Origin of the sequence: Halomicroarcula saliterrae (assembly GCF_031624395.1) — an archaeon.
GTDB classification, from domain to species: domain Archaea; phylum Halobacteriota; class Halobacteria; order Halobacteriales; family Haloarculaceae; genus Haloarcula; species Haloarcula saliterrae.
In genome coordinates, this window is sequence record NZ_JAMQON010000003.1 from 332,798 (window position 1) to 389,950 (window position 57,153).

51 protein-coding genes and 1 tRNA gene (2 of these 52 only partly in view) are annotated in these 57,153 nt (G+C 67.1%); 30 read left to right on the top strand and 22 right to left on the bottom strand.

The features are described from left to right. On the top strand, positions 1-1,831 hold the 3' portion of the coding sequence (locus tag NDI56_RS12945; protein ID WP_310919960.1) for an alpha-galactosidase. The gene continues 305 nt to the left of window position 1, outside the view; the window shows 1,831 of its 2,136 coding nt (coding positions 306-2,136); the start codon falls outside the window, past its left edge; its stop codon occupies positions 1,829-1,831. A gap of 136 nt (positions 1,832-1,967) precedes the next feature. Then, on the top strand, positions 1,968-2,921 hold the full coding sequence (gene kdgK1 / locus NDI56_RS12950) for a bifunctional 2-dehydro-3-deoxygluconokinase/2-dehydro-3-deoxygalactonokinase (protein WP_310919961.1): 954 nt from the start codon (positions 1,968-1,970) through the stop codon (positions 2,919-2,921). A gap of 38 nt (positions 2,922-2,959) precedes the next feature. Here the strand turns inward: kdgK1 and NDI56_RS12955 are convergent, their stop codons facing one another. The 3 genes from NDI56_RS12955 to NDI56_RS12965 all read right to left on the bottom strand — a co-directional run bounded on the left by NDI56_RS12955 (position 2,960) and on the right by NDI56_RS12965 (position 6,033). Next, positions 2,960-3,610: a bifunctional 4-hydroxy-2-oxoglutarate aldolase/2-dehydro-3-deoxy-phosphogluconate aldolase gene (locus NDI56_RS12955; protein ID WP_310919962.1), complete on the bottom strand. Its 651-nt coding sequence runs from the start codon at positions 3,608-3,610 to the stop codon at positions 2,960-2,962. Between the two features lie 213 nt (positions 3,611-3,823). Continuing rightward, complete coding sequence (locus NDI56_RS12960; RefSeq protein WP_310919963.1) at positions 3,824-5,071, bottom strand: ArsR/SmtB family transcription factor; 1,248 nt, start codon at positions 5,069-5,071, stop codon at positions 3,824-3,826. Between the two features lie 191 nt (positions 5,072-5,262). Next, entirely contained in the window at positions 5,263-6,033 is a 771-nt protein-coding gene (locus NDI56_RS12965; RefSeq protein ID WP_310919964.1) for a helix-turn-helix transcriptional regulator, read from the bottom strand. Between the two features lie 251 nt (positions 6,034-6,284). Between NDI56_RS12965 and NDI56_RS12970 the strand changes: the two genes are divergently transcribed. Next, positions 6,285-15,299 (top strand): PGF-pre-PGF domain-containing protein, encoded by a 9,015-nt coding sequence (locus tag NDI56_RS12970; protein WP_310919965.1) that lies wholly within the window; start codon positions 6,285-6,287, stop codon positions 15,297-15,299. A 26-nt stretch (positions 15,300-15,325) separates the two neighbouring features. Here the strand turns inward: NDI56_RS12970 and NDI56_RS12975 are convergent, their stop codons facing one another. Beyond that, on the bottom strand, positions 15,326-15,619 hold the full coding sequence (locus NDI56_RS12975; protein WP_310919966.1) for a hypothetical protein: 294 nt from the start codon (positions 15,617-15,619) through the stop codon (positions 15,326-15,328). A 156-nt stretch (positions 15,620-15,775) separates the two neighbouring features. On the opposite strand from NDI56_RS12975, the gene NDI56_RS12980 reads away from it, so the two are divergent. The 4 genes from NDI56_RS12980 (at position 15,776) to NDI56_RS12995 (ending at position 18,485) form a co-directional block, all read left to right on the top strand. Then, positions 15,776-16,168, top strand: coding sequence for a DoxX family protein (locus tag NDI56_RS12980; protein WP_310919967.1), 393 nt, complete (start codon positions 15,776-15,778; stop codon positions 16,166-16,168). Positions 16,169-16,328: 160 nt separating this feature from the next. Next, positions 16,329-17,528 (top strand): LolA family protein, encoded by a 1,200-nt coding sequence (locus tag NDI56_RS12985; protein WP_310919968.1) that lies wholly within the window; start codon positions 16,329-16,331, stop codon positions 17,526-17,528. Between the two features lie 272 nt (positions 17,529-17,800). Next, positions 17,801-18,172 carry an ArsR/SmtB family transcription factor gene (locus tag NDI56_RS12990; protein ID WP_417936017.1) on the top strand — a complete coding sequence of 124 codons (372 nt, stop codon included), beginning with the start codon at positions 17,801-17,803 and terminating at the stop codon, positions 18,170-18,172. A 1-nt stretch (position 18,173) separates the two neighbouring features. Beyond that, entirely contained in the window at positions 18,174-18,485 is a 312-nt protein-coding gene (locus NDI56_RS12995) for a DUF7521 family protein (RefSeq protein WP_310919970.1), read from the top strand. 76 nt (positions 18,486-18,561) lie between these two features. On the opposite strand, the gene NDI56_RS13000 is transcribed toward NDI56_RS12995, so the two are convergent. Beyond that, positions 18,562-19,539, bottom strand: a complete 978-nt coding sequence (locus NDI56_RS13000; protein ID WP_310919971.1) for a hypothetical protein — start codon at positions 19,537-19,539, stop codon at positions 18,562-18,564. A 255-nt stretch (positions 19,540-19,794) separates the two neighbouring features. Between NDI56_RS13000 and NDI56_RS13005 the strand changes: the two genes are divergently transcribed. The 3 genes from NDI56_RS13005 (at position 19,795) to NDI56_RS13015 (ending at position 21,894) form a co-directional block, all read left to right on the top strand. Then, positions 19,795-20,442, top strand: a complete 648-nt coding sequence (locus NDI56_RS13005) for a hypothetical protein (RefSeq protein WP_310919972.1) — start codon at positions 19,795-19,797, stop codon at positions 20,440-20,442. Positions 20,443-20,566: 124 nt separating this feature from the next. Next, a complete protein-coding gene (locus NDI56_RS13010; protein ID WP_310919973.1) occupies positions 20,567-21,109 on the top strand; it encodes a helix-turn-helix transcriptional regulator in 543 nt (180 codons plus the stop codon). 92 nt (positions 21,110-21,201) lie between these two features. Next, entirely contained in the window at positions 21,202-21,894 is a 693-nt protein-coding gene (locus tag NDI56_RS13015) for a class I SAM-dependent methyltransferase (protein ID WP_310919974.1), read from the top strand. Between the two features lie 34 nt (positions 21,895-21,928). Here NDI56_RS13015 and NDI56_RS13020 read toward each other — a convergent pair whose 3' ends face one another. Next, positions 21,929-23,182 carry an outer membrane protein assembly factor BamB family protein gene (locus NDI56_RS13020; protein WP_310919975.1) on the bottom strand — a complete coding sequence of 418 codons (1,254 nt, stop codon included), beginning with the start codon at positions 23,180-23,182 and terminating at the stop codon, positions 21,929-21,931. A gap of 109 nt (positions 23,183-23,291) precedes the next feature. On the opposite strand from NDI56_RS13020, the gene NDI56_RS13025 reads away from it, so the two are divergent. Then, positions 23,292-23,954 (top strand): ribonuclease H-like domain-containing protein, encoded by a 663-nt coding sequence (locus NDI56_RS13025; protein ID WP_310919976.1) that lies wholly within the window; start codon positions 23,292-23,294, stop codon positions 23,952-23,954. A gap of 74 nt (positions 23,955-24,028) precedes the next feature. On the opposite strand, the gene NDI56_RS13030 is transcribed toward NDI56_RS13025, so the two are convergent. The 3 genes from NDI56_RS13030 to NDI56_RS13040 all read right to left on the bottom strand — a co-directional run bounded on the left by NDI56_RS13030 (position 24,029) and on the right by NDI56_RS13040 (position 26,898). After that, positions 24,029-25,060 (bottom strand): WD40/YVTN/BNR-like repeat-containing protein, encoded by a 1,032-nt coding sequence (locus tag NDI56_RS13030; RefSeq protein ID WP_310919977.1) that lies wholly within the window; start codon positions 25,058-25,060, stop codon positions 24,029-24,031. Between the two features lies 1 nt (position 25,061). Beyond that, complete coding sequence (locus NDI56_RS13035) at positions 25,062-25,763, bottom strand: SDR family NAD(P)-dependent oxidoreductase (protein ID WP_310919978.1); 702 nt, start codon at positions 25,761-25,763, stop codon at positions 25,062-25,064. Positions 25,764-25,824: 61 nt separating this feature from the next. Continuing rightward, positions 25,825-26,898 (bottom strand): TrmB family transcriptional regulator, encoded by a 1,074-nt coding sequence (locus NDI56_RS13040; protein WP_310919979.1) that lies wholly within the window; start codon positions 26,896-26,898, stop codon positions 25,825-25,827. A 377-nt stretch (positions 26,899-27,275) separates the two neighbouring features. Between NDI56_RS13040 and NDI56_RS13045 the strand changes: the two genes are divergently transcribed. Continuing rightward, on the top strand, positions 27,276-28,040 hold the full coding sequence (locus NDI56_RS13045; RefSeq protein ID WP_310919980.1) for a ZIP family metal transporter: 765 nt from the start codon (positions 27,276-27,278) through the stop codon (positions 28,038-28,040). Here NDI56_RS13045 and NDI56_RS13050 read toward each other — a convergent pair. Beyond that, positions 28,037-28,537: a hypothetical protein gene (locus tag NDI56_RS13050; RefSeq protein ID WP_310919981.1), complete on the bottom strand. Its 501-nt coding sequence runs from the start codon at positions 28,535-28,537 to the stop codon at positions 28,037-28,039. The two genes, NDI56_RS13045 and NDI56_RS13050, sit on opposite strands and share 4 nt — an antisense overlap. 249 nt (positions 28,538-28,786) lie before the next feature. Here NDI56_RS13050 and NDI56_RS13055 point away from each other — a divergent pair, with 249 nt between their 5' ends. After that, positions 28,787-29,536, top strand: coding sequence for a halocyanin domain-containing protein (locus NDI56_RS13055; protein ID WP_310919982.1), 750 nt, complete (start codon positions 28,787-28,789; stop codon positions 29,534-29,536). Positions 29,537-29,562: 26 nt separating this feature from the next. On the opposite strand, the gene NDI56_RS13060 is transcribed toward NDI56_RS13055, so the two are convergent. Further along, positions 29,563-30,435 carry a ubiquinol-cytochrome c reductase iron-sulfur subunit gene (locus NDI56_RS13060; protein WP_310919983.1) on the bottom strand — a complete coding sequence of 291 codons (873 nt, stop codon included), beginning with the start codon at positions 30,433-30,435 and terminating at the stop codon, positions 29,563-29,565. A 155-nt stretch (positions 30,436-30,590) separates the two neighbouring features. Continuing rightward, positions 30,591-31,361: a sugar phosphate isomerase/epimerase family protein gene (locus NDI56_RS13065; protein WP_310919984.1), complete on the bottom strand. Its 771-nt coding sequence runs from the start codon at positions 31,359-31,361 to the stop codon at positions 30,591-30,593. Between the two features lie 81 nt (positions 31,362-31,442). Between NDI56_RS13065 and NDI56_RS13070 the strand changes: the two genes are divergently transcribed. Then, on the top strand, positions 31,443-32,060 hold the full coding sequence (locus NDI56_RS13070) for a class I SAM-dependent methyltransferase (RefSeq protein WP_310919985.1): 618 nt from the start codon (positions 31,443-31,445) through the stop codon (positions 32,058-32,060). Positions 32,061-32,126: 66 nt separating this feature from the next. Continuing rightward, positions 32,127-32,639, top strand: coding sequence for a DUF8108 domain-containing protein (locus tag NDI56_RS13075; protein WP_310919986.1), 513 nt, complete (start codon positions 32,127-32,129; stop codon positions 32,637-32,639). 65 nt (positions 32,640-32,704) lie between these two features. Here the strand turns inward: NDI56_RS13075 and NDI56_RS13080 are convergent, their stop codons facing one another. The 8 genes from NDI56_RS13080 to NDI56_RS13115 form a co-directional block, all read right to left on the bottom strand. Then, positions 32,705-33,064 (bottom strand): winged helix-turn-helix transcriptional regulator, encoded by a 360-nt coding sequence (locus NDI56_RS13080; protein WP_310919987.1) that lies wholly within the window; start codon positions 33,062-33,064, stop codon positions 32,705-32,707. A gap of 165 nt (positions 33,065-33,229) precedes the next feature. Further along, positions 33,230-34,018, bottom strand: a complete 789-nt coding sequence (locus tag NDI56_RS13085; RefSeq protein ID WP_310919988.1) for an alpha/beta hydrolase — start codon at positions 34,016-34,018, stop codon at positions 33,230-33,232. 6 nt (positions 34,019-34,024) lie between these two features. Further along, positions 34,025-34,447 (bottom strand): DoxX family protein, encoded by a 423-nt coding sequence (locus tag NDI56_RS13090; RefSeq protein ID WP_310919989.1) that lies wholly within the window; start codon positions 34,445-34,447, stop codon positions 34,025-34,027. A gap of 322 nt (positions 34,448-34,769) precedes the next feature. After that, complete coding sequence (locus NDI56_RS13095; protein ID WP_310919990.1) at positions 34,770-35,609, bottom strand: DsbA family oxidoreductase; 840 nt, start codon at positions 35,607-35,609, stop codon at positions 34,770-34,772. Between the two features lie 124 nt (positions 35,610-35,733). After that, a complete protein-coding gene (locus NDI56_RS13100) occupies positions 35,734-36,585 on the bottom strand; it encodes an eIF2B alpha/beta/delta subunit family protein (protein ID WP_310919991.1) in 852 nt (283 codons plus the stop codon). 73 nt (positions 36,586-36,658) lie between these two features. Continuing rightward, on the bottom strand, positions 36,659-37,840 hold the full coding sequence (locus tag NDI56_RS13105; RefSeq protein ID WP_310919992.1) for a site-2 protease family protein: 1,182 nt from the start codon (positions 37,838-37,840) through the stop codon (positions 36,659-36,661). 49 nt (positions 37,841-37,889) lie between these two features. Beyond that, positions 37,890-38,588: a DUF7504 family protein gene (locus tag NDI56_RS13110; RefSeq protein ID WP_310919993.1), complete on the bottom strand. Its 699-nt coding sequence runs from the start codon at positions 38,586-38,588 to the stop codon at positions 37,890-37,892. Then, positions 38,585-39,490, bottom strand: coding sequence for a GAF domain-containing protein (locus NDI56_RS13115; protein WP_310919994.1), 906 nt, complete (start codon positions 39,488-39,490; stop codon positions 38,585-38,587). The genes NDI56_RS13110 and NDI56_RS13115 overlap by 4 nt, the downstream gene beginning before the upstream one ends. Before the next feature lie 172 nt (positions 39,491-39,662). Here NDI56_RS13115 and NDI56_RS13120 point away from each other — a divergent pair, with 172 nt between their 5' ends. The 10 genes from NDI56_RS13120 (at position 39,663) to NDI56_RS13165 (ending at position 51,205) form a co-directional block, all read left to right on the top strand. Next, positions 39,663-41,798, top strand: a complete 2,136-nt coding sequence (locus tag NDI56_RS13120; RefSeq protein WP_310919995.1) for a DEAD/DEAH box helicase — start codon at positions 39,663-39,665, stop codon at positions 41,796-41,798. Positions 41,799-41,862: 64 nt separating this feature from the next. Further along, positions 41,863-43,431: a hypothetical protein gene (locus tag NDI56_RS13125; protein ID WP_310919996.1), complete on the top strand. Its 1,569-nt coding sequence runs from the start codon at positions 41,863-41,865 to the stop codon at positions 43,429-43,431. Between the two features lie 75 nt (positions 43,432-43,506). Next, positions 43,507-45,363, top strand: coding sequence for an SLC13 family permease (locus tag NDI56_RS13130; RefSeq protein WP_310920134.1), 1,857 nt, complete (start codon positions 43,507-43,509; stop codon positions 45,361-45,363). Between the two features lie 56 nt (positions 45,364-45,419). Beyond that, positions 45,420-45,492: transfer RNA gene (locus NDI56_RS13135), tRNA-Pro, on the top strand. A gap of 136 nt (positions 45,493-45,628) precedes the next feature. Further along, the gene (locus NDI56_RS13140; RefSeq protein WP_310919997.1) at positions 45,629-46,648 is read left to right on the top strand and encodes an ABC transporter ATP-binding protein; all 1,020 of its coding nucleotides are present in this window, start codon (positions 45,629-45,631) and stop codon (positions 46,646-46,648) included. Beyond that, positions 46,635-47,435 carry an ABC transporter permease gene (locus NDI56_RS13145; protein ID WP_310919998.1) on the top strand — a complete coding sequence of 267 codons (801 nt, stop codon included), beginning with the start codon at positions 46,635-46,637 and terminating at the stop codon, positions 47,433-47,435. Before NDI56_RS13140 ends, NDI56_RS13145 begins: the two co-directional genes overlap by 14 nt. A 191-nt stretch (positions 47,436-47,626) precedes the next feature. Further along, positions 47,627-47,752: a hypothetical protein gene (locus tag NDI56_RS13150; RefSeq protein WP_310919999.1), complete on the top strand. Its 126-nt coding sequence runs from the start codon at positions 47,627-47,629 to the stop codon at positions 47,750-47,752. 194 nt (positions 47,753-47,946) lie between these two features. Next, complete coding sequence (locus NDI56_RS13155) at positions 47,947-48,867, top strand: SagB/ThcOx family dehydrogenase (RefSeq protein WP_310920000.1); 921 nt, start codon at positions 47,947-47,949, stop codon at positions 48,865-48,867. Next, complete coding sequence (locus NDI56_RS13160; protein WP_310920001.1) at positions 48,864-49,937, top strand: TOMM precursor leader peptide-binding protein; 1,074 nt, start codon at positions 48,864-48,866, stop codon at positions 49,935-49,937. The genes NDI56_RS13155 and NDI56_RS13160 overlap by 4 nt, the downstream gene beginning before the upstream one ends. Further along, the gene (locus NDI56_RS13165; RefSeq protein ID WP_310920002.1) at positions 49,934-51,205 is read left to right on the top strand and encodes a YcaO-like family protein; all 1,272 of its coding nucleotides are present in this window, start codon (positions 49,934-49,936) and stop codon (positions 51,203-51,205) included. The genes NDI56_RS13160 and NDI56_RS13165 overlap by 4 nt, the downstream gene beginning before the upstream one ends. Positions 51,206-51,220: 15 nt before the next feature. Here the strand turns inward: NDI56_RS13165 and NDI56_RS13170 are convergent, their stop codons facing one another. Further along, positions 51,221-51,856: a CPBP family intramembrane glutamic endopeptidase gene (locus NDI56_RS13170; RefSeq protein WP_310920003.1), complete on the bottom strand. Its 636-nt coding sequence runs from the start codon at positions 51,854-51,856 to the stop codon at positions 51,221-51,223. A gap of 54 nt (positions 51,857-51,910) precedes the next feature. Continuing rightward, entirely contained in the window at positions 51,911-53,299 is a 1,389-nt protein-coding gene (locus tag NDI56_RS13175; protein WP_310920004.1) for an FAD-binding oxidoreductase, read from the bottom strand. 254 nt (positions 53,300-53,553) lie between these two features. Here NDI56_RS13175 and NDI56_RS13180 point away from each other — a divergent pair, with 254 nt between their 5' ends. The 5 genes from NDI56_RS13180 to NDI56_RS13200 form a co-directional block, all read left to right on the top strand. Then, the gene (locus NDI56_RS13180; RefSeq protein WP_310920005.1) at positions 53,554-55,650 is read left to right on the top strand and encodes a minichromosome maintenance protein MCM; all 2,097 of its coding nucleotides are present in this window, start codon (positions 53,554-53,556) and stop codon (positions 55,648-55,650) included. Then, positions 55,650-55,922, top strand: a complete 273-nt coding sequence (locus NDI56_RS13185; protein ID WP_310920006.1) for a DUF7854 family protein — start codon at positions 55,650-55,652, stop codon at positions 55,920-55,922. The genes NDI56_RS13180 and NDI56_RS13185 overlap by 1 nt, the downstream gene beginning before the upstream one ends. Before the next feature lie 116 nt (positions 55,923-56,038). Then, positions 56,039-56,614: a DUF7504 family protein gene (locus tag NDI56_RS13190; protein WP_310920007.1), complete on the top strand. Its 576-nt coding sequence runs from the start codon at positions 56,039-56,041 to the stop codon at positions 56,612-56,614. Between the two features lie 38 nt (positions 56,615-56,652). After that, on the top strand, positions 56,653-56,988 hold the full coding sequence (locus NDI56_RS13195; RefSeq protein ID WP_310920008.1) for a DUF7855 family protein: 336 nt from the start codon (positions 56,653-56,655) through the stop codon (positions 56,986-56,988). Further along, positions 56,985-57,153, top strand: the 5' portion of a protein-coding gene (locus NDI56_RS13200; protein WP_310920009.1) for a DUF7856 family protein. It continues 641 nt past the right edge of the window; 169 of the gene's 810 nt are visible here — the first part of the coding sequence; the start codon lies at positions 56,985-56,987; the stop codon falls past the right edge of the window. The genes NDI56_RS13195 and NDI56_RS13200 overlap by 4 nt, the downstream gene beginning before the upstream one ends.

Below are 57,153 nucleotides of genomic sequence, written 5' to 3' on the forward strand. Positions count from 1 at the left end.
GGCCGAGGAGCTGTCTTTCGGGCCGGAGACCCGACTCTACCGGCACGGCTACCAGTCGTGGACGCCGACGGCAGCGCTCCCGGTTGCGGAGTCGTTCGCGCCGGTCGAGCCGGTCGACGTTCCGATGATGACCGACGTCGAAGCCCCGCGGACGACGAGTCACTGTCAGGTGGGCCTGACCGACGGCGACCGCCACCTGACCGCCGGGTTCCTCGACCACTCGACGTACGTCAACCGGTTCGACTACGAGCGCGGCGAGGGCGTCGAGTCGCTGACGGCGGTCTCTCCGGGCGACGGCGTTTCGCTGGCTCCCGGCGAGCGCGTGGCCAGCGCGCCGCTGTGGCTCGACGCGTCCCGACCGGTCGACGACGCGCTGGCCGCGCTCGCGGAGCGGACCGGCGAGCGGATGAACGCCCGCGTCGGCGAGTGGGTTCCGACGGGGTGGTGCTCGTGGTACCACTACTTCACCGAGGTGACCGCGGACGACGTCCGGACGAACCGCGCCGAACTCGACGAGTGGGGGCTCCCCGTGGAACTGGTCCAACTCGACGACGGCTACCAGACCGCCTTCGGCGACTGGCGAACGCTGGCCGACGGCTTCGAGGAGATGTCGTCGCTGGTAGCGGACGTCCGCGACGGAGGGTACACGCCGGGGCTCTGGCTCGCACCGTTTTTCGTCCAGGCGGACGCCGACCTCGTGGCGGCACACCCCGACTGGCTCGTCACCGACGGCGACGGCGAGTTCGTTTCGGCCGGCGAACGCCACGGCGAGATGTACGGGCTGGATTTGACCCACCCCGAGGTGCAGACGTGGCTCCGGGAGACCTTCCGCACTGTCGTCGACGAGTGGGGGTTCGACTACCTCAAACTGGACTTCCTCTACGCCGGGGCCTTGCCCGGCGAGCGGTTCGCCGACGTAACGCGGGCCGAGGCCTACCGCGAGGGTCTCGCGACCATCCGGGAGGCCGTCGGCGAGGAGACGCATATCCTGGGCTGTGGTGCCCCGCAAGGCCAGAGCGTCGGCCTCGTCGATACGATGCGGGTCGGCCCCGACACCGCCGAGTACTGGACCCGCGAGGGCGAATCAGACAGCGAACCGGCACACGAAAACGCCATACGGAACGTCCTCAACCGCGACTACCTCCACCGGGAGTGGTGGCTCAACGACCCGGACTGTCAGCTCGTGCGGGAGACGACCGAACTGTCGGCGGCCGAACGGGAGGCGTTCGCTACGGTGGTCGCGCTGACCGGTGGCTCGAACCTGTTCAGCGACAAGATCGCCGATATCGGTGCCGCGAACCGTTCGTTACTGGAGCGGTCCCTCCCGCCGGTGACGGAGGGCACGGTCGACGGTGTCGGCCGAACGGAGCTGCCCGACCGACTCGTCTGTGAGCGGGCGGCCGACGGCGGCCGCGCGGTCGCGCTGTTCAACTGGAGCGACTCCGCCGAGACCATGTCGCTGTCGCTGGCCGACGACGAGCGCGGCTGGGACGCCTTCGAGGGTGAGGCCATCTCCGTCGGGGAAACAGTCGAGCGGACGGTCCCAGCTCACGGCTGTCTGCTCGTCCACGTCGCCCCCGCGAGCGACCGCCCCCACCTGCTCGGAACGGATAACCTGGCCGGCCTGGGCTCGCGCCTGGAGCGGGTCGCCTGGAGCGCCGACGGTTCGGCGGGTCGATTGACCCTCTCAATCGACGCGGCGATGCCTCAGACGGTCGTGATTGGGGTCCCCGACGGCTGGAGCGACGCTGCCGACGACGGTGACACGATGGACACGCGCACGGTCACCGTCGGTCCGGGAACGGCGACGCTCTCCTTCGAGCGTGCCTGAGTGATTCCCACCGTCGACTGGTAGATGCGGTTCCGCTCGGGCGATACTCGCACAGCGTCACGAGCACCGTGCCCGATGACTGCACCGAGAACCGGAATCGAGCGGTTTTATAACGAGTCTGATGCGCCCCTTTACCATGGACGACCTCGTGACGTTCGGCGAGACGATGCTGCGGTTCTCACCACCGGCTGACGAGCGCATCGAGACCGCAGACGAGTACACGGTCCGTGCAGCGGGCGCGGAGAGCAACGTCGCCGTGACGGCCCAGCGACTGGGCCTCGACGCGACCTGGACCTCGAAACTCCCTGACTCGCCGGTCGCGCGACGCGTCGCCGGGGAGCTTCGCAGCCACGGCGTGACGGTCGACGTCGTCTGGAGCGACGGCGGCCGCCAGGGGACGTTCTACCTCGAAACCGGTGACCGACCTCGCGGGAACACCGTCATCTACGACCGCACCGACGCTGCCGTCACGACCGCTACGCCCGCGGAGCTTCCCGTGGCGAGAATCGAGAACGCGGCGGGATTCCACACGACCGGCATCACGCCGGCGCTGTCGGACACGCTCTCGGAGACGACGGCGGCCCTGCTCGCGGCCGCACAGGAGGCGGGGACGACGACGAGTTTCGACTGTAACTACCGGTCGAAGCTCTGGTCGCCGGCCGAGGCCAGAGACACGCTCGCGGGGCTACTGGACGACGTAGACGTCTTCACCGTCGCGGAACGTGACGCTCGGAAGGTGTTCGATATGTCCGGAGAGAGCACGGAGATCGCGACGGAACTCGCGGAGACGTTCGGTCTCGAAGTGGCGGTTCTCACCCGCGGAACCGACCCGGCACTCGCGGTCTCCGGGGACGCCGTCTACGAACAGCCGACCTTCGAGTCGACGGACGCTCATCCGGTTGGGACCGGCGACTCCTTCGTCGGTGGCTTTCTCTCGCAGTACCTCGACGGACACGACGTCCCCGACGCCCTGGAATACGCCGCGGCGACGGCCGCGTTCAAGCGGACGGTTCCCGGCGATATCGCCGTGGTGAGTCCCGAAGAGGTCGAGACGGTCATCGACGGCGGCGCTGCGGGCATCTCCCGGTAGCGCCGCGAGCAAACGGGCATCCGGAGAGAGACAGCGACTCAGTTCCGCGCGTCTTCGACGGCCCGGACGAAGGCGGCGGCGCTCTCGCGGACGGCGTCCATGTCGTCGTTCTCGATGGCCTCGTAGTCGACCAGCGCCGAGCCGGCGCCGACCGCCGTCGCCCCGGCGTCGAAGTAGTCGGCGACGTTGTCCGTCGAGACGCCGCCGGTCGGCATGATGGGTACGTCGCCCAGCGGCCCCTGAATCGCGCCGATGTGGCCCGGCCCGACGGTCGACGCGGGGAACAGCTTCAGTATGTCCGCGCCCGCGGCCATCGCCCGGTCGGCTTCAGTCGGCGTCATCACACCCGGGACGGCGACGACGCGCTCCCGGTTGCACACTTCGAGGACCTCCTCACTGATATTGGGGGCGAGAACGAACTCCGCACCGGCTTCGATGACGTTTCGAGCGGTCGCTGCGTCGCGAACCGTCCCGGCACCGACGACGGCGTCGGTATCGGCGAGCGCGCGGTCCACGTCGGCTATCAGCTCCGAGCACCGTTTCGCGTCCGCGGTCAGTTCCAGGGCAGTCACGCCGCCCTCGTAGATAGCACGCGCGACGTCGACCACGTCGTCCTCTGGGATGTCGCGCATCACGGCGACTACGCCGCTATCGACGATACTCTCCATTATCCGCTGTTCGGTCGCCATATCCGCGTGGATGTATGGCGGAGGTAAAGTGTCCTCGCTATCCGTCTGGGCCTCATCGGCCCGATACTCGCTGTGCCCCTCACGGGATACTTGGCCCCGTCACGGTGGTAGCAGCGAGTGTCGTGGTCGGTCCGTATGATTTCGGTGACACGTAAACGATGCCTCGGTCGCCGAACGGGTACCAGTCCAACGCAACGGAGCGCCTGCCAGTCTCTACGTCCAGAGCCGTTCGGCGAAGGCGTTGTGCACGCTCTCGTTCGCTATCGCCGCTCCGACGTCGCGTTTGAACGTCTCGGCGTCGCTTCCGCCCCGTTTGATCGTGTTCAGGGTGTCGATAGTTTGGTGCGTGCCGCGTTCGAACGAGAACGACCCCACTGCGACCCGACCGTCCAGTTCGGTCCGGAATATCGGCGGGCCGCCGTCCGCGGTCTGTTCGTGCGTGAGGACCGATTCCGCGACGCTCGCGTCGCCGGACTCGACGTACGTGAAATACGCCGTCAGGTTCGCCGACGGAGTGAGGGTGAACGGTCCGGTGTCGACGTGACCGTCCGAGAGGTGCACTGCGAACAGACTCCCGGACACGTCGGTAATCCGGTCGGCCCGTTCGACGGTCGCACCCCGCTCTCGAAGCGTCGCTGTGAGTTGCCGGGAGACGCTCGCCCGGACGTCGGCGTCTCCGCCCGTGACGACGACAGTGACAGTCTCATCCGCGACCTGCGGCACACCGGCGTTTGCCGCGGAACCGCTCGTCCCTGCCGGCGCTGTCGAGGTCGTGTACGTCCCGGAGACAGCGGGGCTATACGCGATTGCGACCGGCATCATGCAGACGCCGACGAGGAGGGTAACAGTGATCAGGAGGGTTTTTCGGGTCATCGGGTTGATCGTTCGTGTTCTGCGGGAGGAGCTCTCGGCGGACTCCGAATCGGCAGCGGAGCCCCTGGAGACGACGAGTGCCGTGACGACGCCGGCCGCCGCGACCAGCGCCGCCGGCGGACTCAGTGTGTGGCTGCTAACGGACTGCTGGACGGCGTCGGGCAGTTCGTCGGCGAGCCCGACCAGTCCGAGGACGCCGATGGCGCCCAGCAGCCGCTTGAGCCTCGCGACGAGGCCCGATTTTCGCTCCTCGGTGCCGAGGAACACGACGGCCGGGTGCTCCGACGGTGCGTACACGCGCATCTCCTTCCCGCGGGCGGAGTAGCGCGTCTCGACGACGCGGACAAGCCCGACACCTTCGAGCTTCTCCAGGTGGTACATCGCGTTCTGGACCGACGTGTCGGTCTGTTCGGCGAGTTCGGACGGGGTGCTCGGCGTTCGATACAGCGCCGAAAGCATCGTGCGTGTCGTCTGTGAGGAGAGCGCATCGAACACCGCGTCGGCCTCCTCGTCGTCGATGTCGAGGAGTCTGAACGACCCGTCTTGCGTCGATTCGGAGTCCGACCGCGTAGAGGGCAACAGTGACATACTCGCCACCTTCGCTATTCGATAGAGTAGGCTTAGGGGTACGGGTAAGTTCAACGGCCATTGAAGACTGGCAGCGTGGCTTCCGTGGGTCCGACACAAGAACTCTCCCCGCTAGCGTCTCCCGTCCCACGTCCGCTCGGTCCACAGTGACACTCACACGTCACGCACTCGATGGCGACTCGGCACGCCACTCAGGCGACCGGCGTCGCAGCCGCTTTACACCGCTCGTAGAGCGCTTCGAGCCACGCTCTCGCGGCCGGCCGGCCCGATTCGACGTGGACGGTCGGGAGTCCGGTCGCGGGGTCGTGGCCGACGATGGAGACATCGTCGTCGTCGATAGCGAACGAGAACGGAACGGCGTCGTCGTCGGCGACGAGGACGGACAGCGAATCGCTTTCGGTCACTTCGTCGAACCCCTCGCCTCCGACCGTCTCGTGTGCCTCCAGAGCGCTGGCGGTGAATATCCGCTCGATGTGGTCTTTGGACGCCAGTTCGGGCATCGCACGTTCGATGGCCTCGACGGCCGTCGGGTTGACGAGCGTGCCGCGGGACGTCGCCGTCGCCTCGAAGCGCTCCATGACGTGGCCGACGACGCGGTAGGGATTGGACGGGTCTGCGACGACGACGGTCGCGTCGGCAAACAGGTGGGCGTGTTCGAGCAGCGTCGGGTGGGAGACGAGGTCGAACAGCGGGTCGAGTCGGTCGATGGTCTCGACGGCAGTCTCGTACGTCTCACTGGCCGATAGCAGCGCTGTCCCCTGGCTCGTCGTCCGGTATCCCTCCTTCGTCTTCTCCAGTAGCCCCCGGTCTTCGAGGGCCACGGTCGCACGGTAGACGGTCGTCCGCGAAACGCCGGTCTGTTCGCTGAGCTCTCTTCGCGAGCGTGCGCTGTCGCGACAGGCGGCGAGGAGCGGCGTACGTCGGAGTATCGAGACGGCTCGGTCGGTATCCGACGAATCCATGGTCCATATCCCTATTCTACCCTCATAACGTTTCAGTTACGCCCCACCTGTTCGTCGATGAACAGCGCGCCCAACAAAAAATAATGAGTCCAACGGTGGGTATAACTGGAGTTTTCAGAGATATACCCCATGATTGCCGTGTCGGTTCGGAATTCTGTGGATTCAGGTGGCGACTGCCGGGCGTCGGCGGGTGGGCGGGCGACCGACTGTGACCTCGCGTCTCTGTCTGCACGCAGTTCGGGTGGCGGTCGATGAACGGCGTTCGCTCGCTGGCCGCCGTGCTCCTCGTGGTCGGGGCCGTTGCCCTCGCGGGAACGGGGCCGCTCACCGGGACTGCGGCGGCGGCCGCCAACAGCGCGACCCTCACGACGACGACTGTCACGGCCGGCAACTCGGCCGCGGTGACCGTCGCGGACGACCCGGCGACGGCCGACCCCGGCTACACGGCCGTCGCGTCGGTGGACTCGACGTACGACGCCGACGGGACGGACCTCTCCGGCACGAACGCGACGGCCGACGCGGAGACGATCAGTATCGACACGAGCGGGGCCGAAACCGGAGAGTACACCGTCTACGTCGCGAACGTGACGACGACGCCGGCCGGGGGCACCGACCTCTCGACGTGGGCGAACAGCACGGCCGACCAGGTCCTGACCGTCAACGGTAACGAGACGGTAACGGGAACGGTGACCGACGGGGCGAGCGGCGAGGCGCTGTCGGGCGTCGAGGTCGAGGTGGACGGCGAAGTCGCGGACACGACGGACGCAAGTGGCGACTACGACATCGAGGTGGTGAACGGCGAGACCGTCGACCTGAGCGCCGAGACGACCGTCGACACCGCCGACGCGGGCGACGTGACGATTGCGAACACCACGGCGGTGACCGTTGCGGGGTCGACGACGCAGGACCTCGTGTTGTTCGCCGAGCACTCGGGTTCGGGGACGAGCGAGCGGCCCTACAACGTCTCGAACGCCTACGAGTTGCAGGCGATGAGTCAGGACCTCGATGCGGACTATCAGTTGGTCGAGGACGTCGATGCGAGCGGGACTGCAGACTGGAACGATGGGGAGGGGTTCGACCCGGTCGGGACGGCAGATGACGTTACTGATCCGAATCCGGCGACCATGTTCACCGGGTCCTTCGACGGACAAGACCGGTCGATAACGGGTCTCTCGATCAACCGCTCTAACGAACTGGCCGTCGGACTGTTCGGTGCGGCAAGCGGTCTGACAGTTTCGAACGTCTCGCTCGTCGACCTCAACGTGACTGGGGCGTCGCTCGGTGACGTTGGAGAAATCACCGCGACTGGCGGACTAGTTGGGGTATCTGCTGGCCTCGACGCGTCTTCGATTGACACGTCCGGTTCGGTAAGTACTGGTCACGTACAAGGTGGCCTCGTCGGCGGTTGGTTTGATTCAGATAACCCGAAGTCTCTCGAACTCAACAACGTCAGTTCGAGCGTCGACGTGACCAGCAATGAGATCACGTACGCTAGTGGTGGAGTCGTCGGATTCTGGAGGGGTCAAGAAACGATCGAGGACTCTCGGGCAACCGGTACTGTCGTTGGCATAGGGGCTGGCGCTGGCGGATTTGCTGGGTCTCTCGGTCACGCGGAACTCACCAACGTTTCGGCGACCGGAACCGTGCGGCCGCCGGACGGTAAACAGGTCAACAGAGCTGGCGGGCTCGTTGGGTGGCTCGAAGATGGAAACATTAGCCGCTCGGCTGCAACCGGTGATGTGAGCTCTGGCGACGGAAATTACGCTGGCGGCTTGATCGGTGATGCCGCCGGGAGTGTTTCTATCGAGGAGTCGTACGCGACAGGGAACGTGACCGGTAGCAGTGCTGTCGGTGGCCTTGTTGGAACCGGTGCCAAGGAGATTACGAATTCCTCTTCGACCGGGACGGTTCACAGTAACAACAGTGCTGGTGGTCTTGTCGGAAGCAGTGCGGATCTCGTCTTGAACTCCTACGCCGCAGGCTCCGTCGACGGCAGCGAAGTCGGCGGTATCACCGGCAACTCAGTCGACGAGATGACGAACGTCTACTGGAACGAGAGCACCGCTGACGAGGCCGTCACTTCCGGTGACGCTACCGGAGCAACTGGTCTCACGCCCGCACAAATGTTCGGCATGAACGCTACCGACAACATGGACGGACTCGACTACGAAACAACGTGGCTCGCCGTCGACGACGAAGACACGTACCCAGTACTGGGCTGGCAGGTCGACACCTACGATCTCTCGCTCGCGGACGACGACATCAACGTCGAAGACATCACCGAGGCAACGGTCGACGTTACACTCTCGGACGGCACGGAGACCACCGCAACCGAAACGTCGACCTACGACACTGAAGATAACGTAACGGTCGACGCAGGAACGGTCACCGCCAACACCTATGGCCCCGACACCGTGACCGCGACGGCTGGCGGACGCTCGGATGCCGCCGCGATCACCGCCCGCGATTCGGACTTCAACGTCACGCTCGACGAGCCCCCGTCGAGCGTCGACGCGGGCGAAACCTACGAGTTCGAGGCGACCGTCGAGAACGTCGGCAACGCCGAGGGGACGAAAAACGTCGCGCTGGCATTCGGCGGGACCGAGCTAACCAACGAATCGGAGACGCTCGCCGCCGGTGGGACTGCAACTATCGCTGTCGACTACGAGATTCCCGAGGACGCAGCTACCGCCGCGTCGGTCGACCTCGACGCGAGTACGCCCGACGACGAATCGACGGCTGGCGTGCGGATCGACGGCTTCGAGACGGTCTCGGGGACGCTGACCGACGGTGCGACCGGCGAGGCGCTGTCGGGCCTCGACATCGCGGTCGATGGAACGGTTCGGGACACGACCGACGCGAACGGCGACTACGAGATCGAGATCACCAACGGGTCGACCGTCGACCTCGCGGCGACCACGACAATCGAGGACGCCGACGGCGACCCCGAGATCACCGCCACCGAGACGGTCACCGTCGACGGGTCCACCCAACAGGACCTCGAACTGTGGGCCGAACTGGAGGGATCGGGCACTGAGAACGACCGCTACAACGTCTCGAACGCTTACGAGTTGCAGGCGATGAGCCAGGACCTCGATGCGGACTATCAGTTGGTCGACGACGTGGATGCGAACGCGACTGAAGACTGGAACGACGGGAAGGGATTCGACCCCGTTGGGACAGCGGACGAGCTTACCAATCCAGATACCGCGCCCATGTTCGCAGGGTCCCTCGATGGACGAAACCGGACGATAACAGGGCTCAATATTAACCGCTCGAACGAGCTATTCGTCGGGCTCTTCGGTGCAACCGATTCAACGACGATACGGGACCTCTCGCTCACGAACGTGGATATCCGTGGTGCATCCGAGGAAGACGTGGGAGGGAGTACGGCAACCGGTGGGCTCGTCGGTCTATCCGGAGACCTCACTGTATCCTCGGTCTATGTCTCCGGGGCTGTCGAAACGGGCTACTCTGCTGGTGGTGTCGTCGGGAGCAATTACGGGGGAGCAATCGATGACGGTCCGATTCTTGTCTTCAGCGATGTCACGTCGGAGGTTGGCGTCACTACCTCTGCCAACAATCGCGGTTCTGCCAGTGGCGGCGCTATCGGATTCTGGGGTGGACCAGTGACGATTACGAACTCACGGGCGACCGGAGATGTCCTCGGTAGGGGTGATGACGTCGGTGGGTTCGCCGGATGGATCGGTACTACTTGGGATGAAGTGGAGCTGTCTACGATCTCGAACAGCTCTGCGACGGGGAACGTCACGGCATCGGGCGGTGGATCTATTGGATCTGCTGGCGGGCTAGTCGGAACACTATACAATGCGGTCACCGACAGTGTCTCCGCGACCGGCAACGTAAACTCCGGTGGTGGCGATCGTGCTGGAGGACTAGTCGGTGATCCCGATTCAGTAACTCGTATCAATAGCTCGTATACGACAGGCGATGTCACTGGTGCGGATGATGTCGGCGGACTGGTCGGGAATAGCGCAGATGAGATCTCAAACTCGTACGCCGCAGGTTCCGTCAGTGGTGAAACCGTCGCTGGTATCGCCATCAACTCGGTCGGAGAGATGGACAATGTTTACTGGAACACCAGTACGGCCGCAAATGCCGTCACTTCCGGTGACGCTACCGGAGCAACTGGTCTCACCCCCGCCCAGATGACCGGTCCAGACGCAGTCGCCAACATGGCCGGACTCGACTACGACAAGACGTGGCTCGCCGTCGACGACGACTACCCACTGCTCGCGTGGCAAGTCGACAGCTACGACCTCTCGCTCGCGGACGACGAAGTCGACGTGAATAACACCACCGAGGCGACGGTCGAAGTCACCCTCCAAGACGGCACGGGGACCACCGCGACCGACACGTCGACCTACAGCGCCGACGGACCCAACGTCTCGGTCGACGCGAGCACGATTACGGGCGAGGCCTACGGCCCCGACACCGTGACCGCCACCGGAGGCGGGCTCTCGGACGTCGCGGCAATCACCGCGCTCGATTCGGACTTCCGGGTCGCTCTCGCAGACGCCCCGGCGAGCGTCGACGCGGGGTCGACCGCCACGTTCAACGCACGCGTCGAAAACGTCGGCAACGCCGCAGGGACCGAGAACGTCTCGCTCGTGTTCGACGGCGCCGAGTTCTACAACCAATCGGTGACCGTCGCCGCGGGCGAGACCGAGAACGTCACCGCCGACTACGCGATTCCGGCGGCCACCGAAACCGGCACGGCCGCCCTCAACGCGAGCACGCGGACGGACCACGCGACGACGACCGTCGCCACCAACGGCAACGAGACGGTCACCGGCCGGGTCGTCGACGGCGCGACCGGCGCGGCGCTGTCGAACCTGACGGTGACGGTCGACGACGGAACGAGCACGCAGACCGCCGAGACCAACGCGGACGGCGTCTACGAGCTGTCGGTGGTCAACAACCGGACGGCCACGGTCTCGGCCACCACGACAGTCGACGGGGCCGAAGGTCCCGAGGAAATAACGGGAACAGCGACCGCGACAGTCGCCGGCGAGACGACCGTCGACCTCGACCTGTGGCCCGACCTGGCGGGCGAGGGGACGAGCGAGCAGCCCTACACCATCTCGACGGCCCGCGAGCTGGCGGCGATGAGTCAGGACAGCGATGCGAACTACACGCTCGTCTCGGATGTGAACGCAAGCCAGACTGACGAGTGGGACGGCGACGGATTCACGCCGATTGACTTCGATGGCGGCACACTCGACGGCGACGGCTACACGATTACCGAACTACAACTCGCTAACGAGAGCTTCTACACTGGACTGTTCGCGAACATATACGCGGATAGTCTGGTGACGAACCTCTCGCTGGAGAACGCGACTGCACTCGGTGTCGACGGCGGGTCGACCGGACTGCTCGCCGGAACCAGTACCGACGCCACGATCGGGCGGGTGCGCGTGACCGGAACTATCGACGCCGGCGGATTCGACACCGGCGGTCTCGTCGGATTCAATTCGGGCGAGATACGCAATTCGACAGCGAACGTCTCTCTCGAAGGAGATTCACAGCGTGTCGGTGGGCTCGTCGGACGGAACGGAAACGGTGGCACGCTGTCTTCTTCGTTCGCCGTCGGCAGCGTCGACGGCACCGGCACGCTGGGCGGGCTCGTCGGCGACAACAGCGGCACCGTCGAAAACGCCTACTGGGACATCGACACGACTGGGCAGGCGGCCTCGGCCGGTGGCGGCACCCCGCTCACGACCGCGAACATGACCGGGCTCGACGCCACCGAGACCATGACGCTGGACTTCGAGACGACGTGGGCGCCCTCTACGGACTACCCCGTCCACCGCTTCGATGAGGCCAACGCCGACCCCGTCTTCGCCGTCCGGAGCGTCGACCTGCCCGAGTACGTGGCCCCGGGCGAGCCGTCCGCGTTCAACGCGACGCTGGAGAACATCGGCACGGCGAACGGAACGAAGACGCTCGTACTTTCGATAGACGGCACCACGTCCGAGCGTAGCGTGACGCTCGCGGCCGGGTCCAACGAGTCCGTCAGGTCGTTCGTCCTTCTGCCAGCCGATTTCACCGACGGGAACTACACTGCCGTCGTCGAAACGCCCGACGACGAACTGACCGACAGTATCGAGGTTCGCAGCCGCGAGACGCTCTCGGGAACCGTCACCGACGGCGCGACGGGTGAGCCGCTGAACGACACCCCGGTCACGGTCGACTACGGCGGCGGCCAGCAGGCGACTGTCCGAACAGATTCGGGGGGGACCTACAGTATTCCCGTGTTCAACGGTACAGCGGTCACCGTCTCGGCGAACACGACTGTCGACGCCGTCGGCGACCCTCGAATCGACGACTCCGAGACGCTGACCGTCGACGGAAGCGAGACGGCCGACCTCGAACTGTGGCCGGAACTGGCGGGCAACGGCACCGAGGCGAACCCCTTCGAAATCTCGAACGCCCACGAGTTGCAGGCGATTGTGCAAGAGACAGGCGCGAAATATACGCTCGTCGATGATGTGGACGCGAGTGAGACCGACGAGTGGACGGTTTCGGCGTTCTCGGAGAAACGCGGATTCCGCCCGATAGCCTTCGGTGGCTCACTCGACGGTGACGGGCACGCAATCACTGATATGACGGTGTTCGGTGACGGCGATGCTCCCGGTGGCTACCTTGGCCTGTTCGGGACGCTCAACGGAGCCCGCGTCTCGAATCTCTCGCTCGAAAACGCGACGACCGACGCTACCGGCGGAAGCTACACCGGCCTGCTCGTGGGGTCGGCCTACAACGGGGCCACGATTGCGAACGTCAGTATCACCGGGACGATGCGGGGGAACGCGACCAACGTTGGACCGATTGGCGGAATCAGTGGCGGTGCGATTCGTAACGTCACGGCCGACGTCGACGTCGGCGGCAACGGGACCAACGTCGGCGGACTCGTCGGCTGGAATCTCGGAGCGATGGCCGACACGTCCGCCGCGGGCTCCGTCTCCGGAAACGGTTCGGTCGGCGGGCTGGTCGGCACCAACACTGGCGACATCGAGACGTCGTACGCGGTGGGAGCCGTGGCCGACGGTGACGGCGCCGGGGGACTCGCCGGGAGAACAACCACCGGCGCGACCGTCTCGAACGCCTACTGGGATATCGACTCCACCGGACGGACCGACTCCGCCGGAAACGCGACGGGGCTCACGACCGACGAGATGACCGGTGCAGACGCGGATTCCGCTATGGACCTCGACTTCGACGGGCCGTGGCACGTCACGCCCGGCTACCCGGCGCTCGACGAGTACGAACACGCCGGCAACGGGACCGACGACGACCCCTACGAGGTCGGCGACGTCGACGAACTCCAGCTGGTGGCGAACGACCCCGCGGCCACCTACACGCTCACGCGGGACATCGACGCGAGCGAAACCGCCGACTGGAACGACGGCGCCGGGTTCGAACCGATCGGCATCGACTCCGTCCGGCAGTTCAGCGGCTCGTTCGACGGTGCCGGACACGAGATCACCGGGCTGACGAGCACCGATAGCGAGGCAGACGGCGTCGGGCTCTTCAGCGAGAGTTCGGGCGAGATTACGGACGTGGCTCTCTCCGCGGTCGACATCGATGGCCGGCGGTCGGTCGGCGGTGTGGCCGGTGGCGTCTACGACGGCGGAACCGTTCGGAACGTCTCCGTGAGTGGCACGGTCGTCGGCGTGACGAACGTCGGCGCTCTCCTCGGGGAGAGCGTCGAATCCGACGTGCGCGATTCGTGGACGCGCGGGAGCGTGACCGCCGTCGGGGCGAACGCCGGCGGGCTCGTCGGGCGGAGTGAGACGTCGACGGTGACGAACGCCTACGCCGGCGCGAACGTGACCGGGAACGTCAACGTCGGTGGACTACTCGGGGCGACAGAAGACGGTGGGACGGTCTCGAACTCGTACGCGACCGGACCGGTCGACGGAGACAGTGGCGAGGGCGGACTCGTCGGCAGCGCGGTCGGAGCGAACGGCGGGACCGTCGAGGACTCGTACTGGGATACGTCGGCGACCAACCAGTCGACTTCGGCGGGCGGCGCGCCGCTGACGACCGAGACCATGACCGGCGCGAACGCCACCGAGGCGATGGCCCTCGACTTCGGCGGGTCGTGGGTGGCCACGGCCGGCTATCCGCGGCTCCGGTGGGAGGCCGCGTCACTCTCCCTGCGACTCGACTCGACGGCCCTCGAACCCGGCGAGTCGACCGACGCGACGGCCGTGCTCGGCCTCGCCGACGGCTCGACCGTCTCGGTGACCGGGACCGCGAGCTATTCGAGTGGCGACCCCGGTGTCGCGACAGTCGGGAACAGCACCGTCACCGCCGGGAGTGACGGGACCACGGACATCGTCGCGAGTGCGGGCGGTCTGGAGGCGAGAGTCCGTATTGCGGTCGAGTCACCCGATTCCGGAACTGATGGCAGTGGCGGTACTGCTGGGGGTGGCAGTCGCGGTGGCGGTGACGATGACTCCGGCAGCGGGGGCGCTGGTGGCGGTACCAGTGGCGGCGCGCCACCGAGCCCCGGGTCCGACGGGGGCCCGGCAGGCACCGATGCGGACGGAGGCGTCACGGTCAACACGACGGCTACCGCCGACAGCCCGACCAGTATCGACCTCGGCGAGGCAGTTGGCGACGCGGGCAGCGGGATACGCTACGAGCGAGTCGCCCTCACGCTCGATGCGGACGCCGAAGTGACCTTCGGGGCCCGCCCGACCGCGCCGGAGAGACTGCCCAGCGGGACGCCACCGCTCGCTCCCGACGACGGCGGGCGCGCCGACCTCGCTCTCTCGTACGTCGAATTCACAGTCCTCGCCGACGGCGGCGACGCGAGCGACCGCGTCACCGCGGCGACGGTCGGATTCAGCGTCGACACCGCCAGCCTCTCGGAACACGGGCTCGGTGCCGAGGACGTCGCACTCTACCGATACGATGCCGACGCGGGCGAGTGGACGGAACTCGACACCACCGTTGCAAGCAGGGATAACGGACGGGTTCGCTTCGAGGCGACGAGCCCGGGCTTTTCGGTGTTCGCCGTCGGTCCGTCGACCGCCGTTCGCGGCGACTCCGCGACGGCGGGTGCGCCTGACAACGCGTCGGCGGGGCCGCAATCACCGACAGAGAACGCGGACTCCGACCCGGCGACCACCGACTCAGAGCGAGAGACGACGGCGGCGGACGGCCCCGGATTCGGTGTCGGTGTCGCGCTCGCCGCGCTCGTCTCGGTGGCGTTGTTCCGCCGCCGACGGACATAGCGCGGTCACGCGCTCCCGTCCGGCACTCACCGGGAGTCGAACATCTCGTGGTCGTTGATCAGGGTGACGACCCGAAGGGCCTTTCTGGAGGCGTCGCCCTCGCCGTCGACGCGGTCGACGGGAACGCCGACGCTCTGGACGAGCCAGTCGTCAGTCTCGTCCCGTCCCATCTGTACGTCACTTCCCGGCACTTCCGACTCGGCGAGGTCCCGCGCCCAGTCGGGCGTCTCCAGTTCGTCGAAGTCGTCGGCGTCGCGGAACCGAACGTGGTAGTGGTCTTCGTAGTGCTCGACCGCTTTGACGGTCAGCTGTGAGGTCATGCCTAAGCGGTGGCGCTCTACTCTCATAGCCGGTCTACTTGCGAACGCAAGCCGCTGCACAGCGGTCTGGACACGCGAGTAGTGCGTGCCGGAGAGTCAGATAGAGGCGCCAGACACCCCAAACTGCTTGACTCCGGTGACCGTACCGGATGGCAGATGTGTGCTAGCTTGGCGCGGTTCAAACGTCCATTGCTCTACCTGATGGGCCCGCTGTACGTCGTCGCGGGGCTCTTGCATTTCGTCGTCCCGGAGCTGTACGTCCAGATTGTCCCACCGATACTGCCCGCACCGCTCGCGCTGGTCTATCTCTCCGGACTCGCCGAAATCGGTGTCGGGATTGGGGTGTTGCTGCCACGGACCCGACAGTACGCGGCGTGGGCGACAATCGCGTTGCTGGTCGCAATCTTTCCCGCCAACATCTACATGGCGACCAGCGGGGTCGTCGTCGCGGGGATGCCCGGCGGGGGCGACCCCTCCGCGTTCGGTCGCTGGGCACGGCTGCCCCTGCAGGGCGTGTTGATTCTGTGGGCGTACTGGTATACGGAGTGAGCGCGGTATCGCGCCGATCCCGGTCCGAGACAGCACCGCTCCGAGCCGACGTTGCGTTGTCGGAGGCCGTCGACAGTCCGGCCGCTTGGAGTCGGAACAGTTGATTTTAATTCCGACGGGGCTGTGCCTATGTACGAACACAGCTAGTTCCTGACGACCTATGCCCTCCCAAAGTTCCACTCAGCGGATATCGACCGACCGGCTCGTGTTGGCAGTCACGGGACTCCTCATCACGGCCGTCCTGGTCGTCGCGGTCTGGTCGGCGGGCGTTTCGTCCGTCGAGAAGCCGCCGCCAGTCGACGTAAACGTCAGCGAGCGCTACCAGTCCCTCGACGGTATCGAGGCCACGCGGACGACCGTCATCGAGCGAAACGGGACGGTTCAGAGCAGGACGGCGTACGACGCGACGACAGTCCCGACGACGGGAGAGCGGCGGCTGCGGCTCAGCAGCGGCACCTCGCGGTACGATCTGCGCGTCTCGAACGGGTCGGTGCTGTGGCTCCACGACGAGGACCGAGCGGTCGTGACACGGATTCGGCTCAGCGGGCCGTCGCCGACGACCGGTACTGCCGACAGGGTCCAGCGCCTGCTCGTCAGGGCGAATCTCACGGCCACCAGCGCCGCGAGTGACACGCGCCCCGCTGTCGAACCGCTCCCGGTCGTTCCCGAAGACACGTCCCCGGGCGGCCCCGGGCTCGACACCGAGTACACCGTGCGCTACGGGGGCAACGAGACGGTCGACGGACGGGAGACGTACGTCGTCCACGTCACGCCCGGCCCGAACCAGTCCGAGGCCGGCTATCGGCAGACGCTGTGGATCGATACGGAGTGGTTCTACCCGCTCAAGCGACAGACGACGTGGCGTGACGACGGGACGCGGACGGAGCTGACCACGACCTACACGGACGTCACGTTCAACCCCGACATCCCGGCCGGGACGTTCACGCCCGAAATCGGGCCGAACACGACCGTCGAGCCCACCGACGCACCCGAGACGCAGGTGTACCGTCGGCCCAGTGCCCTGCGGGCGAACACCACCGTTCCCGTGCCGGAACCGACCGTCCCACCGTCGTACGAGCTGGCTTACGCCACACACACCGACGGCTCTGTCCAGGGGGTCGGACTGCGCTACGTGAACCAGACGAGCTGGATTACGGTCTCGAAGTACAACTTCACGTACCCCGTGCCCGACGGCGGCGAGCGGCGGTATATCGACGGTCGGCCGGCTCTCCTCACCCGCGGGTCGACCGTGACGCTCTCGTGGAACTGTGGGACGTATCGGTACACGCTGCGTGGCTCCGGCGTGACGGCCGACCTGCTGGTCGCGGTCGCCCGGTCGGTCGGCTGTCCCGGAGCCTGACCCCCCAGTTTCTGGGTCAGAAACTCGACTCCCTTTTATAAGTCCTCCCGTACCGATAGCAAAGTTGCAGGTCCCCCGCCCCGGGGACGACGGCAGCGCACACACGCTGTCCCGTGGTTCGACGGTGGCTTGCCCTCCTCCCCCCCCTCTATTGCCACCGGCCCACGGCGTCCCCGTCGGACCCTGCTGACGCCTCCGTAGTGCCTCCCCCCGGCTTCTGAGTCGGAAAGTGGGAGGTCCTTTTATTCGGTCGCCCGTGATTGGTCACGGACGTGAGTGAGGACCCGGCGCTGGGCGAACTTCTCGACCTGCTTAGCGACGAGTACGCCCGGGACATCCTCGCAGCAGTGAGTGAGAAACCAATGTCCGCCAAACAACTCGCCACCCAGTGCGACATGTCAGAGCCGACCGTGTATCGCCGTATCCGCCTGTTACGAGAGCACGATCTGGTGGAGGAACAGACCAAGATAGAGACCGGAGGGAACGATTACAACGTGTACGCGGCGACGCTGTCGGGGTTCTCGATGCGACTGGAGGACGGGACCTTCGACGCGACTGTCGAGCGGCGCTCCGCGCCGGCGTTCCCCGGCCAGAACGAGGCCGACACCGCGGACCGGTTCAAGAAGATGTGGGAGAACCTGTGAGATGAGTTCGATACCGGCGCTGGTCGACTGGCTCATCGTCGCGCTCGCCGCCGGTTCGACGGTCGTCGGCAGCTACGTCGGCTATCAGGCCTACCGGGGGTACCGCCGGCACGACAGTCCGACGATGCAGTACCTCTCTCTGGGGTTGATATTCCTGACGGCGGTGGCGTTCAGCATCGCCTTCGTCGGGTCACTGCTGCTCAGAGAGGGGATCGTTCCGATGCGCTTCCAGCAGTCGCTCACGCTGGTGACGCGCACCTTCCAGTTTCTCGGCGTGGTGTTCATCGCGTATTCGCTCCACCGACGAGAGTAGCGCCGAACCGGCGACTCCGGGCGACTTACACGGCGGCACGCGACCGGCGCCGGGCCGCGTACCTGGCGGGGCGGTCTCACTCTTCCGTTTCGTTCACCACTGTGACGGCCGACTCGTCGAGGTCGAGCGCGACGCTGTCGGGATGTTCGGACGCGTTGCGGGCCTCGAACTCGCCGGCCGTCCTGATGTTCTCCTCGTCTATCTGTATCTCGACCCACGAGTGGACGACCGTCTCCGCGTCGCGGTCGACGGTCAGCATGACCGAACTCCCGTTCCCGTCGGGGCGCTGGAGTTCGACGTCGACGCGGCCGTCAGCGGTCGCTTCCGTGACAGTCGCCCGAAGCTCCGTGGCGTCGAGGTGTGCCCGCACGTTGTAACTCGTCTGTCCGTCGGCAGCGACGAGACGCTCTATCAACGCCCGGTCGGCCTGGTCCAGCACGCCGATGTCGTCGGTGTAGTTCAGGCTCACCTCGTCGATGTCCGCGCGGGCAGTCCGCACGTCGACCGTCTCGTTGGCGAGGTCGACTGTCCCCCGAACCGACGGGAGGCAATCGTCGGCGGGTCGAACGTGGATACCGGCGATATCCAGCGGCTCGTCGCGCGCCGTGGACTCGTAGTACTGATTGACCTGTACTTCGAGCCGGTCGTACGCACCGAGGCCCGCACGAGTGCCCGTCTCGTCGACGACGAGCTCGGCGAACCGCTGGCGGCCGACCTCGTCGAACGCCGCGCCGTCGTGGTGTGAGACCAGCGTGACGGTCACGTTCCCGACCTGATGGCTGGTTCTGTTGCGCTCCGGACTGTCGAGGCGCAGGACGCCGCTGCACGTGCGGTCGGCTTGCTGGAGGGTGTACTCCCCGTCGCCGGTCCCGCTCACCGTCACGTTGAACTGCCGTTGGTCCGCCTCGATTTGCGTGCCGTTCGTCTCGTTTGCGGTATCCGGTTCCGCGTCGGCGGGCAGACCGGCACCTGCGATGACCGCGGCGCCGCTGGCCGCGAGGACCACGGCCGAGACGCCGAGGGCGTACATCGCGAGTCTGTAGTCACGTTGCATTACTCTCACTCCGTTCGCATCGATTCTGTCGTGTCATTGGCTGCTCCGGCAACAGTCGAGCGGGGATTCGCAGAGCGGTCACGGACACCGTGGCGCCGCCGTCGACTGTTGCACTCGTGGGTTGCAGGAAAGTGCTTGTAAATCGCCGTTGGAAACGCCTGTGAAACGCGACTGAAACGCGTTTCACGGGTGTTTCACCGCCTGAAAGCGGTGAAAACCATCAGATTCATACTGCCGATGTTTCGACAACGACCCATGGACTCGGTCGCGCCCTCCCGACTGGCGTTGGTCCTCTCGCTGGTCGTCCTCGGCGGTAGCCTCGCGGTGTTTGGCAGTGTCAGTGGGGTCGTCCCCGACCGGACCCACGAGCTCGAAATCGAGGACGGTGCCCTCGTCGCCGCGACCGGCGGCGGACAACAGCAGGTGCTGGTCGAAGACGTACGCACAGTCGTCCGAATCGAAATCAGCCGGCAAGACGGCTATCACGTCGTCCGAACGGTCGACCGTGAGCCGACAGCCGTGCGAACGCGGGTTCGAGTGCGGGCACAGCGTATCGTCGCCGACGCGGAGACCGTCGGCGGAGACGTCCCGGCGACAGACAGCGCGGCGTACGCTGTCCGTCGGATTCCGTCGGGCCTCCCGAGCGACCGCGCGGCGGTCGTCGGTGCCACACCCAACGGCTCACTGCGGACGGCGATGGAACCCAACGAGTCCGCGTTCGTTCTCCGGGCGAACGAGACCACGGACACCGTCGTCTTCGAGCGGCGCGAGCCCCGATGGAGTGACGACCGCGTCCTCGTCGTCGTGACGCCCGACGGAACCGGGGCACAGTACAGCGTGGTGGTCAACCTCCGCACCGAGACCGTCGAAGCACTCGTGCGACTCGACAGGGGTGACCGATGAGCGGTCGCTGTTCACACGGCAACTGGGGAGCGGGCCGGGGGACTCCGCTGCCCGTCGCTATCGCACGCTCGCTCGCGTCCCCGCAGCATGCCCGTCCCCGGTTGCCTCACGGTGGTGACTACCTGTGAGACGGACGCGCTCGCGCTCCGAACTGTTCGCTGCGGGTGTCCTCGTCACCGCCACGGCGGTCCTGGTCACACAGTTCCTGACCGCGACACCGACCGTCGCCGTAGCGGGTGACCAGAGCGTGCGAGCCGGGACCCTCGGCTGGCGTTTCACGCTCCGCGACGTGGCTGTCGTCGCGGTCACGGCGTGGGCCGCCGGAGTGAGCGCGACGGTACTCCTCACTGGCGGTTCGACGGCGGCCGCGAACGGGACAGCTACGGCGCGAGACACGGAGACACAGGCGTCTACGGACCGTTCCAGCGGTGAGCTACTGCAGGCCCGTCGGCGGGAGTGGGAGACCGTCTCGGACCGGCTCGCGAGCAACGAGGAACTGGTGTACCAGACGGTGTTAGACGCCGACGGCGTCCTGCCACAGAGCGAGATCGTCGACCGGACTGACCTCTCGAAAGCGACGGTCAGCCGAACGCTCGACAGTCTGGAAACCAGAGACCTCGTCGAGCGAAAGCGCCGCGGGATGGGGAACACGGTCCTGCTCACGTAGGCGGAGCACCGGTTTCGACGGGTCAGCGTCGGTGGACCGACACCGTCGCGGGGCCAGCATTATGCCGCCGGTGGACGGAGTTGTTCGAACCCATGTCCCCAGACAGCGCCTCGAACGCATCCGACCTGACGGATGGCCAGACGGACGACCAGCCGCGCGGCTCGCGTCACCTGTCCAGTGCGGACATCGCCGACCTCTACGACGACATGGCCGACCGCTACCAGCGCTGGGACTGGGCCAATCGGCTGTTCAGCGGCCCGCTCCGGAAGCGGGCGTTCGGCGACGCGCGCGGGCGGGTCCTCGACGTCGCCTGTGGCGCCGGCACGAACTTCCGGTATCTGCCCCGGACGGCCCAGCTGGTCGGCGTCGACATCAGCGCGGACATGGTGGCCGCGGCACGGGGAGAACTCGACGCTATCGGTCGGGGCGGGACGGTGTACCGGATGGACGCACAGGAACTAGCCTTTCCCGACGACAGCTTCGACACCGTCGTCTCCGCGCTCTCGACGTGTACCTTCCCCGACCCGGTCGCGGCGCTGTCGGAGATGGCGCGGGTCTGTCGCCCCGACGGACGGGTGCTGTTGCTCGAACACGGCCGCAGCGACGCCGAACTCGTCGGCCGGTTCCAGGACTGGCGCGCCGACGCCCACTACGAGCAACACGGCTGTCGGTGGACACAGGACCCGCTCGCACACTTCGAGGAGACGGACCTGACTGTCGTCGACAGCGAGGCGTTCCTCTTGGGCACGGTCACCGTCATCGAGGCTCGGCCGACGGCGGATTGAGGGCCGGCTCGCGGCGGGCGGCGACCGGCCGAACTCACGCGCCGTCGGCGTAGAACGCCTGCAATCCGGAGAGGCCGACGACGAACACGCGGCCGGCCGCGACCACCGGCGAGGCGTACTCCGACGCGTAGCCGGCCGAGGTCTCCCACCGCGTGCGGTCCGGACCGAACAGCCCCTCGGTTTCCCGTCGGAACGCGTGGACGTTGCCCGTCGCCACGAGGACGCTGTCGTCGGTCACGACCGGCGCGGCGGTGCCCTCGCTCGGGAGGTGGACCTGCCAGTTCGTCTCGCCGGTCGCCCCGTCGAGCTCGTGGAGGTCGCCGGCGGCGACGTAGACGTCGCCGCCGGCCGCGGCCGCGGCGGCGCGACTATGTAAATCCCGCCGCCAGCGGACCGACCCGTCGGGCGAGGCGGCGACGACCTCGCGCCAGCCGGTCTGGACGACGCCGCCGTCGTCGACGACCGACGCGGCGTACGCCGTCTCGACGGCGACGCGCCACTGTTCCTCGCCGGTCTCCCGGTCGAGTCGCACGAGCGCGTCCCGGTCGGGGACGTAGACGCCGTCGGCCGTGACGGCGGGGGCGATCTGCGTCGCGGTCTCGTCGCCGAGGTTGAACTCGTCGTAGACGAGCGGGTCGAGCGAGCGCCGCCAGCGTTCGGTCCCGTCGGGCGCGAGTCTGACGCAGGTAGTCGCGCTCCGGGCGTACACGTCGCCGTCGACGACGGTGACGCCGTACGTTCGCTCGTCGCCCACACGCTGGGTGTCGAGGACCGAGCCGTCGGCGAGCGAGAGCGCGGTCAGGGTCGCCGGCTCCGTGTCGGTGCCGACCGCCGGCTCTTCCCCTATCGTCGGGACGTAGAGCCGCCCGCGGTCGGGGTCTATCGCCGGCACGCCGAACGCCTCGCTGTCGAGAGTTCGCGACCACTGCCTGGTCCCGTCGGTCGCGAGGGCGACGACACGCTGGTCCGTCGAGAAGTACGCGACGCCGTCGTGGACGACGGGCGGCGCGTACGCCCACGTCCTCGGTTCGAGGACCTGGTGGCCCCCCGGCTCCGGGGCGCCGCCGGCGACGCGGTTCGTGTTCGTCGGGCCGTTGCCGTACGAACGCCAGTCGCCGTCGTGGAACACGCCGGTGTCGCTGCCGCCGCCGAGGGCGTTACACCCGGCCAGTGCGCCGGTCAATGCGGTTCCGAGGGACGCGAGGGCAGTCCGACGTGAGATACGCACCCGGGACGAGTCGGTGTGTGACGAGCCGGGCGCTGTCGCACGTGGGCCGGGAGAGGGCATAGTACACCTGACCTGTCCAGTTTGAAAACGGTTTCCGCTCGTTCGGCCCGCCCGTTTCGCCCGCTCCGCAACCGTTGATTTATAAAGGTCTCCGGGAGGGGTTCGTCCTATGGAATACACACGCGAAGACAGCGGCGCCCAGCGAATCGCGACGCTCGACATCGAGACCACGGGCTTCGACGCCGCGTCCGAGGAGACCGTCGCCGTCGGCGTCGGACTCCACGAGCGCGGCGCGGCCGGATACGAGGCTGCGCTGGACTGTTTCTACCGAGAGACGGCCGACGACGAGGCCGAGATGATACGTGGCGCGGCCGACCGACTGGCCGAGTACGAGGCGGACCTGCTGGTCACGTACAACGGCGCCGACTTCGACCTGCCCTTTCTCCGCGACCGGCTCGCGGAACTCGGTGCGGGCCGCACCGAGTTCTCGTTCGCCGCCGACCATCTGGACCTCCTGACGGACCGAAAGGCCCTGCCCGGAAAGTGGCCCAAACTCGAGGAGTGCGTCGAAGCCTACGGCTCCACGCCGGCCCGGACGGTCTGGAACGGGACGGACGTCGACGGCGGCGTGTTCGGCGAGGAACTCGCTCCGGCCTATCTGGACGCCCTCGCGGCCGAGGACGACGACCGGACGGCGGCGCTTCGGCCGGTCATCGAGCACTATCTCGAAAGCGACCTCGAAAACAACTGGCTCGTCTACTACGGTGACGTGGGTGTCGCGTTCGACCCCGGATACGCGGGCACCGTCCGGGAGTTCTCGACGTCACCATAGAACGGGGACACGCTGTCCGTGGCGGGACTGAACCGGCCACGGCGCCGCGGGAACCGACTGGGTCGACCGGCCGTCTACAGCGGACAGAGCGTGGTCGTTCCGTACGCCAGCGGAGCGTCCGCGGCGACGGGGACACGGCCCACGACGGCCGCACTGTCCCCCGCGATTTCGAGGAGTGTCCCGTGTGTCGTCCCCGCAAAGACGCGTCCGCCGGCTGTCGCCCACGAGAGAATCTTCTCGACGGGGGCACCGGCGTAGCCGATTCGCGTGTGGTCGCCGTCCCACGCGTCGACGGCGTAGAGCGCCGCGTCCGCCCCCGATTCCCCGTCCCACAGCGGTCCCGAGCGGGCGACCGGCACGTACAGCCGGCCTTCGGACACGAGCAGCTGCCGGACGTACCGCCGCTTCCCGAGCGGGAGTTCGGTCCACGAGTCGCCCGCGTCCCGCGTCCGATAGACGCCCTCTCGCCCGGCGAGCACCCATCTCTCGGCGGTCCGGCACACCACCTGATGGACGTCGTCGTGGAACGGCCCCGATATCTCGTGCCACGTCCGGCCGTAATCGGTCGAGGCGTACAGCCCCGCGACCTCGACACCGGCGATCAGCCGCTCGGGGGCCGCCGGGTGGCTGGCGAGCGTGTGGACGCGCACCTCGTCTTGGTTCGGATCGGTCGGCCAGTCCGCCCGGACGGGCAGGGCCTGAAACCCCCGACACTCCGTCCACGTCTCGCCGTCGTCCGAGCGGTACACCGCCGCGGGCAACGTCCCCGCGAAGAGCTGGCCGTCGCTCTCGGTGACGGCGTGGACCCGTCTGGTTGGCACGTCGCAGTCGTGCCACGTTCGGCCGTTGTCGCTCGTCCGGTAGAGCCCGTCGTCGGTCGCTGCCAGGACATCGCCGCCCGGCGGCCGCTTGAGCCGGTGGACGGTTCCGGCATCGAGACACGGTTCGGGGTCCTCGACCGGCAGTGTCGGGGCGCGAAAGACGCCGTCGGTCGTCCCGACGAGGAATCCGGGGCCGCTACCGTCGGCCGCTGGTTCGGGCCGGTGTCCGTCGGTGGTCTGCTCGTCGCCGTCGAGCCGGTCCGTGAGGCGCTTGTTTCCCGGCATGTTACCACGGTATCCGTTCGTTGTCACGCCAGAACGCCCCGCTCGGCCCGTGCTCGAACCGGGCCAGCCAGACCGCCGTCGCCGCTCCCTCGGGAACGCTCCGCGGTGCGTCCGGCCCGCCGTTGTCCGTGCGGACCCAGCCGGGGTCGACGCTGTTTACCAGGAGGTCCGGATACTGGCCCGAAAGCGTCCGCGTGACGGCGTTGAGCCCGGCCTTGGAGACGCTGTAGGGCATGTGGGACGGCTCCATCTCGCCGTCGAACTGCCCCGCGCTGCTCGCGACGTTCACCACGCGCGGGGTCGCCGCGTTCCCCAGCAGCGACAGGGCGTGGCGAGTCAGTTCGAGCGGACCAGTCAGATTGACGTCGAGGGTTTCGGCGACCGCTTCGCTGTCGAGGGTTTCGAGGGGGCCCTCCGGTCCCCGTGTGCCCGCGTTGTTGACCAGCACGTCCAGCGTTCCGACCTCCCGGTCGAGCCGCGCTATCGCCCGTTCGATCCCGGTCTCGTCGGTGACGTCGAGTTCGAGCCGCCGGAGCGAGTCCCCGTCGACGGCGGACGGGTCACGGGCGCTGGCGTAGACGGTGGCCCCGTGGTCCGCTAGCTGGCGCGCTATCTCCGCGCCCAGACCCCGGGACGAGCCGGTTACGAGGGCGGTCTGCCCCTCCAACGTGTCGAAGAGCTCGACGGCCGGTCCCTGTGTCATCGGACGGCCCTCGGGCCAGTCGGCGCGTCGGCGGCGCTGGACCGCGACCGGTCGGACGCTCTCATCCGTCTATCTCCGTTACCACGATGCGGCTGGCCTCGATATCCTCGGTCCGAGCGTCGAACCCACCGACCGTGTACGTCTCGTTGCCCGTTTCGAGCGTCAGTCTCGCCTCGGCGAACACCCGGTGTGGTTCCGGTTGGGCTCCCGCCTCGAAGCCGGGATAGGAAACCGACGCTATCGTCCCCGTCTCCCTGCGTTCGCGGCCCGTCGCGACGGACTCGCCGGTGATTTCGGCGCGAAGGCCCGTGTCGTCACGGACCAGCGGTTCGATGACGGCGAGACAGTCACGGAGCGACCCGAACCGCAGCGGCGGTTCGTACGGCGTCTCGACGTAGACCTCCTCGGCCGCCCGCCGGAGATTCATCGTGTAGTGCCATATCATGTTCTCGTGGGCGCTGTCGTCGACGTAGAGGCCGTACTCGTCCTCCGTTCGCTGGTGCCACGAGTAACAGGCGCGCTGGCGGTCGACCAGCACGCCGAACGGGGCCGACCGGAGCGGGTACCGGATGGCGTGGGCGCGCGTACAGAAGGCGCCGAAGTCGATGTCCGTCAGGGCGTCCTCGTCGTCGACGCCGTAGACGGTGCAATCCACGAAGACGTCCCGCTCGTGTGCGTCCGCCAGTGTCTCCCTGAGCGGTTCGAGGCGGTCCATCGAGAGGACGACCTGCGCGTAGTCCAGCGCGTGGTCGAGTTCTTCGATGCCCTTCTCGAAGACCGACTGGGCCCGCTGGACGAGGCTGGTGGTGTGTCGCTGCAGCGTCGGTTGCTGCCAGCGCTCGGTCACCACGTCGACAGCGCGCTCCAGTTGGTCGGCGCGCTCTCTGACCCCTTCGAGCGCCGACTCGGGGTCCAGCGCCTGCGCGTAGAGCTTGTCCTGCTCGTACGTGGTGACGAACCCTTTCGATTCCAGGTCGCGAACGACGTCGTACACGCGAGGTCGGGGGACGTCACTCACGTCGGCGATGTCCTGGGCGGCGACTGTCCCCCGGTTGACGAGCGCGACGTACGCGCTCGCCTGGTACGGCGACAGCCCGTACCGTTCGAGTGTCTCGACCAGCTCGGCCTCGTTCATGACACTCCCCTGTTTTCGGGCTGTGGACAAGAAACCGCCAGCACAACAGCCGTTGTGACGCGGACGAGACTGCCGCACAACGGCTATTGATAAAAAATTTGATAATATTTATCCGTCAGATTCGACTCGATACCCGTGTATGTTCCCGACACAGTTGCCCGCCGAGACCGCGCCCGAAGACCAGTCCCCGTCCCTCCACTGGTGGTACGTCGCCGGGGTGTGTACCGCCTGCTGACGGCCTCGGCCTCGCGCTGTCGCAGACCTGCGCCAGAACTATCGGACTAGAACGATTAGATATCGCACATGTATCGACCGACCGACGGCCCAGTGGCTCGGTATCGAGGACCGGACCGCTGTTCCCGGCGACACAGCCGCCTATGAGCGGCCGTCTCACGGCGCCCCCGTCGCTGTTCGTTCAGGCCAGCCCCGCGGGTGGCCTCTTTGGCGGCCTGCTCTCGAACCCGTGGTTCTACGCTGTGTTCTCCGCGCTCGCGCTCGTCGTCGGCGCAGCCGTCGGCATCTGGGTCAGCCCGCAGCGGCGGTGGCAGGCGGCGCTGCTGGCCGTCGGCGGGGGGTCGCTGGTCGTCTCGCTGGCCTTCGAGCTGTACGACCCCGCGGTCCGAACCATCGGGAAGTGGGCGGCCTCGGGCTACTTCCTGTTCGGCGTGGTCACCTTCGGCGGCCTCGACATCCTCATCGACAGGCTCGCCAGCGACCGGTCCGAGGAGCGCGGCTGGGGGCTGTGGGCGAGTGTCACGACCGACGGGGTGCCGGAGAACATGGCGATGGGGTCGCTGCTGGTCGGCAACGTCTCGGGCGCGCTGGCGTTCCTCTTTGCCCTCGTCGTCACCAACACCTCCCAGTCGATGATGTCGGGGACCAACATGGCACAGAACCACGACAGATGGCGGACGATGGGAGCGTGGGCCGTCACCGCCGTCGTCGTCGGCGCCGCGGTGTTGCTCGGCTACTGGCTCCTGCCGCCGCTGCCGGAGCTGTGGGTCGGCGCGATACGCGCGTTCGCCGGCGGGGCGATTCTCGCCTCGCTCGCCGGCGAGATATACCCCGACGCCTACCAGGAGGCCGGGCCGTACATCACGCTGGCGACGGCGGTCGGCTTCCTCGGGACCTTTCTGCTCTAGCGGCCGGGAATCTCGCCGTCGTAGGGTTCGAGCCGGTACTCCGAGGCCGGCACGTACTCCAGTTCCCGTTGCGTGTAGGACTGCTCGCAGTCCCGGGGGACGACGCCGAGGCCGTCCCGCTGGACGTCGACGACGACGATTCGCTCGCCGCTCTCGTCCGCCGGACAGGGGTGGCTGACGAAGGTCACTTCGTCCGACGGCGGCGCGTCGGGGAGCGTCCCGTGGATGACGTGGCGGCGGTCGCGTTCTAACACGGTCTCGAACTCCAGGGCGTGGCCGTTGGGTATCCGATACCAGGCCGCCACCTCGCGCTCGACGGTCCCGTCCGTCCGCTCGGCGATGACGAGGGCGATGCGTCGGTCGACGCCCGAGGCGTTTTCGACGTAGACGTGTCCCGCAGCAGTCCTGGGATTGTCCAGCAGACACCCACTGAGTCCGGCTCCCGCTGCGAGTCCAGCAGCCCGTAAGACCCCCCGTCGTGAGAACGAGTCCGCCATAGTCGCGCTAGCCGGTAGCCGTCAAAAAACGTGGTTACCAGTTCGGTCCGCTCGCGTCCAGCTCACGACGCTATCGACCCCATCTCGCATAGATTCATCAGAAAAATACAACAATTGGATGCGAGAAAATCGAAAGTGGTCAAATACAACTTCTAAAGCACTCAATTGCAGTATCTGTCTACGTAAAAAATGGTTGGAAATAGTGAATAAATCCGTCATATACAGGGTCGGTGCCCACCAATAGCGGGCATGGCTTCTCGGAACACGACCGTGTCTCGGCGGGCGTTCGTGCTGACGGCCGCGGGAGCGGCGACAGCCGCCACGGGTACTGCGGCCGCACAGGAGTCGCCCACTGGCGGCGGGACCGAGACGGGAACGGCAGAGGGAACACCGGCGGGAACCGACGGTGGCGCCACTGGCACGGAGGGAGGTTCACCCGCCGACGGCGGTGGCGGCGGGGGCGGCCCGCCGGACTTCGGCGGCTTTCTGGACTCGGTGGGGAACTTCGACGGCACCGTCGTCGACGCCCAGGGGCAAGACCAGGTGTCGGTGGCCGTCGGCGCCCAGGGCAACGGCGGGAACTTCGCGTTCGACCCGCCGGCGGTCCACGTCGACAACGGCGCGACGGTGGTGTGGGAGTGGACGGGGCAGGGCGGCGGCCACAACGTGGTCTCGGACGGCGAGGGACCGCTCGACTCGGGCGAAGCCGTCGCGGACCAGGGGACGACCTACGAGTACACGTTCGACGAAGACGGCATCTTCAACTACATCTGTGAACCCCACGAGAGCCTCGGGATGAAGGGGTCGGTTGTCGTGGGCACCGACTATCCGACGGCGAGCGCCGGTGGTGGTGGCGGCGGCGGTGGCGGTGTCCCGCAGGTGCCAAACAGCGCGAAGACCCTCGGCATCGCGACCTCGCTGGTGATGGTCGTGACACTCGGGTTGACCTACGTGTTCATGCGCTACGGCGGCGACTACGAACTCTCGGAAAAGGACTAGACAGACGGCGCGGCCGCGGCCCAGTGTCACTCCGAGCTCTGTTCTGCGGGCGGGCGTGGCAGCGCGACGAACTGCTTCAACACGGGGCTGAACGGGTCGTAGATGGACTGGTGACACTGGCAGTAGATGTCGTTCTCGGCGCCGAAGGCGGCGCTGCCCCCCTGGGTCTTCCAGCCGGGGACACAGCAGAAGTGCGTACACTTGTTGAGCCACGCGATAAAGCCCTCCGCCGTCGCGGCCGAGACGAACTGCCGGACGCTGCTCGGGAGGTCGCTGAACTCGCCTTCGCCCTCGGCCATCTGCGTAACCCGGTTCGACCGGATGAGCTGGACCGTGATGGACTGGACGTCCCCCTCGGAGCGCCACGTCGCGCTGGCGGGTTTGCCCAGCCCCGACTGGCCGATACCGTTGCCCCACGACTCGTAGTCCTCGAACATGTCGACGGTCAGCGGCGCGCCCTGCTCGATGTCGCTCTGCCATTCGTAGCTCCCGGGGCTGCTCAGGAGGGTGTTGTTCTGGTCGGCCTGTGGCCGGACGCCCGGCGCAGTCTGGACCCCGCAGTACTGGAACCACGCCGAGGAGTAGTCGATGCCGCTCCCCCCGAAGTTCGGGGCCCGCGCGACTCGCTCCTCGGGGTCGTACTCGGGCCAGACGCCCGTGAGCTGGCCGTCCCGGATTTCGATGGGGATGATGGGCATCCCGCGGGGCGCCGGCCCGTCGATGTTCTCGACGCCGACGAACTCCGTGGTCCCGCCGCCCTCGCCCGAGGGGTCGGTGAGCGTGTCGACTGCTGCCGCGCCGCCGACGCCGATACCTGCCAGGGCCGCGCTCCCGACGACGCCGGTCACGAAGCGTCGCCGGCCCGTTGCTGCCGGATATTTGTCTTCGTCTAGTGGCATGGTGGATACTGTGTCGCGACGGTCACGCGGGGCGTTCACGACCTGTCACACGCTCTCAAACGACGGTACGGGACACCGTCCCGTCTCCCACCGGTGAGGCCCCGTCGGTTCCTCCGCCCCGTCGTTACGTTCCGCGGCGGTATAGTCTCAACGATCTAACAATTAGTGGCGTCACCCGACTCGCCGAACCACGACGCCGCCCGGGCCGCGGTGTCCCGGAGCAGCGCCACGTCGTCGGTGAACACCTCGACGGCGACGGTGCCGTCGAAGCCGTCGAGATGGCGCGCGACCGGGTCGCCGTCGACCTCGCCGGCGCCCAGCGGCATGTGCGTGTCACCGCGGCCCCGCACGTCGTGGACGTGCAGATGTGAAATCCGGTCGCCGTGGCGCTTGCAGAACCGTTCGATACCCTCGTTCCCGTCCTCCATGTACGCGTGGCCGACGTCGAAACACACCGGGAGACCGACCTCGTCGGCGATATCGCCCAGCACGGAGAGCTGGAGCCCGCGGGGCTGGTGGCCGACGTTCTCGACGACGATCTCGACTCCTCTTTTCTCCCCGGCCGCGACGACGCGCGAGAGCTGGTCGGCGGCAGTCGACCGCAGGCCGGTGTCGTAGGGGTCCCGGACGGTCGCGTGGAGGACCGCCTTGCGCGCCCCGCGCGCCGCCGCCCAGTCGAGCAACCGCTCCTGATAGGCGAGGATAGCGTCGTTGATCTCGGGGACCGGCGTCGCCACGTCCTGCTTGAACGGGAGGTGGACGACGAGCGACTGGTCGCGCTCGGCCAGCAGGTTGTCGAGGCGGGCGTCGTCGATGGCCCCCGGAACGTCCAGCGCCTCACCGAGGCCGAACTCGGCGAACGCGAAGTCCGCCGCGGTCTTTTCGAGTCGGTCGAGGTCGTCGCCGACGGTCACGCCGAACTCCATACGCGGCGTTCGGGCTGTGGCCCTATCACCGGTTCGTCGAGGACCGCCACGGCTTTTACCTACAGCGCCGTCCCCGGGCGTATGGACCCGGACGACGTCCGTCGGGACTGGGCCGAGCGCTCGGGCAAGTACTCCCCCGAGTACTACGCCGAAATCGGCCCGAACGAAGTGAGCGAGACGCTCGTCGACGTGTTCGACCACTACGTCGCCGACGACGCCGCGATTCTGGAAATCGGCTGTGGCTCCGGCCGCCACCTCGCACACCTCCGGAGCCGGGGCTACGAGAACCTCACCGGCATCGACATCAACGAGGACGCCTTCGACGTGATGACCGACCAGTACCCCCGCCTCGCCGAGGTCGGGAGCTTCCGCGCCGGAGCGATAGAGGACCTCGTCGGCGAGTTCGACGACGACGCCTTCGACGTCGTCTACACCGTCGAGACGCTCCAGCACATCCACCCCGAGGACACGTGGGTGTTCGAGGAACTCGCCCGCATCACGGCCGACCTGCTAGTCACCGCCGAGAACGAGGGCAACAGCCCCCGGCGCGGCCGCGGCGAGACGGCCGTCAGCTACGTCGACGACGACTTTCCCCTCTATCACCGCAACTGGAAAGCGGTCTTCTCCCAGCTCGGCTTCGCGCAGCTGATTCGGGAGCCGACCGACCGCGACACGATTCGCGTGTTCCGGTCGCTCTGAGGCCGGCGTCGCCTCGCCCGGTGCCGATGTCAGGATTTATGATTTGCCCGTGACAAGACGCCGGGTATGTCGCCCTCCGACACCGTCGAACTCGCCGACGCGGTCTCCGACGTGCTCTACGCGCTCGCCGGCTGGCTCCTCGTCGGCCTGGGCGGGCTCGGCGTCGTCGTCCCCGTGCTGGCGTTTCTCCGTGGCGCCGGGTCGAACCCGCTCGTGCCGGCCGTCATCGTCCTGTTCTCGCTGTGTCTGGTCGCGCTCGGCGTGTTCGTCAACCCCCGACTTCGCCGTCGGCTCGACCGCCGCCGCTCGCTCGGGACGTTCGGACGGTCCCGCGTGGTCGAACACCGCGTCCTGCGTTCCGAGCCACACCGGACCGACCGCTGTGTCGACTGTGGGACACAGGTGAGTGAAGGAGAACTCAGGCGCTACCGGGAGGAGTTCTGTCTCGCCGGAGTGCCGGTGTACACCCACAGCGAAGGCCGGAACGCCTACTGTCTCGACTGTGCGACGGCCGACGTCCCGAGCGAGGAGACGGCGGCTGACCGGCGGGAGCGAACGGAGCCGCTAACCGAGTCCTGACGCGTTGTGACCGCCGATAACGGGGACAAAAACCCTCGGCGCGGCCGCGGCGAGGGAGCCGTCAGCTACGTCGCCGACGACTCGCCCTCCCACCGCCGTGCCCACTCGTCCAGTTCGTCCAGCACGTCGAGCAGCTCCCGCCCTTTCGGCGTGAGCGCGTAGTACACGGCGACCGGCGCCGCCTCCTCCATGCGTCGGTCGACGATGTCGTTCTCGACGAGCGCATCGAGCGCGTCGGAGAGCGTCTTCGAGCGCGCGTCAGTGGCGGCCTTGAGCTCGTTGAAGCGCTGTTCCCCGCCGTCGAGCGCGTGGACGACGTTGAGCCGCCACGGCGTGCCGATCCGGTCGATGGCCTGCACGACCGAACAGGCCGACTCGTTGTGTCGCTCGACCGACGCCCGTCGGTCGGCGGTGTCAGCGGCCATCGTTACCACCGCCTCCCGCTCTGTCGCTGTTCCGTCCCGTCGCGTCGACTGCCCGCCTGTTCCGTGCAGGTCCGAGTCGCGTGCATACGTAGCAAAACCGCACGGACGGCTGGTGCATAAGGGCTCGCAGGAGCGAGTTTAAGTTACGGGGCTGATATTTCGGCGCTACTCGACGCGGGCCCGGAGCCACTCGACGGTCCGGCGGTCCTGGGCGCGCTCGGTGCCGCGGGTCACCGGGTCGCCGTCGGGCGTCTGGAACGCGTGGTCGGTGTCCTCGACGGTGTGGAAGTCGGCACCGCTTTCGGTTGCGACCCGTTTCGTCGGCTCGTAGGGTACGATATCGTCGTCGTCGCCGTGGACGACGAGCGCGGGCATCGACCGCTCGGCGAACCGAGCACCGGGGTCGTAGCGGTGGAGCTCGTCGTACAGCACTCGCCCCAGCTCGAACCCGTCGCCGAGCGGCAGCGACCCGGACTCGCGCAGTTCGGCCAGCGCCTCGCCGGTGAACTGCTCGCGGCCCCACGGGGTCTGTGGGTCGAGGAACGTGCTGTCGATGTCGAGCACCGGGTTCCACAGCACGACCCCGCTGATGGCGTCGCTGTACCGGTCCAGCGAGAGGCAGGTCGACACTGCGCCGAAGCTCTTGGCGACGACGAAGTACGGCCCGTCGAAGGCCGCCCGCGCGTGCTCGAACGCGGCCTCGAAGTCGAGGCGTTCGCCGGCGACGGTGACGCCGCGCGGCCGCCCGTCGCTGTCCCCGTGGCCCCGGTAGCTAAACCGGACGGCGTCGAAACCGGCCGCCGCGAGCAACTCGGCGAGCCGCGTGAACATCCCGCCCTCGTCCATGTCCTGTGTGATGCCGTGGGCCAGCAACACCGTTCCGTCGGCGTCCCCCTCGGCCGGGTGGTGCACGCAGTCGAGTTCGAGGCCGTCAGCCGTCTGGATCGCTGTCATCGGTGGTTAGAGGCCGACCCCCACGCCCGCTGCCAGCGGCCACGACAGCGAGGACAGCGCGAGGAAGACCAGAGCGCCGCCCAGCAGCCCGACGTTCTTGAGGAAGTGTATCTCCTCGTTCTGCCGGTCCTGGCCCTCCATGGTCCAGAAGTCGTGCATGACCACGGTGATAGGCGCGAGGATAGCCAGTATCGTCACGGCCCCGACGGCGGGATAGGCCCCGACGAGCACCGACAGCGCACCGACGATGAGCCCGAGGCTCCCCAGCGGCACCGTCGCCGACGCCAGCGGCGCGCCTTTGCTCCGGGCGTACCCGACCGACGCTTCGAGGTCGAGGAGGTTCCCCAGCGCGAGGTAGCTGACCACGAGCGCGAACAGCGCCCGTCCGGCGAGGAACGCGCCCTCGGCCAGCGGCGACGCGAACGCCATCAGCACGCACCCCCCTCGCGACCGGGGGCGGTTTGTATCCGATTCGGATCGACCGCGTGTCGAACATCGCTTCGTAGCATCGTTGCACACGGTGCGAGGACCCCCTGCAGTATATACTTCAGGCAACTTACACTAAATCAGGTTGACCGCACTACACCTGCTGTTGTGCGCGCTATCTGACGGAGTAAAACGGCTACTCAGGGCTTAGGGCGCACGAAAAGTCCAGAGTACCACGAACGGCAAAAATAGTAGAATTTGTTACCATTCACGTTCTCACTCGCGGGTCACGCCGCTCCCCGCTCGCCGTCGTGGACCAGCCTCATCAACTGTCACGCCGGCTGTCCCAGAACACGCCGTTTCCGCGCGGGTCGCGACCCACCGCCCCCTCGTCGTGGAGCGACTGGAGGACCTGTCTGGCCTTGCCGCGCGCGAGTTCGCAGGTCTCGGCGACCTCCTGCGTCGCGACGGGCCCGAACTCGCCGACGAACTCCCGGACCGACGGCGGGTCGGCGGGCTCTGCCGACGGGGCGACCGCCTCCAGCGCGGCTCGCAGCTGGTCGTACGACTGAAATCCGGCGGCGACGCGTTCGCCTTCGGGGCCGCTGACGCGGTAGGTCGGGAACGCGCGGACGCCGGCCTCGCGGGTGCGAGCGAGGTCGCTCTCGAAACGTTCCCGGGCCGTTCCGTCGTCCAGCGCCTGCTCGAACGCGGTCACGTCGATGCCCACGCGCTCGGCCAGGGCGACCTGCGCTTCACGCCGGCTGACGTTGCGTGCCTCTGTGGCGTAGGCCTCGCGCAAGGCCCGGAGATACCTGTGTGCGTCGCGGCGGTCCTGCTGGCGCGCCGCGACGAACGCGACGCTCGCCGGATACGTCGACTGTGCGGGGTCAGTCTCGAATATCGAGGTATCGACCGGCATCCCGTGGGCCTCCGAGGCCGACTCCCAGTGGGGGACGACGTCGCTCGGCTGCGAGATGTCGTTGGCCGCGTCGTAGAACGTCTCGAAGTCCTCGACGAGCCCGCCCATGACGTATTCGAACTGGATTTGCTCCCCGTAGGCCGCTCGGAGGTGCCGGACGACCGGCTCGGACCCCCAGCACCAGGTGCACATCGGGTCGGTGTACTGCGTTATCGTTCCGCCGGCGGTGTCTGTGGCAGACATGGCTCTCGCTTCCGGTCACGCGGGGATATATCTCAGGCAGCGTACAGGAAAGCAGGTGTAGACGACTACGCCGGGTTACCATCCGAAACCTCGCCGCGCTCGACGCGCCGACCGCCGGTCCCGCTCAGAACTCGATGACGGCGTTCTCGGTGACGACGGAGTCGAGCAGCCGCGTCGGCGTCGCGTCGTAGCCCGGGTTCGCCACCTCGAACCCGTCGGCGGGTTCGAGCATGACCTCGCTCGCCGGCCGGAACGTGTTCTCGAAGGTGAAGCCGCTGCCGATGAACTTCGAGGAGGAGCCGACGGTCGTGACGGGGACGCCGTGGCTGTTCGCCGTGGCGACGATGGCGTGGGTCCCGATGCGGTTGTACACCACGTCCTCGATGAGGCAGTTCATGCCGATGAACACGCGGTCGACCTCCGCGAGGTAGTGGCCCGCGGCCCCGTCGGTGATGAGCGTCACCGCGACGCCCTCGCGCTCGGCGAGCTGGCGGGCGGTCTTGCGGCCGAGGAACCTGGGCCGGGACTCGGTGACGAACGTCTCGACCTCCTTGCCCGCGTCGAGCACCTCGTCGAACGTCGCCATCACTGTCGAGGAGTTCTCGTGTGTCAGGAGCACGTCCCCGTCCTCGACGAGCTCGGCGGCGCGCTCGGCGGCGCGCTGCTTGCTCGACTCGACCTCCGTCACCACGTCGTCGATGGCCTCGACCAGCACGTCCTTCGCCGACTCGACGCTGTCGGCGTCGGACTCCGTGACGGCCTCGACGATGCGCTGCTGGGTCGTGTAGAGGGGCGCGTGCGAGCGGTTAGCCCGCTGGAGCGCCGACGAGTTGCGCTCGACGACGCGGTAGAAGTCCTCGACGGTGTGGCACTCGCGCTCGGTCAGCTCGCGCAGGGCTTTGGCGGCCTTGACGGCGACGATAGAGGAGCTCTGGGTCTGCATCTCCTCTATCTCTCTGACTGTTTCGTCTATCATGTGTGTACATGCGACAGTGGGCACTAAGGACCTTCCCCCATCGGGCCCTCACGCGGCCGGTGGTCGCCCCGGCTCACTGCTCCGCCCGAAGCCGGCTCGCTCTGACAGCGCCCTCGTCGCTCGACCGGAGGATAGAGAGGGCCGTCATGACGTCCGAACGGGTGAGCAGTCCCCGGAACGCGCCGTCTTCGTCGGTGACGACCAGCCGGCCCACGGAGTTGTCCTGCAGTTCGTTCAGCGCGTCCATCACGTCCAGCTCGGGCCCGACGGTGACCAGCTCGGTGGTCATCACGTCCCGGACGGTGTAGGCGTCGCGTTCGACGTCCCGGACCGCGCGGGCGTCCTCCAGCGTGACCAGCCCCACCACCTCCCCGTCGACCTCGACGGGATAGCCCGTGTGGCGCTCCCGGAACATCGTCTCGACGAGCTCCCGGACCGACACCTCGGGCGTGACCGTGGTGACGCGGTCCGCCGGGGTCATCACGTCTCTGACCTGCACGCCCTCCAGGTCGGCACGCATCGTCGTCTCTCGGGCCTCGCCCGCCGCGCCGATGTAGATGAAGAACGCCAGTCCGGCCAGGAAGATGTTGCCCGCGACAAAGAGGCCGAACAGTCCGAGCAGGATGGCAAAGACCTTGCCCACCTCGGCGGCGATCTGCGTCGCTCGCGCGTACGGGCGGGTCCGGGCGAGCAGGGCGCGAAGCACGCGCCCGCCGTCCATCGGGAACCCCGGGAGCATGTTGAACGCCGCGAGTGCGACGTTCATCACCGCCAGATAGGCGAAGACGAAGCGGGCTGACTCGACGGCCGTCGACTGGGTGCCCGGCAAGACGAGGAAGACGCCGTAGGAGACGACCCCCAGCACGATGCTGACGATGGGGCCGGCGACGGCGATGGCCAGCTCCTGTTTCCAGTCTTCGGGCATCTCGGTCAGCTGGGCGACGCCGCCGAAGAGCCACAGCGTGATGGAGTCGATCGGGAACCCGTACCGAATCGCGACGAGCGAGTGGCCCAGCTCGTGCAGGACGACGCCGGTAAAGAGGCCGACGGCGGCCACGGTGCCGAGCGCCCAGACGAGGCTCCCGCCGGTCAGCAGCGCCGGGTCCAGCCCGGTTCCCAGCGAGCTGTTCAACAGCCCCGCCGTCTGTGCTATCTGGGTCCCGATAATCCACGCGAACAGCGGCAGGACGAGCAGGAAGGTCAGGTCGAGCTGGATGGGGATGCCGAAGGCGCTCCCGATGCGGAACCGTCGCATACCTGACGTTGGCGGCCGACGGTGATAAGGGCGGTGTGCCAGCGCGGGGCTACGACCGCCGGTGCGGTCTGTTCGTCGCCTGCGGGTCGAGCGGGCGCCAGTCGCTGCTCCCGCCCCGGAAGTCGCTCTCGCGCAGTTCCACGTCGTCGTCCCGCCGCCGGACCTCGACGGTGCACTCGCAGAAGTGCTCGACGACCTCGACACTCACGTCGCCGTCGAGTGAGCTGTCGATGTAGAACACGCCGAGGTCGCCCGTCGCGATGATGCGCCCGGTCAGCATGTGGATAAATCGCGAGACAGTCCGGAGGTCGGAGTGAGCGAGCATGGCGGAGACGGAGAACAGACCGACTCGAATCCGGTCGAACCCTTTCGCACGGAGCGTCTCGTAGAGGGTGGCGACGGCCATCTCGATGGCCATGACGTCGCCGGGACCCTCGATGTGGTCGTGGTGGTCGAACCGGTGGTCCTCGTCGGCGATGCCCGAGCAATCGACGACCCCGACCCGCTCGGGGTCGACGCCGTCGCTCACCTCCCTCGCCCGGTCCAGCAGGTGTCGCCCGCTCACGTCCGCCGACAGCAGGAGCCGCCCCTCGTTCCGGTAGGGCTCGGGCTGTGTCAGCCGGAGCGCCACCTCCCGGGCACCCGAGTCCGCGGGCCCTTTGACGAGGATGTTGGTGCCGGGTTCGACGCCGTCCGGGAACAGTGGTGCCGGGAACCCGAACCGAACGCCGCGCGCTCCCGCGGTCACGGCGACTCCCCCTCCTCGACCCCTCGCTCGGCTCCCGTCCGCGGCTCGCGGGCGACCTCCAGCCAGTCCGTCACCTCGTCCGCGAGCAGGGAGAGGTAGGCGCGGTCGGCCTCGCTGAACACCCGCGGCTCGTCGTCGTAGACACAGAGCGTCCCGACGGGATGGCCCTCCCGCGTGGTGAGCGACGCCCCCGCGTAGAAGCGGATGGCCGTATCGTCGGTGACGTCGGGAAAACGCGGGTCGGCCGCGACGTCCTCGATTACGGAGACGCCGTCGTCGAGAATCGTGTAGGTACACGCCGAGTCCTCTCGGGGGGTCGGTTCGAACTCGCCGCCGGCACTGGCCAGGAACTCCTGGGTCCGTTCGGTGATGATGTTCACCGAACTCTGTGGCACCGCGAAGTGTTCGGTGGCCAGTTCGGTTACTCGCTGTACGGCCCGCCCCAGCAGCTCGTCGTCGAGGTCGATGGTCGCCAGCGCGGCGAGGCGCGCCCGCTCGTCGGGCGGGAGCGGATACGAGGTCTGGCTCCGGTTGGCCGCGGTGTGTTTGACGAGCTGTACGACGCGGGCACCGACTTCGGGGACGCTCTTGGGGACGAACTCGGCGACGGGTCCGCCAGGGGACTCCTCGGCGATACGGACGGGCGAGTCGTCCGTCACGAGAATCGCACCGGTGTCGGGGGCGACCTCCCGGAGCGTGGTGACCAGCTCTACCCCGGTCCCGTCGGGGAGGTCGTACTCCGTCACCACGCAGTCGACGACCCGCTCGCCGAGTGTGGCCACCGCGTCAGCGATCGAAGTTTCGCGGTAGACCTCGATAGCGGGGTCGGCGACCAGTTCTCGCAGCGGTGACGTCCCCGCGGTCGCGTCCGGGTCGACGTAGAGGACTTGGATGTCCCCCATGGGGTCAGGGCTCCCGACGCGGCCGGTCTCCGGCTATCAGTTCCCCTGTCGCTCGTTCAGGGCGCATACACGGCTTTCTCGTCCGACGGGTAAAAGTTGAACGTGTGACATTATCATCCGCGCCGAGCCCATGCCGAGCCAGTAAAGTAGCTCCCCAGTCGTACCTACAGCCGTGTCACAGCAGGTTGGGAAGGTGGAGACACTGTTTCTCCACGAACACGGCGAGGACGTTCGCGTCGTCGCCCAGCGCGACGGGTCGCGACTCTTTCGCGGGGTTCTCGAACTGAAAGAGACCGACGCGGGGCCCCGGCCCCGCCGGCTCCGCATCGAGGACGGCTCCGGCGAGCAGCTGCGCTCGCCCGACCAGTTCGTCGAGCTGGCCCGCCGCGCGAGCCGCATCCGCATCTCCCAGCAGACCGGCCCCGTCGCCCGCGAGCGCATCACGGAGATGCTCGACGGCTATCAGCTCGACGCGAAGGTCGTCCGGACCTGTCGCTTCTGCGCGTCGGCGGGGCGGTACTCGCCTATCACGAGCGAGACAGCCATCGCGGCCGACGGGGAGTCTATCTGCCCCGACTGCGCGAGCGAGGAGCTCGACCGCCAGCTCGCCTTCGACGGCTCGATCACCGGCGACGCCCGGAAACGCCTCGAAGAGCTCCTGCTGGAGGTCCAGGACCTGGACCGCATCACCAACCTCCTGTCGGGGCAGCTCGACCCCGACCTGACGAAGTTCGACGAGATCTCGGCCACGACCGAGGACGTCGACCCCGTCCGCGTGGACTCGCTGGGGCTCCACCCCGGCGTTCAGGACCGGCTGGAATCGCGCTTCGATACGCTCCTGCCGGTCCAGAGTCTCGCCGTCGAACACGGCGCGACCGATGGCGAGGACCAGCTCGTGGTGTCGGCCACGGCGACGGGCAAGACTCTGGTCGGCGAGATGGCCGGGCTGGACAGGGTGTTGAACGGCGAGGGCAAGATGCTCTTTCTGGTGCCCCTCGTCGCCCTGGCGAACCAGAAGTACGACGACTTCCAGGACCGCTACGGCGACATGGTCGACGTTTCCTTGCGTGTGGGGGCGAGCCGTATCGCCGACGAGGGCGGTCGGTTCGACCCGGAGGCCGACATCATCGTCGGCACCTACGAGGGTATCGACCACGCGCTGCGGACCGGCAAAGACCTCGGCAATATCGGAACGGTCGTCATCGACGAGGTCCACACGCTGGGCGAGGACGAACGAGGCCACCGACTCGACGGCCTGATTTCGCGGCTCAAGTACTACTGTGAACGCGGGATGACGGAGTCGTCCCGGAACGAGCGAGCGGGCGAGGCGAGACGTGAAACGTCTCGGACCAAAGCGGAGAGTGAAACGAACCGCGGAGGAAACGCCCGCGAGTACGGCGACACCCAGTGGATTTACCTCTCGGCGACGGTCGGCAACCCCGGCCAGCTGGCGAAGAAGCTCCGGGCGACGCTCATCGAGTTCGAGGAGCGCCCGGTCCCCATCGAACGCCACGTCACCTTCGCCGACGGCCGCGAGAAGATAGAGACGGAAAAGAAGCTCGTCAAGCGGGCCTTCGACACGAAATCCAGCAAGGGGTACCGGGGCCAGACCATCATCTTCACCAACTCTCGGCGGCGCTGTCACCAGATATCCCGGAAGCTGAACTACTCTTCGGCCCCGTATCACGCCGGACTGGACAACCGCAAGCGAAAGCGCGTCGAGAAGCAGTTCGCCGACCAGGAACTCGCCGCCGTCGTGACGACCGCGGCGCTCGCCGCCGGGGTTGACTTCCCCGCCTCGCAGGTCATCTTCGACTCGCTGGCGATGGGTATCGAGTGGCTCACCGTCCAGGAGTTCAGCCAGATGCTCGGCCGGGCGGGCCGGCCCGACTACCACGACAAGGGGACGGTCTACGTCCTCGTCGAGCCCGACTGCACGTACCACAACAGCATGGAGATGACCGAGGACGAGGTGGCGTTCAGGCTCCTCAAGGGGGAGATGGAGCCGGTAATCACCCGATACGACGAGGGCGCGGCCGTCGAGGAGACGCTGGCGAACGTCACCGTCGCCGGCAAGCAGGCGAAGCGGCTCAACGACCGGATGGTCGGCGAGGTGCCCACGAAACACGCTCTGGGGAAGCTCCTCGAATACGACTTTATCGACGGGCTCTCCCCGACGCCGCTGGGCCGGGCCGTCACTCGGCACTTCCTCGCGCCGGACGAGTCGTTCCAGTTGCTCGACGGCATCCGCAAGGGCGAGGACCCGTACGACATCGTCGCGGGGATGGAGCTGCGCGACGAACACTGAGAGATAGTCAGCGAACCGACATTCGGGCCGTACCTTCTTGTAGTCACACAGTCTTGCGGTGTGCATGGGGCTGTTCGACAGTATCCGGCGTGTCGTCGGCGGCGGCGAGTCCGGGACCACGTCGTCGGCTGACGACGAGTCGGGCGCCGCGGACTCGACCGGCGACGGGACACAGTCCGGACTGGTCGAGACGCGCGACTTAGACGCCGCGGCGCTCCGCGAGCGGGCCGCCGCCGTCGCCGGCGAGGTCGACCAACTGGACTTCTCGCTCGACTCGCTGGAACAGTTCGACGACGCTATCGACGCGGGATACGACGAGGAACTCGCCACCTCCGACGCGCCGGCAACCTACGCGACCGACGCCGTCCGCTTTGGCTGCTATCTCGGCGAGGTGCTGATACGGGTCTACGACGGCGAGTGGACGCGTGACCCGGACTGGGGTGTCACTATCACCGGTGCCGACGGGAGCACTACCGTCGCCGTCTTCGACGTGGCGGAGCGCTCGATAACCACGGGGTCGGTGTTCGCCGCCGTCGCGGACCGCGCCGCGGTCGAGGTCGGACTCGACGGCGACCCGGTCGAGTCGGAGACCGCGCCGACCGACAGCTCGGCCCCGGGTTCGGACGACGCCGGGTCGACCGACGGCGCCGACCCGACGGCGGACACGGACGAAGCGTCGGCCGAGGACGAGACGACTGACGACGCGGTGGCCGAGGAACCGACGGACGAAGCGTCGGCCGAGGAACCGATGGAGGACACATCGACTGACGAACCTGCGGCCGACGAGACATCGACTGACGACGGGACGACGGGCGACTGGGGCCCGAGCGACTGGGGGACGAGCGACGACACTCAGGACCCGGGCGAAGCCGACCGAGAGGCCGTCGACCCAGCGGCCGAGGAGCCGGAAGCCGACCCACTCATCGACGAGGCCGAGCCCGACATCGCCTCGGAGCCGCCGGTCGACGGGGCCGAGGCGACCGACCAGCCGTCGACGGAACCACGACCGACCGACCAGCCGTCGGAGGCGCTGTTCGAGGACGGGTCGAGCGAACCGGCGGCGCCTGAGACCGGGGAGCCGACCCAGGCCTCGGCGACGCCGGCCCCTTCCGAGTCGCTGTTCGACGACGGCGAGTCGACCGGGACGCCGCCAGCGGCCGAGGCCGACTCGCCGACTGGCCCGCCGGCCGGCGAGCCCAGCGAGCCGGACTCGACGACCTTCGACGAACCGCGCGCGACCTACGCCGCGGAGGCCGACGAGCTCGTCTCCTTCTGGACCGAGTACAGCCTCGACTACACGCCCGACTCGCTCCAGCGGCTGGACGCGCTCGTCAGCGCCGAGTGGGACGACGACCGGTTCGACGCGGCCACCTTCGGCAGCGAGGACACCTTCGACGACCGCGTGTTCACCAGCGTCTCGACCGAGCTCGGGGGCTACTTCGGCGAAGTGCTCGTCCGCGAACTCGACGCCGAGTGGAGCGACGAGACGGCGACCGACGCCGTCGTCGTCGAGGGCGCCGACGGCCCGCTGGCGATTCCGGTGTTCAAGGTCGCCGGCACCTCGATACGGCAACAGCCGGTGTTCGCCCGGAGCTACGACTCGCTGCTCTCTGATCTGGAGTCGGACGTCTAGACGACGCCAATCCCCACGCTTTTCGTTCCCCCTGTCTACGAGGGTACTGTGTCGCTGCCACCGATTACGCCCGCGATGGCGTTCGTCTTCGCGCTGATACTCGTTGCCCTCCTGTTCTTTGCGACCGAACTGGTCCCGGTCGACGTGACCGCTATCGCGGTGATGGTGGCCCTGCTCGCCGTCGAACCTGTGACGCTGACGCTCGCCGATGTCGGCCTGTTGGAGGGTCCGCTGTACGTCCTCCACCAGCCCGGTGACGACATCTCCCCGCTCACACAGGGGCTCTCGGGCTTCGCCTCGACGGCGACTATCACCGTGCTGGCGATGTTCATTCTCTCCGACGGCGTCCAGCGGACGGGCATCGTCCAGCTGCTCGGCGCGAGGCTCTCCTCGCTGACCGGCGACAGCGAGACGAAGCAACTCGGTGCGACGGTCGGACTGGTCGGTCCCATCTCCGGTTTCATCAACAACACCGCCGCCGTCGCCATCCTCCTGCCGATGGTGACAGATATCGCACACGAAGGCAACATCTCGCCGTCGAAGCTCCTGCTCCCGCTCTCCTACGCGTCGATGTTCGGCGGCATGCTCACGCTCATCGGCACCTCGACGAACATCCTCGCCTCGCAGCTGTCGGCCGAACTGCTGGGGCGGCCGTTCGGCATGTTCGAGTTCACGCAGCTGGGTATCGTCGTCACCATCGTCGGCACCGTCTACCTGCTGACGGTCGGTCGCTGGCTCGTCCCCGGCCGCATCCAGCCCCGCGAGGACCTCACCGACGAGTTCGAGATGGGCGAGTACCTCACCGAGGTGGTCGTCCGCGAGGACTCCCCCATCGTCGGCCAGACCGTCCAGGAGGCCCTGTCCGGGACCGACCTCGACGTCGACGTCGTCCAGCTCGTCAGGGACAGACGAACCTTCCTCGAACCGCTCGGCCCGAAGGTCGTCCGCGTCGGCGACGTCTTCGCCATCCGGACTGACCGGGACACGCTCGTCGAGCTGCTCGACCTCGACGGGCTGGACGTCGTTCCCGACGCCGTCGACGACGCGGAGCTCGAACGCGCCAGCGACCAGCAGAACCTCATCGAACTCGTGGTCGCGCCGGGCTCGTCGCTCGTCGGCGAGACGCTCGCCTCCGCGAACTTCCGCCAGCGCTACGACGCGACCGTGCTGGCCCTGCGGCGCGGGCGCGACCTCGTCCGCCAGCGGATGGATCGGGTTCGACTGAAGGTCGGCGACACCCTGCTCGTGCAGGCCACCGTCGACAGCATCGACCGCCTCGACGTCAACCGCGATTTCATCGTCGCCCAGGAGGTCGAACGCCCCGACTACCGCAAGTCGAAGATTCCCGTCGCCGTCGGCATCGTCGCGAGCGTCGTCGGCGTCGCCGCGCTCACGCAGGTCCACATCGTCGTCTCGGCGCTGGCCGGCTCGCTGGCGATGCTCTTCACCGGCTGTCTCCGACCCAGCGAGCTCTACGACGCCGTCCAGTGGGACGTCATCTTCCTCCTCGCCGGCGTCATCCCGCTGGGCATCGCCCTCCAGGAGACCGGCGGCGCGGACCTCATCGCCGACCTGTTCGTCCTCGCCGCGCCCGGCCTGCCCGCTATCCTCGTGTTGGGCCTGATGTACGTCGTCACCGCCGTGCTCACGAACATCATCTCGAACAACGCCTCCGTCGTGCTGATGATTCCCGTCGCCGTGGAGGCGGCGGGACAGCTGAACGCCAACGCCTTCGCGTTCGTGCTGGCAGTGACCTTCGCCGCCTCGACGGCCTTCATGACGCCCGTCGGCTACCAGACCAATCTCCTGGTGTACGGGCCCGGCGGCTACCGCTTTACCGACTACCTGAAAGTCGGCGCGCCCCTGCAGGCCGTGTTCGCCGTCGTGACGACGCTCGGTATCGCCTTCTTCTGGGGCCTTGCCCCGGCGTGACACGGCGGGCCGAGCAACGAAACCCTTTACTCGGAGACGGCCACACTGTGAGATACGGGATCGTGGGGTAGCTTGGTAACCTTCGGGCCTTGGGTGCCCGTGCCCCTAGTTCAAATCTGGGCGATCCCACTTTTCACGGCTGGCGCGACCGACCACCTCTCGATGCTCCTTCGAGCGACGGCGAACGGCAGTGCCCGCTGTCTCTCACAGCGTTCGTTCCATCTCACCGAAATTTTTAATCCTGTAGCTTGATTAAAAATTCCACATGTCGAGGACCTCGCAGTCTGGCACGGGCAGCGAGTCTGCAACCATCAGTGTGACCGGACTGACGAAGGAGTTCTCCAGTAGCGATGGTACCGTGACGGCTGTGAACGACGTCTCGTTTCGGATAGACCGCGGGGAGATAGTCGGGGTTCTGGGACCCAACGGGGCAGGAAAGACGACGACGATCAAGTCGATACTGGGGCTGCTAGAGCCGACCACGGGGAGTATCGAGGTCAACGGAATCGACGTGGCAGAGAGCTCCCGGGAGATCTACAACGAGGTCGGCGGCCTCCTCGAAGGGGCACGGAACCTCTACTGGCGTCTCACTGTCCGGGAGAACCTCCGGTATTTCACCGGACTGCAGGGAATCCGCCCCGACGGTGCGACCGACCGTCACGACCGGCTGCTGTCGCTCGTCAACTTGGAGGAGAAAGCCGACGAACGGGTCAGAAACCTCTCCAGGGGGATGAAGCAGAAAGCCTGTCTGGCCTGTGTGCTCGCCCGCTCTACCCCTATCGTCTTCCTCGACGAACCGACCCTCGGACTCGACATCGAAGCCAGCCGGGACCTCCGGTCGGAGCTTCGCCGACTCGCCACGGAGGAGAACCGGACCATCGTCATCTCGAGTCACGATATGGACGTCGTTCAGGACATCTGTGACCGGGTACTCGTCTTCCAGGACGGCGAGATAATCGTCGACGACCACGTCGAGACGCTACTCGACGAACTCGACATCAGGCGGTACCGCGTCGTCCTCAAGGAGCCGGTCCCCACCGGTGAGTCGCTCGACGGTTACGACCTGGAGTGGTCCGCCGACAGGATGGCCTTCGAGGTGATTCTGCGAAACGAGACGGACGTCTACGAGTTCGTCGAGACGCTCAGGCGCTCAGAGATGCGACTGAAGAAGCTCCGGGCGGTCGAAGGGACCCTCGAGACGGTCTTCCTGTCCGCGCTCGAATTGGAAGACGACGGCCCAGCGCCGGACGGACTGGTCGCAGGTGCTCGAAATGAACGCGACTGAGTCAGCCTCGGGTCGGGCCGACCGCAGTCTGGTGGCACTCTGGCGGGTCGTCTTCGAGAAGGAGTACATCATCCTCCGCCGGTACTGGTTCGACACGCTCGCCGCTATCGGGGTGAACTACACCATATTCGTGCTCCTGTTTCTCGGTGTGCGGACAGTGGTACCGGCCATCATCGACGGGAACCTGACCGCGATAATCATCGGATACTTCGTCTGGTCGATGTCGTGGGGCTCGTTTCAGTCCTCGGCTAGGACCCTGAAACGGGAGGCCGAGTGGGGGACGCTAGAGCAGACGACGATGAGTCCCTTCGGCCTGTTCGCAGTGCTCACTGCCCGGATAGCCGCGAAACTGCTGTTCACACTGTCGAGGGGCGTCCTGATTCTCGCGTTGTTACTGGTCACGACCCAGCACTGGATATCCCTCGACCCGGTCAGTCTGCCACCGCTCGTCCTCGTGACGATGGTGTCCGCGACGGGACTCGGGTACGCTTTCGGCGGGTTGGCGCTCGTGTACAAACGTGTCAGTAGCGTCTTCATCATCGTTCAGTTCCTCCTCATCGGCGCCGTCGGGGCGCCGTCGTCGCCACTGGCGAAGCTTCTCCCGTTGGCCTGGGGGACGGATCTGCTCGTCCTGGTGGTCACCGAGGGGACGCCAATCTGGCAACTCCCGCCCACCGACCTCCTCGGCGTGACCGCAGTCTCGGCGGGCTACCTGCTGTTTGGCTATCTCGCTTTCCGCTACGCGATAGCCGTGAGCAAACGGCGGGGTATCCTGGGCGATTACTGACGAGTCGTACCGTCGCTGTGACGGGCCCCGCGGCGATACGGGCACTCCGTACCGCAGCCAACTCGATAGCGCAGGCCAATTAAAACCGGTTCAAAAACACATAATTCAATCTCTTTAATGACAGGATTAATAACACTCTGTTTCAAATATCAGAACGCCTGCCACTTCGGCGGGCGATGGAGACCGAACCAATGCAAATCGAGATCGCGACCACCGACGACGATGCATCGGCACCAGTTTCGGCAGGATACTGCTGTTGCTGCACCGAAGAGTGCGAGGACCTGTGGTACTGTGAGCCGGACGACGACCTGACCTGATTGCTCCCAGTCCTATCGGCCTCGAACAGCCGACGACAGCACCGGTAAGGGCGTCCCTGCGGGTGCTGTTGTCGCGTTTCGGTGTCTGTGGTACCGAACAACAGTTTCGGGGGAGACTGACGGCGTTCGGACGCGACCGAATGGGCCGTACGGCAGTGGACCCGCCGCTAGTTCCCCCATGTCACCGCAAAGAGATGAACGTGAACGTCGACACCCTTCGAGAACTACAGAGTCAGACCTACAACCCCCGCTCGGTCGAGCCAGCGGCCACGCCGTACGAAACGTACCGGACGAAAGAGTTCGGCGGACAGCACCTCTCTGAATGCTACCACGAGAACACCAAGAACGTCGCCCACGACAGGTTCCGGCTGGACAGGTCGATTACCTACTTCCTGACCGACGACAGCGTCGCCTTCGCCGTCTCGAACATCGATCCGGAGTACGACGGGCGGCCGCTCGTCGACCTCCCGCCGCCGTCGAGCCTCGACTGCTCGCTGTCGGACGCGCTGGGGGCCAGACGCAGCGTCCAGCAGTACGACGGAACCGGACTCTCGCCGAGCACGCTGTCTACGCTACTGGGCCACAGCTTCGGTACGACCGGCACCAGCGTGATGGGACGAGACGCCGACGGCGACCCGGTCGAGAAGCCGGTCCGGGCCTATCCCTCGGCCGGTGGCCTCTACCCGGTCGAACAGTACGTCGCCGTCGTCAACGGCAGGGATGGTCTCGACCCCGGCTGGTACCACTACACTCCCGGGCGACACGGGCTGCGGCGGCTCGGGGTGGACGACGGGCCTGTCGCCGACCGACTCGACGAGCTGTTCATCACGGCCGACTCGATGGACCTGCAGTCGGCTGGGGCGGTCGTGTTCCTGACCGCGGCCTTCTGGCGCTCCCGGGCCAAATACGGTGAGAGGGGGTACCGACACGTCCTCATGGAGGCTGGCTACGCCGGACAGAACCTCCTGCTCGCGGCGACCGGGCTGGGACTGGGCGCCGTCCACGTCGACGGTTTCGTCGACCGGGCGGTCGAACAGACGCTCGGTGTCGACGGCGTCGACGAGAGCGTCCTCTCGTCTATCGTGATCGGGTCTCCCCGGGTGGCAGACCGATGAGCGAGACCCCGGTCGGACAGCTCGCCGAGGACCTCGCGTATCCGGCGTTCAACCCTGCGTTCGTTCCGATCGAGGTGGACCGGAACACGATAGAGATCTGTATCGGTCCCTGGACGGGCCCGAGTTACACGGTTCACGACGCGGACGGCGACGGCGTAATCGCCGACATACTCGACGGTATCGACGGGGAGACGCACGTAGAGACCCTCCTCGAACCGGTCGAGGAGGCGGACCACGAGGAAGTCACACAGTTCCTCCGGACGCTCGCCGACGAGGCCGTCGTTTACGACGCGGCCGACCGGGACCCCGGAGCGTGGGCGCATCTCCGACTCCGCGACCAGTTCGACCAGTCGGAGCGACAGCGCCTCGAATCTCGCCGCGTTCTCCTCGTCGGAACTGGCGCGATGCAGCGCCAGATAGCCACGGACCTGTCGTCGCTCGGTCTCTCCGAGGTCGGCCTCGTAAATCCGACCGCCGACGCGGCGGTGGACGGTGACGCCGGCGACGGCGTCGTGGAATTCGACGCGGCGTCTCTGGACGAGGCGGTGGCCGCGGCGGATTTCGTCGTCCACACGGCGTCTCGGCCCGACCCGAATTTCGTCTCCAGCGTCGACGAGGCGACACAGGAACACGGCACTCCCTGGAGTTCGGTGCGGGTCCACGGGTTCGACGGGTTCGTCGGACCGACGATATTCCCCGGTGAGACGGCCTGTTTCGACTGCTTCACGGAGCGGACGATGGCCAACGTCTCCGACCCCTCCCGGTACCGGTCCTTCCGCCAGCACTTCGCCGAGCGCCCCGAGGCGACACAGCTCCGGTTGCCCGGACTGGAACGGATGCTCGCCGGCTATCTCGTGATGGACTTGGTCAATCTCCTGGCCTTCGGAACCGGCTTCACCGCGGGGCGCGTGTTCGTGGTGGACGGGACCAGACTCTCCGTCGAGTGCAACGACGTACTGAAACTCCCGCGCTGTGACACCTGCGGGCCGGAGACGGACGCGGTGAGCCGGTTCGGGGGCGTCTCGGATATCGAAGCCGCGGCAGCGCGGTTCGACGGCGGTGACGGATGAACATCGAGACGACGGACGCGGACTGTCCACCCGGGTTGCACCGCCTCGTCGGCGCGAAGAGCGGACTGGTTTCGGAGGTCATCTACCACCTCTCGGAACGGGCCTCGCCGGACGTGTGCCAGACGACGCCGTCCCTCTGTGACCTCGGCTACACGTTCCGGACTGACCGGTCCGTCGAGCTACAGATAACCGGGAAGGGGACCGACTTCCAGCGCTCGCTCGTGTCGTGTCTCGGTGAGTTCGCCGAGCGTTACGCGATGTCCTGGCCGGACCCGGAGTCGATGCGGCGGGCGAGTCACGCGGCGCTCGACGCGTCAGAACGGGTCGTCGATTTCGACTCCCTGAACCCGTTCCGGTCCCTGTCGGACGACGGCCTGACCAGAGAGACGGAACTCCTGTGGAGCGCGGGGACCGACCTGCATACCGGCGAGACGGTCCACGTGCCCGCGGAACTCGTCTGGAACGACCTCCGCGTCATGGAGGACGAGCCCAGTCGGCTGTTCAGCACGTCGAACGGGCTGGCGGCCGGCCCGACCCTGCAGGCCGCCGTCCTGTGGGCGCTGTACGAGCTAATCGAACGAGACGGTCTCATGCGGACCTGGTGGCACCACAGGACACCACAACGCGTCGAGACAGCCCAGATACCGGCCCTGGAGGAGACTCTCTCCCGAATCAACCCGGACACCGACCTGTCGATACACCTCCTCGATATCAGGTCGCGGGTGGACGTGCCAACGTACTGCGGCGCGCTGGTCAGCGAACGGGAGGCGTACCCGAAGTTTTTGCTCGCCGGCAGTGCCCATCTGGACGCCCGCGCCGCGTTACGGGAGGCCGCTGTGGAGGTCTGTCAGGGGTGGTCGTACGCACACAGCCTGGCGCTCGACACCGACCCGGACTCGCTCGAACACGGCGACACCGGGTTCGCCTTCGGCGAGAACGTCTGCTACTACGGCTCGCCGTCGAACTTCGACGAGGTCTCGTTTCTGTTCGGCGGCGGCACCGTCCGCCCCGACCCCGAATCGGGGCCGCCTGTCGACGAGTGGTCGGTCGAAAAGCGCCTCCAGCAGACGCTCGCCCTGCTTGACGAGGCCGACTGTACCCCCATCGCTGTCGACGTCACCAGCGACGACATCCGCCGGGGTGGCATCGATGTCGCCCGCGTCGTCGTCCCGGAACTGGTCGGGCTCACCCCGCCCAGTCACCCGCCGACCGAGCACCCCGACCTCTCGGCGGCCGACCTCGTCGAGAAACCGCACCCGTTCCCCTGAGCCTGCGCGGGCGGCTCACTCCGGTGCCGCCAACGCGTTGTACACCGGCCCCCGGCCGGTGACGAAGAGGCCGAAAGCCAGATTGTACCCGAAGTGGACGAGCATCGGTACGACAACCGACCCGGCGAGCAGATACGAGACACAGAGCGCCCCACCGAAGAGGGTCTTGAAGACGACCTCCTTCCGGCCGAGATACTGGTGGTACAGCCCGAACGCGACCGCCGAGACGAGCGTGTATCCGACGGGACCGACGAGATCCATCAGCGGTGCGAGCCCCGCTCGGAACAGCAGCTCCTCGGGAAACGCCAGCAGGAGTCCCGGGGCGACACCGAGGAGGCTCCGATGACCGGCCCGTATCGGCTCGCCCGTGTACTGTTGCCACGCGATAGTCGTCCCGTAGTACAGGACTGCTCCCACGGGCACTGCGACCAGATAGAGGGGCTCGAACACGGGGACCGCGGGCCTGACGGTAGCGAGGTAGACGCCGACGACCACCACGGGGAAGGGCACGTAGAGCCAGACGAAATCCGTAGCGGTCAGCGTCCGTGACGGCGTCAGGAGGTGCTGGGCGAGTCGTGTAACGCCTGCCATGTACCCCAGCAGCAGTACGGGCAGGGTCAGAATTGCGAGCGGCCAGAGCAGCTCCGTCATCGGGTGTCCCATCCTCGTGCGGTCACCCCCACCGGTCGTCGGCACGCCGGGCAGTCATCCTCTCGACTCCATGCCCCTGTCTATCCGAAAGAGCCCGTCGGGGTCCCAGCGGTCCTTGATTTCCCGCAACCGGGCCCCGTGTCCGCCGAACGCGTCCCCGACTCTGCCGCCGTCGTCCCTGTCGAGATAGTTCAGGTAGACGCCGTCTGTGGCGTGGGGCTCCATGGCGTCGTGGAACGCCCGGGTCCACTCGACGTGCTGTTGCTCGAGGGCCGGCTCCGTCCAGCCCGTCCAGACGCTGAACGAGTAGCCCGCGTCCCGGTGGGCGAAGGCCGTCTCGTCGTCGTCGACACGACTGATGGCACCGCCCATCGGTTCGAGTGTGACTCGGGAGAACTCCGGAGGGGGCGACTCCGTGCACGACGCGATCGTGTCGATGGCATCGTCGGTGAGCTCGTCGAGATACCGCGCCTTCGAGTACCAGTGGTAGTCGTCGGGGACGCTCTGCTCCTCGACGAGCCCGGTGTACGACCTCGGCCGAACCCCGTCGACGAGCGGGTCACCGAGTTCTCCGAGCGCTTCGAGTGCCTCGTCCGCCGCGTCCGTCGGGCCCGCGAAGCAGGTCAGCAGTGTGAACGCCTCCGTCCCTCGGACCGGCTCCGGGATGCGGGGATGGGGTGGCATCGACCTGACGCCGGCCATACACATGAGTTCGTCCGGTGCGTCGGCCATCACCGACCGGTAGGCACGGAGCATGGCCGCGGGTTCTCGGTACGCATAGAGGCGCTTCCCACCGACCACCTCGGGGCCGATATCGTGGAGCCGGAACTCGAACTCGGTCACCACTCCGAAGTTCCCGCCCCCGCCCCGCAGCGCCCAGAAGAGGTCGCTGTTCTCGTCCGCAGCCGCACGGACGATGCGACCGTCCGCCGTTACCACCGTCGCCCCGACGAGGTTGTCCACCGTGAGCCCGTGCTTGCGACCCAGCAGTCCCAGACCACCGCCCAGTGTCAGTCCAGCCACGCCGGTTCCCGGGTGCACCCCGCCAGCCGTGGTGAGCCCGGACCCAGCAGCGGCCTCGTAGAACTCGCCCCAGGTGGCTCCGGCCCCCACGGTCGCCCGACGGGCCTCGGCATCGATATCGACGCCGTCCAGCATCGACATATCGATGACGAGCCCGTCGTCGACGACCGCTGTCCCGGCGAGGTGGTGTCCCCCACCCTTCACCGAGAGGGGGATGTCACGTTCCCGGGCGAACGCCACCGCGGCCACGACGTCGGCCGGTCCGGAGCTGCGGACGACTGCTGCCGGATGCTTGTCGACCCGCTCGTTCCAGACGGTCCGGGCCGCTTCGTAGCCCTCGTCGCCCGGCTCGACGAGCTGTCCGTCGACCTCGGTTCTCAGCCTCCGTGTCGCGTCCGCCGATAGCTCTCTCGTACTCATAGCGCGGTGCTCCTGACCGGGACGCACATGGCCACACGTTTCTGTGAGAGATGCACTGTCGTACTACATATTGTGTCGCTTCAAACTATTATATTTATTGAAAATATCAGTGCAGTATACGGAACCGTGCCGGTCCCGGCTGGCGCTGACGGGACCACTCCCCGTGTCACGGTGGGCCTCCCGGTCGCAGTGAACAGTTTCACTCCGCCATACCAACCTTCTTAGGCCAGCCCGCACTAACCCTGTACACTCAGATGGCGACCGCCGAGAACACCGAGCTCATCGACCGTTTCGAGGAGTTCTACCGCAACTACTACCGCAACGAGATCGGTGAGCTCGCCCAGAAATATCCGAACGACCAGAAGTCGCTGTACATCGACTGGGACGACCTCTACCGCTTCGACCCCGATCTGGCCGACGACTACCGCACGAAGCCCAGTCAGCTGCAGGAGTTCGCCGAGGAGGCGCTGCGACTGTACGACCTGCCCGTCGACGTCTCGCTCGGGCAGGCCCACGTCCGCGTCCGAAACCTTCCGGACTCGGAGGATATCCGCGAGATACGCCACGAACACCACGGGAACCTCATCGCGGTACAGGGCATCGTCCGCAAGGCGACCGACGTGCGGCCCAAAGTCACGGAGGCCGCCTTCGAGTGCCAGCGCTGTGGCACGCTCACCCGGATTCCACAGGCCGCCGGCGACTTCCAGGAACCCCACGAGTGCCAGGGCTGTGAGCGCCAGGGTCCCTTCCGGCTCAACACCGACCAGTCGCAGTTCATCGACGCCCAGAAGATCCGGGTCCAGGAGTCCCCCGAAGGGCTGCGTGGCGGCGAGACGCCCCAGTCCATCGACATCAACGTCGAGGACGACATCACCGGTACGGTGACCGCGGGCGACCACGTCCGCGCGACCGGCATCCTCAAGCTCGACCAGCAAGGGAGCGACCAGGACAAGTCCCCGATGTTCGACATCTACATGGACGGTGTCAGCATCGTCATCGAGGACGAGCAGTTCGAGGACATGGACATCACCGACGCCGACAAGAAGGAGATCGTCGAGCTCTCCAACGAGCCCGACATCTACGACCAGATGGTCGGCGCCATCGCGCCCTCCATCTACGGCTACGAGAAGGAGAAGCTCGCGATGATGCTCCAACTGTTTTCGGGCGTCTCCAAGCAGCTTCCCGACGGGTCGCGTATACGTGGGGACCTCCATATGTTGCTGATAGGGGACCCTGGTACGGGGAAATCGCAGATGTTGTCGTATATCGAACAAATCGCACCGCGGTCGGTGTACACCTCGGGGAAGGGGTCCTCCAGTGCAGGGCTAACCGCGGCAGCTGTCCGGGACGACTTCGGCGACGGCCAGCAGTGGACCCTCGAAGCCGGGGCCTTGGTCCTCGCGGACCAGGGTATCGCGGCGGTCGACGAGCTGGACAAGATGAGCCCGGAGGACCGGTCGGCGATGCACGAAGCCCTGGAACAGCAGCGCATCAGCGTCTCCAAGGCCGGTATCAACGCCACGTTGAAATCGCGCTGTTCGCTGCTGGGTGCGGCAAACCCCAAGTACGGCCGCTTCGACCAGTACGAGCCCATCGGCGAGCAGATAGACCTCGAACCCGCCCTGATTTCGCGGTTCGACCTCATCTTTACCGTCACCGACAAGCCCGACGAGGAGAAAGACCGGAACCTCGCACAGCACATCGTCCAGACCAACTACGCGGGCGAACTCCACACCCACCGGACGAACAACCCGACCTCGAACTACTCCGAGGAGGAGGTCGGCAACGTCACCGACGAGGTGGCCCCGACCATCGAACCCGAACTCCTCCGGAAGTACATCGCCTACTCGAAGCGAAACTGCTTCCCGACGATGACCGAGGAGGCCAAGGAGACTATCGAGGACTTCTACGTCGACCTGCGGATGAAAGGTCAGGACGAGGACGCTCCTGTCCCCGTGACGGCCCGGAAACTGGAGGCGCTCGTCCGACTGGCGGAGGCGTCGGCTCGCATCCGGCTCTCGGACACCGTCGAGGAGAGCGACGCCGACCGCGCGGTCGAGATCGCCCACTACTGTCTGAAGGAGATCGGCGTGGACCCCGAGACCGGCGAGTTCGACGCCGACGTGGTCGAGACGGGCACCTCGAAGAGCCAGCGGGACCGCATCCAGAACATCCGCGGCATCATCAACGACATCGAGGACGAGTACGACGAGGGCGCGCCCATCGACGTCGTCGTCGAACGCGCGGAGGAGGTCGGCATCGACGAGTCCAAGGCCGAACACGAGATCGAGAAGCTCAAACAGCGCGGCGAGGTGTACGAGCCCCGCACGGACCACCTCCGAACGACCTGATGGACCGGATCAGCGCGCTCAGAAACGTCGAGGAAGCGCTCGCGGCATTCGAGGACGGCGAGTGCTCGCTCTCGGAGCTCGAAGCCGACGTTCGCGGGGTGTTGCGGACCTACGCGGCCGACTTCGAGGGCGACCTGCGGGCCTATCGCGCGAGCGGAACGGGGCCGGTCGACGGGCTCGTCGTTCTCGCCCCCTCCTCGGCGGCGGCCCGCGACCGGGTCGCCGCGCTGGTGGACGACCCCGGCGAATTCACTGTCTCACCGGCCGAGTGAGGTTGCCGGCCGTGCTTCGCGCAGCGGTTCCTCACCGACGAGTGGCGAATCTATCCGGCCGTGAGAGCCGGTATACAGGGAAGCTGTTTTGGTGACGGGGGGTGAGTACCCATCCTATGAGTGAGCTGCGTGCGGCGGTCGGTGACGCCACGGCGGCGCTGGTGTGTGCCTCGTCGATGGGGCCGGAGAACGGCTGTCTGGAGCTGCTGTCCGCGGCGACCGCGGAGACGACGGTGCTGTGGGTCACCTACACCCGCTCGCCCTCGGACTGTCTGGAGCACTATCGCGAGGCCGGCGCTGCGGGGTCGCTGTCGGTCATCGCCGTCGGCGACATGTCGACCGACACGCCCGACGCAGCGGACGTGACTGTCAAGTCGGTCTCGACGCCCGACGACCTGACGGGACTGGGTATCACGCTCAGTCAGGCGCTTTCGACCCACGAGGACGCCATCATCTGTTTCGACTCGCTGACCGTGTTACTCCAGTACGTCGACCACGAGACGGCCTACGAGTTCCTCAACGCGGTCACCGGCCACCTCTATGCGGCCGACGCCAGAGCGCACTTCCACCTCGACCCGGCCGCCCACGACAGCCAAACCGTCGACGCGCTCGCGTCGCTGTTCGACGTCATCGTGGAGCGCGACGACGGCGAGTGGTCGGCCCGTCGCCGGAGATTGTTGCACCAGAGCTAGCACAAATTTTAATCACGGGACCGCCGTCACTCCGGCCCGTGTTACTGGTCGTCACTTACACGCGCGGCGCGCGCCGCGACCTGCGGAACGTCTGTCGGGCCCACGAGACGTGTGTCGTCCGGCAGTTCGGCAGGGCCGCGCTGCTCTCCGCGACGGAGTTCGGGGCGTTTCAGGCGCTCAGGCTCCGCGAGAAACACGGCCTCGACGTCCAGATAGAGCGGGTTCGCCCGTTCGAGCCGAGCGACGTCCCGGCCCGCGTCCGCGAGGCCGCCACGGCATACGAGAACCGTGCGAACGCGTCGACGCCGTACCGGCAGTTCGCCGCCGGGCGGGAGCTGCCCTCCGTCGAACAGCTGCGGGGTGAGGAGCTGTGAAGCTGTGCGTCCGTGGGACGACCTACGAGGGGACCGCCGTCGACCTCCGGCACCGACCCGTCGACGGCGGGGCCGTGGCCGCGGCCGTTCGCGGCGAGCGGTGGCTCCCGGCCGTCGACGCCCCGCCGGCCCCGCTGGTGTACCACTACTGCGGTCACGCCCGGC

Excerpts from the sequence above, each read along its gene's own strand:
- NDI56_RS13190 (WP_310920007.1), top strand. The coding sequence starts at position 56,039 with ATGAGTGAGCTGCGTGCGGCGGTCGGTGACGCCACGGCGGCGCTGGTG.
- NDI56_RS13020 (WP_310919975.1), bottom strand. The coding sequence starts at position 23,182 with ATGCCCTCTCCCGGCCCACGTGCGACAGCGCCCGGCTCGTCACACACC.
- NDI56_RS13070 (WP_310919985.1), top strand. The coding sequence starts at position 31,443 with ATGGACCCGGACGACGTCCGTCGGGACTGGGCCGAGCGCTCGGGCAAG.
- NDI56_RS13115 (WP_310919994.1), bottom strand. The coding sequence starts at position 39,490 with ATGGGGGACATCCAAGTCCTCTACGTCGACCCGGACGCGACCGCGGGG.
- NDI56_RS13160 (WP_310920001.1), top strand. The coding sequence starts at position 48,864 with ATGAGCGAGACCCCGGTCGGACAGCTCGCCGAGGACCTCGCGTATCCG.
- NDI56_RS13045 (WP_310919980.1), top strand. The coding sequence starts at position 27,276 with ATGAGCGGCCGTCTCACGGCGCCCCCGTCGCTGTTCGTTCAGGCCAGC.
- NDI56_RS13105 (WP_310919992.1), bottom strand. The coding sequence starts at position 37,840 with ATGCGACGGTTCCGCATCGGGAGCGCCTTCGGCATCCCCATCCAGCTC.
- NDI56_RS12965 (WP_310919964.1), bottom strand. The coding sequence starts at position 6,033 with ATGGATTCGTCGGATACCGACCGAGCCGTCTCGATACTCCGACGTACG.
- NDI56_RS13055 (WP_310919982.1), top strand. The coding sequence starts at position 28,787 with ATGGCTTCTCGGAACACGACCGTGTCTCGGCGGGCGTTCGTGCTGACG.
- NDI56_RS13125 (WP_310919996.1), top strand. The coding sequence starts at position 41,863 with ATGGGGCTGTTCGACAGTATCCGGCGTGTCGTCGGCGGCGGCGAGTCC.
- NDI56_RS13040 (WP_310919979.1), bottom strand. The coding sequence starts at position 26,898 with ATGAACGAGGCCGAGCTGGTCGAGACACTCGAACGGTACGGGCTGTCG.
- NDI56_RS13000 (WP_310919971.1), bottom strand. The coding sequence starts at position 19,539 with ATGCAACGTGACTACAGACTCGCGATGTACGCCCTCGGCGTCTCGGCC.
- NDI56_RS12970 (WP_310919965.1), top strand. The coding sequence starts at position 6,285 with ATGAACGGCGTTCGCTCGCTGGCCGCCGTGCTCCTCGTGGTCGGGGCC.
- NDI56_RS13165 (WP_310920002.1), top strand. The coding sequence starts at position 49,934 with ATGAACATCGAGACGACGGACGCGGACTGTCCACCCGGGTTGCACCGC.
- NDI56_RS13050 (WP_310919981.1), bottom strand. The coding sequence starts at position 28,537 with ATGGCGGACTCGTTCTCACGACGGGGGGTCTTACGGGCTGCTGGACTC.
- NDI56_RS13095 (WP_310919990.1), bottom strand. The coding sequence starts at position 35,609 with ATGTCTGCCACAGACACCGCCGGCGGAACGATAACGCAGTACACCGAC.
- NDI56_RS13100 (WP_310919991.1), bottom strand. The coding sequence starts at position 36,585 with ATGATAGACGAAACAGTCAGAGAGATAGAGGAGATGCAGACCCAGAGC.
- NDI56_RS13140 (WP_310919997.1), top strand. The coding sequence starts at position 45,629 with ATGTCGAGGACCTCGCAGTCTGGCACGGGCAGCGAGTCTGCAACCATC.
- NDI56_RS13180 (WP_310920005.1), top strand. The coding sequence starts at position 53,554 with ATGGCGACCGCCGAGAACACCGAGCTCATCGACCGTTTCGAGGAGTTC.
- NDI56_RS13130 (WP_310920134.1), top strand. The coding sequence starts at position 43,507 with ATGGCGTTCGTCTTCGCGCTGATACTCGTTGCCCTCCTGTTCTTTGCG.
- NDI56_RS13170 (WP_310920003.1), bottom strand. The coding sequence starts at position 51,856 with ATGACGGAGCTGCTCTGGCCGCTCGCAATTCTGACCCTGCCCGTACTG.
- NDI56_RS12995 (WP_310919970.1), top strand. The coding sequence starts at position 18,174 with ATGAGTTCGATACCGGCGCTGGTCGACTGGCTCATCGTCGCGCTCGCC.
- NDI56_RS13085 (WP_310919988.1), bottom strand. The coding sequence starts at position 34,018 with ATGACAGCGATCCAGACGGCTGACGGCCTCGAACTCGACTGCGTGCAC.
- NDI56_RS13075 (WP_310919986.1), top strand. The coding sequence starts at position 32,127 with ATGTCGCCCTCCGACACCGTCGAACTCGCCGACGCGGTCTCCGACGTG.
- kdgK1 (WP_310919961.1), top strand. The coding sequence starts at position 1,968 with ATGGACGACCTCGTGACGTTCGGCGAGACGATGCTGCGGTTCTCACCA.
- NDI56_RS12960 (WP_310919963.1), bottom strand. The coding sequence starts at position 5,071 with ATGTCACTGTTGCCCTCTACGCGGTCGGACTCCGAATCGACGCAAGAC.
- NDI56_RS13005 (WP_310919972.1), top strand. The coding sequence starts at position 19,795 with ATGGACTCGGTCGCGCCCTCCCGACTGGCGTTGGTCCTCTCGCTGGTC.
- NDI56_RS13155 (WP_310920000.1), top strand. The coding sequence starts at position 47,947 with ATGAACGTGAACGTCGACACCCTTCGAGAACTACAGAGTCAGACCTAC.
- NDI56_RS12955 (WP_310919962.1), bottom strand. The coding sequence starts at position 3,610 with ATGGCGACCGAACAGCGGATAATGGAGAGTATCGTCGATAGCGGCGTA.
- NDI56_RS13035 (WP_310919978.1), bottom strand. The coding sequence starts at position 25,763 with ATGACACAGGGACCGGCCGTCGAGCTCTTCGACACGTTGGAGGGGCAG.
- NDI56_RS13015 (WP_310919974.1), top strand. The coding sequence starts at position 21,202 with ATGTCCCCAGACAGCGCCTCGAACGCATCCGACCTGACGGATGGCCAG.
- NDI56_RS13150 (WP_310919999.1), top strand. The coding sequence starts at position 47,627 with ATGCAAATCGAGATCGCGACCACCGACGACGATGCATCGGCACCAGTT.
- NDI56_RS12975 (WP_310919966.1), bottom strand. The coding sequence starts at position 15,619 with ATGACCTCACAGCTGACCGTCAAAGCGGTCGAGCACTACGAAGACCAC.
- NDI56_RS12980 (WP_310919967.1), top strand. The coding sequence starts at position 15,776 with ATGTGTGCTAGCTTGGCGCGGTTCAAACGTCCATTGCTCTACCTGATG.
- NDI56_RS13145 (WP_310919998.1), top strand. The coding sequence starts at position 46,635 with ATGAACGCGACTGAGTCAGCCTCGGGTCGGGCCGACCGCAGTCTGGTG.
- NDI56_RS13185 (WP_310920006.1), top strand. The coding sequence starts at position 55,650 with ATGGACCGGATCAGCGCGCTCAGAAACGTCGAGGAAGCGCTCGCGGCA.
- NDI56_RS13090 (WP_310919989.1), bottom strand. The coding sequence starts at position 34,447 with ATGGCGTTCGCGTCGCCGCTGGCCGAGGGCGCGTTCCTCGCCGGACGG.
- NDI56_RS12985 (WP_310919968.1), top strand. The coding sequence starts at position 16,329 with ATGCCCTCCCAAAGTTCCACTCAGCGGATATCGACCGACCGGCTCGTG.
- NDI56_RS13060 (WP_310919983.1), bottom strand. The coding sequence starts at position 30,435 with ATGCCACTAGACGAAGACAAATATCCGGCAGCAACGGGCCGGCGACGC.
- NDI56_RS13025 (WP_310919976.1), top strand. The coding sequence starts at position 23,292 with ATGGAATACACACGCGAAGACAGCGGCGCCCAGCGAATCGCGACGCTC.
- NDI56_RS13030 (WP_310919977.1), bottom strand. The coding sequence starts at position 25,060 with ATGCCGGGAAACAAGCGCCTCACGGACCGGCTCGACGGCGACGAGCAG.
- NDI56_RS13065 (WP_310919984.1), bottom strand. The coding sequence starts at position 31,361 with ATGGAGTTCGGCGTGACCGTCGGCGACGACCTCGACCGACTCGAAAAG.
- NDI56_RS13175 (WP_310920004.1), bottom strand. The coding sequence starts at position 53,299 with ATGAGTACGAGAGAGCTATCGGCGGACGCGACACGGAGGCTGAGAACC.
- NDI56_RS13080 (WP_310919987.1), bottom strand. The coding sequence starts at position 33,064 with ATGGCCGCTGACACCGCCGACCGACGGGCGTCGGTCGAGCGACACAAC.